The sequence below is a fragment of the Kitasatospora sp. NPDC057595 genome (assembly GCF_042800875.1).
Taxonomy (GTDB): domain Bacteria; phylum Actinomycetota; class Actinomycetes; order Streptomycetales; family Streptomycetaceae; genus Kitasatospora.
Map to the genome: position 1 here is coordinate 145,676 of NZ_JBHVGL010000019.1, position 49,329 is coordinate 195,004.

Genomic DNA, 49,329 nt, shown 5'->3' on the forward strand with positions numbered 1-49,329 from the left:
GGTGAGCGCGGTGTACTCGTCGGCGGTCAGCAGCTTGCCGGTCGACTCGACGCGGACCTTGAACAGCCAGCCACCCTCGAACGGCTCGCTGTTGACCAGGCTGTTGTCGTCGGAGACGGCCTCGTTGACCTCGGTGACCTCACCGGTGACCGGCGAGAACAGGTCGCTGACCGACTTGGTCGACTCCAGCTCGCCACAGGTCTCGCCGGCGGTCACGGTGTCGCCGACCTCGGGGAGCTGCACGTACACGATGTCGCCGAGGGCGTCGGCGGCGTGCTTGGTGATGCCGATCGTGGCGACCTCACCGGCCTCGGAGGTGGTCAGCCACTCGTGCTCGTCGGTGTACTGCAGGTGCTGGGGGTTGCTCATGGCGTCATTCTCCAGGATGGGAAGCGGGTACGACGAAGCGGCCCGGCGCGCGGACCTGCCTCGCGTGGGAAACAGCGGGGAAACCGGTGGGGGAGGGGCGTCAGCGGGCGCGCTTGTAGAACGGCAGCGCCACGACCTGGACCGGCTCGTGCTTGCCGCGCACGTCCACCGCGACGGTGGTGCCGGGGGCGGCGTGGGCCGCGTCCACGTAGGCCATCGCGATCGGCTTCTCCAGCGTCGGGGAGGGCGCGCCGGAGGTGATCCGGCCGATCGGCTCGCCGTCGGTGGAGACCACGGTGTACTCGGCGCGCGGCACGCGCTTGCCCTCGGAGACCAGGCCGACCAGCACCCGTGGCGCCTTGGCCTCGGCCTCGGCGGCGGCCCGCTCCAGGGCCTTGCGACCGACGAAGGCGCCCTCGTTGGTGGTCTTGTCGAAGCGGACGACCCGGCCCAGGCCCGCGTCGAACGGGGTCAGGTCGGTGGACAGCTCGTGGCCGTACAGCGGCATGCCGGCCTCCAGGCGCAGCGTGTCGCGGCAGGACAGGCCGCAGGGGATCAGACCGCGCCCGGCGCCGGCCTCGGTCAGCGCCTGCCAGATGTGCTCGGCGTCGCCCGGGTTGCAGAAGATCTCGAAGCCGTCCTCGCCGGTGTAACCGGTGCGGGCGAGCAGCACGTCGCGGCCGGCCACCTGGGCCGGGAGGATCGCGTAGTACTTCAGGCCGGGCAGGTCGGCCTCGGTGGTGTCGGCCAGGATCGCGGTGGACTCCGGGCCCTGCACGGCGATCAGCGCGTAGGCGTCGCGGTCGTCGGAGACGACGGCGTTGTAGCCCTTGGCGCGGGCGATCAGCTCGTCCAGGACCAGCTGGGCGTTGGAGGCGTTGGCGACGACCAGGAAGGCGTCCTCACGCAGGCGGTAGACGATCAGGTCGTCCAGGATGCCGCCGTCCTCGGCACAGATCATGGTGTAGCGGGCGCGCAGCACGCCGAGCGCGGAGACGAAGCCGACCAGGGCGTGGTCCAGCATCTCGCCGGCCTGCGGGCCGGTGACGGTGATCTCGCCCATGTGGGAGAGGTCGAACAGACCGGCCTTGGTGCGGACGGCGAGGTGCTCCTCGCGCTCGCTGCCGTAGCGCAGCGGCATGTCCCAGCCGGCGAAGTCGGTCATGGTGGCGCCGAGGGCGCGGTGCAGCGCGTCGAGCGCGGTGAGGCGGAGGGACGACATGGCCAGGAACTCCTCGGTCGGGGCACTCAGGGGTGCGCGCGCCGGGACCGGCCCCGTCTCGGGGGCGGCGGACCCTGCGCGCGGGCATGCGGCGGCTGGGTCTCCCCATCTGTCGTCGTACCTGAGAGCTTCACCGTCCACTGCCCTGTAGGGGACAGCATGGCGGCTTGCACCGTGGGTGGGCGGACGGCAGGGCCGTACGCCGCTTTCCAGATGTGCCTAACCCGTGCGGTAGGGGTGCCTGAGAGATTCCGGGGAGGACTTGCTCCTTCGGCGCCGGCTGTGCCGCCTGGACGGGGGCACTCCGGACTCTCCCGCGCGGGTTCGAGCGGCCGGTATGGAGTTGGCGGGGCCTGGGTGGATGCCACCGCAGACGCGCACATCATGGCACGTCCGCCGGGACAAGGGGAGAGGGGGCTGCGTCACGTCGGGCCTGACGGCCCGGGGCGGGGTGCCGGAACGCTAGGCTGCGGGCATCGGCGAGCAGAGGACGGTACGGCGGCGCATGGGGTACCCGGTGGAGCAGCAGGGGTGGGGCGGGGCCGAGTCGGCGCCGCCGGGAGGCGCGTGGCCGGCCAACGAGCTGGAGCAGGTGCTCACCGCCGCGCTCGGTGACCCCGGTGCGACCCCCCGGGTGATCGAGGTGCTGGCGCGCAGCCAGGTGTGGATCCCGCTGCCGGCGGGCGGCGACCCGCAGGGGCGGTCGCTGGACCTGCCGACGATCGAACTGGCCGGCGACCCCTATGTCCCGGTGTTCTCCTCGCAGGAGGTGTTCGTCCAGCAGGCGCCCGGGATGGCGTTCGCGGTCGCGCCGGTGTGGGAGTTCGCCCGCGGTCTGCCGCTGGGCGTGGGAATCGCCGTCAACCCCGAGGCGGCGGTGGGCATCCCGGTGCCGCCGGAGGGCGTGGCGGAGCTGCGCCGCGGGCCGCGCGAGGACCGCTGGGCCGACGCCCCGGACGCCGTGCGGGCTCCGGACGGCGGCCGGGTGGCGCTGCGCGAGCCGGTGCCGGGGGAGGACCCGGAGGCGTTCCTGGCCGCCTGCCGCGCGGAACTCGCGGCGCTGCCGGGAGTGCTGACCGCCCGGCGGGCGCTGGCGAGCGTCGAGGGCGAACCGACCGTGATGTTCGTGGGCGTCCAGCTGGATCCGGGGGCCCCCGCCGACCCGGCTGCGGTGAACGAGGGATTGGGCCGCGCCCTGGGAACCGCACCGCTTCCCGGAGGCGTCCACCTCGTACTGCTCGACCTCGCGGACGATCCGGTGGTCGACTGGTTGGTGACCCGGGTCGCGCCGTTCTACGTGCGGGGCTGACCCGGCCCCGGCCGTCCGTCCGGCAGCCGTCGGACGGGGCGCGGGCGGGGAGGCGGTGCGGACCGTGGCACGTCGGCGTGGCGGCGGTCGGTGGCCGCCCCATAGGGTGCGTGCTGACGGCCGCCGGGCCGCCGGTGACGGACGAGGAACGAAGAAGCGCAGCGAGGTGGGCGCATGAGTGCGGGATCGGTAGCTGGCGGTGCACCGGGGCCCTGGGGCCAGGCGCCCACCGGACGCCCGGATCCGGGCGCGCTGGAGCGCGCGCTGCGCGAGGTGGCGCCGGAGCGCTACGAGGCCTACGAGACGATGCTGCACGCGCTCGCCGAGGGCCGGGTCTGGATGCTGCTCTGGCACGGCACGCCGGGCAGCGCGGACGCCCAGTACGGGAACATGGAGATCAGCGGCCACGGCTACGCGCCGGCCGTGACCTCGCCCGAGCAGCTGGCGGCGTCCGGCTGGGCGCGGGCGCACGAGGTGATCTCCGGCCGGGAGATCGCGGCCTCGCTGTACCGGACCCGGTGGGGCCTGTGGCTGAACCCGCACGCCCCGGGCGGCGGGGTGGGCGTGCCGTGGGCGGACCTGCGCCGGGTCGCCGCGGGCCTGGACCGGCTGCCGGCCGGTCCGCTGAAGCTGAGCGAGCCGCAGGTGCCGGCGCAGCAGTTCTTCGCGCTGCTGGAGCGCCAGGCGGTCGAGGTGCGCGCGGTGAAGGCGCTGCGCCGGGCCTGGGTGCGGCCGTCGGTGGGCGAACCGTACCTGGCGATCGGCCTGGACCTGTACGAGAGTTCGCCGCCCACGGTGGAGGCGGTGCGGGCGCTGATGCAGCGGGCGATCGCGGTCGCGCCGGAGGGGCTGGCGGTCTCGACGGTCGCGATGGCGGACGAGTACGACCCGGTGGCGCTGTGGATGCGGGCCAACGCGCGCCCGTTCTACGACCGGGAGGCCGCCGGGCAGGGCCGGCCGGCGACGGGGCCGTACCCGCCGGTGCCGCCGCCGTACACCGCGCAGCAGGGGCCGGCCCAGGGGCACGGCTTCGGCTACGGCACGCATCCGCCGGCGCAGGGCTGGCCGGGCCAGCAGCCACCGCCGCAGCAGCCACCGCCGCAGCAGCCGTGGCCCGGCTACCCCGGTCGCTGACCCTCCTCCGCCCTTCCCGGACCGTCCCGGGCGCGCTCAACACCCGTCCCTGAGGCCGGCTTGACACGATGTCAGGCCGGTCTCGGTGCTTTTCCGGACGTTCCCGGTGAAGTGGGTGGCAGACATCTTGACATGGCTGTTACAGCTGTGTGAAGAGGGCTATGCCGAAGATCGGGGAGGTGCATGCGCACAGATCACAGTTGGGCATCTGTCGGTTGGCAGGGCTGGCGCAAGCCAGTTCGGATGGCAGAGAGTTCTGCAACAGCCCACAGCGCGTGGTTGGCGTCCCACAAAGGCGAACGCGCTGGCGGACCGCATGATCCACGTGACGCCCATCCCGCGTGGCCGCAGCACTGAGCACGTCGTACCGCTGGGGAAGCACCCCACCCGTACTCCCGTACCTCCGCACCTCCGCACGTCCGCACCCAAGCACGTCCGCACCAGCCGAGCCGCCGATCCCGGCGTCCGGCACCCGTGGGCCGGCCACCGTCGGCGAGGGGACCGAACTGACCATGACCGCACCCATCAAGACCGCCGGCAACGCACCGGAGGCAGACGCCGCCGCGAGCCCGGCCAAGAAGATCGAGGGCCGCTCGCTCGGCCGGATCGCCTGGACCCGCTTCAAGCGGGACAAGGCCGCCGTCGCCGGCGGTGTCGTGGTGATCCTGCTGATCCTGCTCGCCGTGCTCGCCAAGCCGATCGAGTCGATCTTCGGCCTGGACCCCGACGCCCTCAACCAGGACCTGCTGGACGCCGACCTCGGCGGCCTCCCGCTGGGCGACTGGGGCGGCATGAGCTGGGACCACCCGCTCGGCGTCGACCCGCTGCAGGGCCGTGACCTGCTGACCCGCGTGATCGAGGGCTCCTGGGTCTCCCTGCTGGTCGCCTTCGGGGCGACCGTGCTGTCCAACACCATCGGCACCGTGCTCGGCATCATGGCCGGCTACTACGGCGGCTGGGTGGACGCCGTGATCAGCCGGGTGATGGACGTCTTCCTCGCCTTCCCGCTGCTGCTCTTCGCCATCGCGATCTCCACCTCGCTGCAGGGCGGCGCGTTCGGTCTGCACGGCCTGCCGCTGCACATCGTGGTGCTGATCTTCGTGATCGGCTTCTTCAACTGGCCCTACATCGGGCGCATCGTGCGCGCACAGACCCTCTCGCTGCGCGAGCGCGAGTTCGTCCACGCGGCCCGCAGCCTGGGCGCCCGGGGCCCGTTCATCCTGTTCAAGGAGCTGCTGCCCAACCTGGTCGGCCAGATCCTGGTCTACGCGACCCTGTTGATCCCGACCAACATCCTCTTCGAGGCCGGCCTGAGCTTCCTCGGCGTCGGCATCCAGCCTCCGCAGGCCTCCTGGGGCGGGATGCTCCAGGACGCGATCCGGTACTACCAGGTGGACCCCCAGTACATGGTGGTCCCCGGTCTGGCGATCTTCATCACCGTGCTCGCCTTCAACCTGCTCGGCGACGGGCTGCGTGACGCCCTCGATCCCAAGAGCAACTGACCACACGTCAGGATCCCTCGTTCAGCCATCACTTCCTCAAGGGGTTGATCTCACCCATGCGTAGGTCCCGCACCGTCGCGCTGACCGCCATGGCCGCCGCCGCGGTCCTGGTCGTCACCGGCTGCTCGTCGAGCAAGAAGAGCGACGACACCAAGTCCACCTCCGCCGCCACCGGTTCCGAGGCCGCCGGCGGCTCCGGGGCCAACGCGGCCACCAAGAACATCGTCAACGCCTCGGACAAGAAGGGCGGGACGGTCACCTTCGAGATGAAGGGCACCCCGGACTCGCTCGACCCGGGCAACACGTACTACGCCTACATCTACAACTTCTCGCGTCTGTACGGGCGCCCGCTCACCACCTTCCAGCCGGGCGCCGGCGAGGCGGGCAACAAGCTCGTCCCGGACCTCGCCGAGTCGCTCGGCCAGGTCAGCGCGGACGGCCTCACCTGGACGTACAAGCTGCGCAAGGGCCTGAAGTACGACGACGGCACCCCGATCACCTCGAAGGACGTCAAGTACGCCGTCGAGCGCTCCAACTTCGCGCCGGACGTGAACTCCAACGGTCCGACGTACTTCAAGGAGCTGCTGGTCGACAACGAGGGCACGCCGTACGCGGGTCCGTACAAGGACAAGACCGGCGACCTCAAGTCGATCGAGACGCCGGACGACACCACGATCGTCTTCCACCTGAAGCACGCCTTCGCCGACTTCGACTACCTGGTCAGCGCCCCGCAGACGGTCCCGGTCCCGCAGGCCAAGGACACCGGCGCCGACTACGTCAAGAAGATCGTCTCCTCGGGCTCCTTCAAGTTCGAGTCCTACGAGGACGGCAAGCAGGCCGTCCTGGTCCCGAACACCAACTGGGACCAGAGCACCGACCCGATCCGGAAGCAGCTGCCGGACAAGATCGTGCTCAAGATGAACATCGACCAGTCCACCATCGACAAGGACCTGCTGGCCGGCAACGCCCAGGTCGACCTGGTGGGCGGCGGCGTCGACCCGCAGACCCAGGCGCAGATCCTGCAGAACCCGAAGCTCAAGGCGAACACCGACAACGCCTACGGCGGCCGCCTGGTCTACATGGCGATCAACACCGACGTCGCGCCGTTCGACAACATCGAGTGCCGCAAGGCCGTGCAGTACGCGGTCGACAAGGTCTCGGTGCAGACCTCGCTCGGTGGCCCGATCCGCGGCCAGGTCGCCAACACCGTGCTCCCGCCGGACATCCCGGGCCACCAGGACTTCAACGCCTGGGAGACCAAGGACAACAAGGGCGACGAGGGCAAGGCCAAGGAGGCCCTGAAGGCCTGCGGCAAGGACGGCGGCTTCAGCACCGTGCTCTCCGCCCGCACCGAGCGCGCCACCGAGGTCGCCGCCGCGACCTCGATCCAGGCCGCGCTGAAGAAGGTCGGCATCAGCGCCGAGATCCAGCAGTACCCGCAGGGCAAGTACCTGGCCGACAGCGCGGGCGCCCCGGCGTTCGCCAAGGAGCACAACATCGGCCTGATGATGATGCAGTGGGGCGCCGACTGGCCGACCGGCTACGGCTTCCTGCAGCAGATCGTCGACGGCCGCGCGATCAAGGCCTCCGGCAACAGCAACCTGGCCTCGCTGAACGACGCCGCGGTCAACAAGCTGCTCGACGACGCCGCGACCAACCCGGACAAGGCGGCCCGCGAGAAGATCTACGGCGACATCGACAAGAAGGTCATGGACCAGGCGGTCTACGTCCCGCTGACCTACTTCAAGGTCTTCCTCTACCGCCCGGACAACGCCACCAACCTCGCGTCCACGCCGGCCTTCTCGGGTGAGTACGACTACCTGAACATCGGCACCAAGTAAGAGCCTGGCTCCGCATCCCTGAAGGCAGGTGAAGGCAGCGGCGCCCGCCGCCGTCCGGAGGATCCCGGACGGAGGCGGGCGGCCGGAGCCGACCAACTGTGTTTGCCTACATCATCCGCAGGATCTTCGCGGCCGTGGTGCTGCTGCTGGTCGTCAGCGCCGTCACCTTCGCGATCTTCTTCCTGCTCCCGCGTCTCGCCGGCGAGACGGTCGACCAGCTGGCCACCCAGTACATCGGGAAGAACCCCTCGCCCGAGGCGGTCCAGGCGGTCAAGCAGAACCTCGGCCTCGACCAGCCGCTGTACACGCAGTACTGGAACTTCCTCAAGGCGCTGGTCACCGGAGCCGAGTACAAGTTCGGTCCGGAACCGGCCACCTGCCACGTGCCCTGCTTCGGCTACTCCTTCAAGAACCACCTGGAGGTCTGGCCCGAGCTGTCCAAGCGGATCCCGGTCACGCTCTCGCTGGCCATCGGCGCCGCGGTGCTCTGGCTGGTCTCCGGCGTCGCCACCGGCGTCGTCTCCGCGCTCAAGCCGCGCTCGATCTTCGACCGGATCTCGATGGGCATCGCGCTCGCCGGCGTCTCGCTGCCGGTCTTCTTCACCGGCGCGCTGCTGCTCACGGTGTTCAGCTACGAGTGGCCGATCCTCGACAACCTCGAGTACACCAACTTCACCGACAACCCGCTGATGTGGGCCCGCAACCTGATCCTCCCGTGGATCTCGCTGGCCTTCCTCTACTCCGCGCTCTACGCCCGGCTCACCCGCGCCGGAATGCTGGAGACCATGAGCGAGGACTACATCCGCACCGCCCGGGCCAAGGGCCTGGTCGAGTCCAAGGTCGTCACCCGGCACGGGCTGCGCGCCGCGCTCACCCCGATCGTCACCATCTTCGGCATGGACCTCGGCCTGCTGCTCGGCGGCGCGCTGATCACCGAGCAGGTCTTCTCGCTCCAGGGCGTCGGCCAGTTCGCCGTCCAGGCGATCACCGACAACGACCTGCCGAAGATCCTCGGCGTCACCCTGCTGGCCGCCTTCTTCATCGTCCTCTGCAACCTCGTGGTTGACCTCCTGTACGCCGCTGTCGACCCCCGGGTGAGGCTGTCGTGACCGAGCTCCAGAAGACCCCGGCCCGCGCGGCCGCCCCGGGCGGCGAGGAGGCCTTCCTCTCGGTGCGGGACCTGCGGATCCACTTCGACACCGACGACGGCCTGGTCCGCTCCGTCGACGGGGTGAGCTTCGACCTCGCCAAGGGCCGCACCCTCGGCATCGTCGGCGAGTCCGGCTCCGGCAAGTCCGTCACCTCGCTGGGCATCATGGGCCTGCACCGCTCCAAGCGGGCCCGGATCACCGGCGAGATCCGGCTCGACGGCGAGGACCTCATCGCGGCCGGACCCGACCGGGTCCGCGAGCTGCGGGGCAAGAAGATGGCGATGATCTTCCAGGACCCGCTCACCGCGATGCACCCCTACTACACGGTGGGGCAGCAGATCGTCGAGGCCTACCGGGTGCACCACCCGCAGGCGAGCAAGCGGCAGGCGCGCGCCCGGGCCGTCGAGATGCTCGACCGGGTCGGCATCCCGCAGCCCGACCGCCGGGTCGACGACTACCCGCACCAGTTCTCCGGCGGCATGCGCCAGCGCGCCATGATCGCCATGGCGCTGGTCAACGACCCCTCGCTGCTGATCGCCGACGAGCCCACCACCGCCCTGGACGTCACCGTCCAGGCGCAGATCCTGGACCTCATCCGGGACCTCCAGGAGGAGTTCGGCTCGGCCGTCATCATCATCACCCACGACCTCGGGGTGGTCGCCGAGCTCGCCGACGACATCCTCGTCATGTACGGCGGCCGGTGCGTCGAGCGCGGCCCGGCCGAGACCCTCTTCGACGCGCCCGAACACCCCTACACCTGGGGCCTGCTGGGCTCGATGCCGCGCCTGGACCGCGAGCTGCAGGACCGCCTCGTCCCGGTCAAGGGCACCCCGCCCAGCCTGATCAACGTGCCGTCCGGCTGCGCCTTCCACCCGCGCTGCCCCTACGCGGAGCTGACCGGCGGGCGCTCCACCGAGGAGACCCCGACGCTCACCGAGGTCGCGCCCGGACACCACGCCGCCTGTCACCTCGCGCTCGCCGAGCGGCACCGCATCTTCGCCGAAGAGATCGCGCCCCGGCTGTGAGCCCGGCCTCGTACCACCTTTCTGGAGAGAACCGATGACGGACACTCAGGCGGCGAGCCCCGAACCCCTGAAGAAGGTGCCTGCGCAGCCGCCCGCCGCGGACCGGCGGCCGCTGCTCAAGGTGACCGGACTGACCCGGCACTTCCCGATCCACAGCGGCCTGCTGCGGCGGCAGACCGGCGCCGTCCGGGCGGTCGACGGCATCGACTTCGCCGTCCACGCCGGTGAGACCCTGGGCGTCGTCGGCGAGTCCGGCTGCGGCAAGTCGACGATGGGCCGGCTGGTCACCCGGCTCGACGAGCCCACCGGCGGCACGGTCGAGTTCGAGGGCGTCGACATCACCCACCTGGGCGTCGGGGCGATGCGGCCGCTGCGCCGCGACATCCAGATGATCTTCCAGGACCCGTACTCCTCGCTGAACCCCCGGCACACCGTCGGCACCATCGTCGGCGCGCCGTTCAAGCTGCAGAACGCCGCGCCCGAGGGCGGGATCAAGAAGGCCGTCCAGGAGCTGCTGGAGCTGTGCGGGCTCAGCCCCGAGCACTACAACCGCTACCCGCACGAGTTCTCCGGCGGCCAGCGCCAGCGCATCGGCATCGCCCGAGCGCTCGCCCTGCGGCCCAAGATGATCGTCGCGGACGAGCCGGTCTCCGCCCTGGACGTCTCCATCCAGGCCCAGGTGGTCAACCTGCTCGACGACCTCCAGCGGGAGCTCGGGCTGACCTACCTGATCATCGCGCACGACCTCTCGGTGGTCCGGCACGTCTCCGACCGGGTCGCGGTGATGTACCTCGGCAAGATCGTCGAGATCGCCGACCGGGACTCGCTCTACCGCAGCCCGAGGCACCCGTACACCACCGCGCTGATGTCCGCCGTGCCGGTGCCCGACCCGCGCCGCCGGCAGCGCGCCGGGCGGGAGCGGATCCTGCTCAAGGGCGACGTGCCCTCGCCGATCAACCCGCCCAGCGGCTGCCGCTTCCGCACCCGCTGCTGGAAGGCCCAGGAGATCTGCGCGAGCCAGGAGCCGCCGCTCACCGCGGCGACCGCGGGGCACCAGGTGGCCTGCCACTTCCCCGTCTCCGAGGACAAGGCGCTCGCCTCCGCGTGACCGTCCGATCGGAGGGGAGGCTCGGCCGGGTCACACTGGTGCGGTGACCTCGCAGATCTTCCCCTCCGACGTGCAGCAGTCGCTGGACCTCGTCGGCATCTTCGTCTTCGCCCTCTCCGGGGGGCTGCTCGCCGTCCGCAAGAACATGGACATCTTCGGCATCTGTGTGCTCGCCGAGGTCACCGCGCTCGGCGGCGGCGTCATGCGCGACCTCGTCATCGGGGCCACCCCGGTCGCCGCCTTCACCAACCTGGGCTACTTCGTCGATCCGCTGATCGCCGCCGTGGTCGTCTTCTTCCTGCACCCCGAGGTCGAACGGATCAACCGGTCCGTGCAGACCCTCGACGCGCTCGGCCTCGGCCTGTTCTGCGTCACCGGCACCGCCAAGGCCCACGACTTCGGCCTCGGCGCGGTTCCCTCCGTCGCCCTCGGCATGGTGACCGCGGCCGGCGGCGGCGTCATGCGCGACGTCCTGGCCGGCGAGATCCCCTCGCTGCTGCGCTGGGACCGCGAGATCTACGCCGTGCCCGCCCTGGTCGGCGCCGCGCTGGTCGCCGTCCTGATCGCCCTCGACGGCCTCACGGCCGTCACCGGCACCGCCGCCGCGCTCACCGCGTTCGGTCTGCGGATGCTCGCCCTCAAGTACGGCTGGCGCGCACCACGGGCCTGGCGCCGCAACGGTTCTCGCACCAGCGAGGAGTAGGCGAGCCGCCGTACGCCAGCGAGATCGCCTCCGCTGTGCAGAGCAGCTCGGGCACCAGCTTCACCAGCTCGGCCGGCGACACCCGGTCGGTCGGCGCCGACAGCGCGCAGGCCGCGACCGCCCGCCGGTCGCTGCCCGCCACCGGCGCCGCCACGCAGGTCCCCGCCTCCGGGTGCTGGGTCGACTCCGCCGCCCAGCCCCGCCGGCGCACCGCCGCCAGATCGGCCGACAGCTCGTCCTCCGCCCGGCCGTCCTGCGGCAGCCCGGCCAGCAGCACCCGGCCGATCGCCGTCCCGGCGGCCGGCACCCGCCGCCCGATCCGGGTCGGCCGGCCCGCCGCGCCGCCCCACCGCCCGGCCAGCTCGTCGAGGTACAGCACCTCGTCGTCCTGCAGCACCGCCAACTGCACCGTGCAGCCGAAGCGCTCGTGCAGCGAGGCCAGGTACGGCGCGGCGACCTGCCGGACGTCGATCTCCTGCAGCGCCCGCTGCGCCAGCGACAGCACCCGGCCACCCACCCGGTAGCGCCGGTCGGACAGCCGGTGGACGAATCCGTGCTCCTCCAGCGTGCGCAGCAGGCGCAGCGCGGTGGACTTGTGCACGCCGATCGAGGTGGCGGCCTGTTCCAGGGTGGCCGGGCCGTCGCCGAGGGATCCGAGCAGGGTCAGGGCGCGATCGACCGACTGCGACATTCCGCCCCCTGAGTCCTGGTTCCGGTCCGGCCGCGTGGTGGTGGCCGTCAGGCTAACCGCTCGTGGGCCGCGCCCCGTACCGGGTTGCCCGGACGGGCAGCGCCGCGGTGCGCGGTGTCCGGTGGCCTGATCGGTCCGGTGCGAGCCGGGGGACCTCTACAATCGGATGGTTATGCCATACCTGGACCATGCGGCGACCACGCCGATGCTGCCCGAGGCGATCGCCGCGATGACGGCGCACCTGGGGGTCGTCGGCAACGCTTCCTCCCTGCACGCGGCCGGCCGTCGGGCCCGCCGGGTGGTCGAGGAGGCCCGCGAGTCGCTGGCCGAATCGCTCGGCGCCCGGCCCAGCGAGATCATCCTCACCGGTGGCGGCACCGAGTCCGACAACCTGGCGGTCAAGGGCCTGTTCTGGGCCCGCCGCGGCGCCGACCCGGCCCGTACCCGGGTGCTGTGCAGCCCGGTCGAGCACCACGCGGTGCTGGACGCGGTGCACTGGCTCGCCGAGCACGAGGGCGCCACCGTCGACTACCTGCCGGTGGACGCGCTCGGCCGGGTCCACCCGACGGCGCTGCGCGAGGCGATCGAGCGCGACCCGGCCTCGGTCGCGCTGGTCACCGTGATGTGGGCCAACAACGAGGTCGGCACGGTCCAGCCGGTCGCCGAACTCGCCGCGGTGGCGGCCGAGTACGGCATCCCGATGCACGCCGACGCGGTGCAGGCGCTCGGCCAGGTCCCGGTCTCCTTCGCCGACTCCGGGCTCACCGCGCTCACCGTCACCGGTCACAAGATCGGCGGCCCGTTCGGCATCGGCGCCCTGCTGCTGTCGCGCGGCGCGGCGCCGGTCCCGCTGCTGCACGGCGGCGGCCAGGAGCGCGACGTGCGCTCCGGCACCCTGGACGCGCCCGGTGCCGCCGGCTTCGCCGCCGCGGCGGCCGTCGCCGTCGAGCGGCGCGCGGAGCACGCCGTCACGCTGGGCGCGCTGCGCGACGAGCTGGTCGAGGCGGTGCTGGCCGCTGTCCCGGACGCGGTGCTCAACGGCGACCCGGCGGCGGAGGGGCGGCTGCCCGCCAACGCGCACTTCTCCTTCCCCGGCTGCGAGGGCGACGCCCTGCTGATGCTGCTCGACGCCCAGGGCATCGAGTGCTCCACCGGCTCGGCCTGCTCGGCCGGCGTCCCGCAGCCCAGCCACGTGCTGCTGGCGATGGGCGTCGACCCGCTGCTGGCCCGCGCCTCGCTGCGCTTCTCGCTGGGCCACACCTCCACCCGGGCCGATGTCACCGCCCTCACCGACGCCATCGCGCCGGCCGTCCAGCGCGCCCGCAACGCGGGTCTCGCGGCCGTCCGGCGCTAGGGTCCGGGCACCGGGGAAACCCCGGTGGAATGCCGGGCGGCACCACGTACGCTTGGACTCATCATGACTGACTTCCCGGGTGCCCCGACCGCTCCGTCCGCCACCGGCCGCCTGCGTGTGCTCGCGGCGATGTCCGGCGGGGTGGACTCCGCCGTCGCCGCCGCCCGCGCCGTCGAGGCCGGCCACGAGGTGACCGGCGTGCACCTGGCGCTCTCCAGCAACCCGCAGTCCTTCCGGACCGGCGCGCGCGGCTGCTGCACCATCGAGGACTCCCGGGACGCGCGCCGCGCCGCCGACGTGATCGGCATCCCGTTCTACGTCTGGGACCTCGCCGAGCGCTTCCGCGAGGACGTCATCGACGACTTCGTCGCCGAGTACGCGGCCGGCCGCACCCCCAACCCGTGCCTGCGCTGCAACGAGAAGATCAAGTTCGCCGCGCTGCTGGACAAGGCGATCGCGCTGGGCTTCGACGCCGTCTGCACCGGCCACTACGCCCGGATCGTCGACCTCCCGGACGGTTCGCGCGAGCTGCACCGCGCCGTCGACGCCGCCAAGGACCAGTCCTACGTCCTCGGGGTGCTCGACGCCGAGCAGCTCGCCCACTCGCTCTTCCCGCTCGGCGACACCACCAAGGACGTCATCCGCGAGGAGGCCGAGCGGCGCGGCCTGGCCGTCGCCAAGAAGCCGGACAGCCACGACATCTGCTTCATCGCGGACGGCGACACCCAGGGCTTCCTGGCCCAGCACCTCGGCACCGCCACCGGCGACATCCTGGACGTCGACGGCACCAAGCTCGGCGAGCACGACGGCGCGTACGGCTTCACCATCGGCCAGCGCAAGGGCCTGCGGATCGGCCGTCCGGCCGCCGACGGCAAGCCGCGGTACGTGCTCGACATCTCCCCGGTGAACAACACCGTGACGGTCGGCCCGGTCGAGGGTCTGGACGTCACCGCCCTCACCGCCGTCCGCCCCCGCTGGTGCGGCACCGAGCCGCTGGCCGACGGCCGCTACACCGCCCAGCTGCGCGCCCACGGCGAGGAGGTCCCGGTGGACGCCTCGGTCGTCGACGACACCCTCCACGTCACCCTCGACAACCCCGCCCGCGGCATCGCCCCCGGCCAGGCCGTGGTGCTCTACGACGGCACCCGCGTCGTCGGCTCCGCCACCATCGCCACCACCCGGCGCCCGGCCGTGACCGTCTGAGCCCGGGCCGGGCACGGGAGCATCGTTCGACGGTCTCACCGGATCATCGCCGGTTCGACGTGAACGGCCCTTCAAGGCTCCTATTCTCCTGCCCATGAGTAACAGCGCCGGGAAGTCCGAGTCAATGCCGCTCCACTCGGTGTCCGTCGCAGGGGTGGTGGTGCGGGAGGACGGCCGGGTGCTGGCGATCCGGCGGGCCGACGACGGGACGTGGGAGCCTCCGGGCGGGGTGCTGGAGGTGGCGGAGGCCGTCGAGGACGGCGTGCGCCGCGAGGTGTTCGAGGAGACCGGGATCAAGGTCGGCGTGGAGCGGCTGACCGGTGTCTACAAGAACGTGAGCCGCGGAATCGTCGCCCTGGTGTTCCGCTGCGGGCCGGAGGGCGGGAGCGAGCGGCTCTCGGAGGAGTCGACCGCCGTCGACTGGCTCACGCCGGGCGAGGTCTGCGACCGCATGGCCGAGGTGTACGCGGTGCGCGTGCTGGACGCGCTGCGGCACAGCGTCGAACCGTGCGTGCGAGCCCATGACGGGCGGCAGGTGCTTGGCTGACGGTCGCGAGCTGCCCGGAGGGCGCGTGGCATGAGCTTCTACGAGCGGTACGGCGACTTCGTCGAGGAGCTGGAGCGGATCGCACCGGAAGGCGTCCGGATCGAGTGGTCCGGGGACGTGCTGATGATGCAGGCGTCGCCGCCGAACGTGCACCAGCTCAACCTTGCGTTGTTGCGCGGGCAGTTCGAGCGGCATGCCCCCGATGGGCACCTCCCCAGCGAACGCACCAGGATCGTCAGCCCGGACGTCTCCAAGGGGCGTGAGCCGGACCTCACCTACCTGCCGGTGGGGGTCCTCTCCGAGCCGGGCAACCGGGCGCCGGCCTCCGAGGCGCTGATCGCCGTCGAGATCGTCTCGCCGTCCAACCCGGGCAACGACTGGATGGACAAGCTGCACGACTACGCCGTGATGCGCGTCCCGCTCTACCTGATCGTGGACCCGCGCGAGCAGACCGTGACGCTGTTCTCCGAGCCCGACCACGACCGGTACCACACCCGCAGCGACCGGAAGTTCGGCGACGAGATCCACATCCCGGAGCCCTTCGGGTTCACGCTGAGCCTGGCGGCGCTCGTGCCGTACAAGGGCTGAGGAACAAAGGTGGTGAAGGAGAGCGGCGGGGCGTGATAGACCGGATTCCACTATGAATATCTGCGTTTTCTGCTCCGCTGCCTCGCTCGACGACCGTTACTCCGCCCCCGCCGCCGAGTTCGCCCGGCTCCTCGGGGAGGGCGGGCACACCCTGGTCTGGGGTGGCTCGAACACCGGGCTGATGGGGGAGCTGGCGGACGGGGTGAAGGGGGCCGGCGGGCAGCTGGTCGGGATCTCCGTCGAGTTCCTGAAGCACAAGTCGTACGAGGGCGCCGACGAGCTGGTCGTCACCGCCGACCTCGCGGAGCGCAAGGCGCTGCTGCTGTCGCGTGCGGACGCGGTCGTCGTCCTCGTCGGCGGGCTGGGCACGCTGGACGAGGTGACCGAGGTGCTGGAGCTCAAGAAGCACGCGCTGCACGACAAGCCGGTGGTCGTGCTGGACACCGAGGGCTTCTACGCGGGCCTGCGGACCCAGCTGGAGCGGATGGACACGGAGGGCTTCCTGCCGCGCCCGCTGGCCGAGCTGATCACCTTCGCCGACACCCCGGCCCAGGTCTTCGAGCAGCTGAAGGCCTGAGAGGATCGGGACCATGGCCACTCATCTGATCACCGGCGCCGGCTCCGGCATCGGCGCCGTCCTCGCCGAACGTCTCGCCGAGCGCGGTGACGAGCTCTGGCTGCTGGCCCGCGACGCGCGCCGGGCCGCCGAACTGCGCGAGCGCTTCCCCGGCGCCAGGACCCTGGTCGGCGACCTCGGCGACCCGGCCAAGCTGTCCTGGGCCTTCGGGCACCAGGCGCTGCCGGTCGAGCTGGACTCGCTGCTGCACGTGGCGGGCATGGTCGAGCTGGGCCCGGTCGGCGATCTGCCGGTCAAGGCCTGGCAGGACACCCTGAACGTCAACCTGGTCGCCCCCGCCGAGCTGACCCGGCTGCTGCTGCCCTCGGTGCGGCTGGTGAAGGGGCACGTGGTGTTCGTGAACTCCGGTGCCGGGCTGCGCGCGAGCGCCGAGTGGTCGGCGTACGCGGCGAGCAAGCACGGGCTGAAGGCGCTCGCGGACGCGCTGCGGCTGGAGGAGCACGGCAACGGCGTGCGGGTCACCTCGGTGTACCCGGGCCGCACCGCCACGGCGATGCAGGCCAAGGTGCACCAGCAGGAGGGCAAGCAGTACGACGCCGGGCAGTGGATCGAGCCCGAGTCGGTGGCGAAGGCGGTCCTGGCCGCGCTGGACGCCTCCCGGGACGCGGAGATCACCGACATCACCGTCCGCCCCGGGCGCTGAGCGAGCCGCGGCGGCGCGCGCACTAGGCTCGGGCGGGTGAGCAACGGACACCCCTTCCCCGACCTGGTCGGCGCCGCCACCGGCGTCGGCTCGCTGCCCGGCACCGACGCCCGGGAGGCCGCCAAGACCTCCACCGGCGCGCTGGAGCACCTCCCGTTCCTCCCGGAGCTGCCCGCCCGCGGGCCCGGCGCCGACATGATCGGGCGCTCCGCCGGTCTGCTGGTGGAGCTGTTCGCGCAGACCGAGCCGAGCGGCTGGCGGTTCGCCGACCGCCCCGGCCGGGACACCCGGCGCGCCCACTCCTGGCTCGGCGAGGACCTCGACGCGCTGGAGGAGTTCACCCAGGGGTACACCGGCGCGCTCAAGGTGCAGGCGGTCGGCCCGTGGACGCTGGCCGCCTCCGTCGAGCTCAAGCACGGCGAGAAGGCCCTCGCCGACCCCGGCGCCTGCCGGGACATCGCCGGCTCGCTGGCCGAGGGCCTGCGCCGCCACCTCGCCGAGGTCCGCCGGCGGGTGCCCGGCGCGCAGGTGGTGCTCCAGCTCGACGAGCCCTCGCTGCCCGCCGTGCTGGCCGGCGAGGTGAAGACCGCCAGCGGCTTCCAGCGGCTGCGCGCGGTCGACCGCCAGCTCGCCGAGGAGGCGCTGCGGGACCTGATCGGCGCCCTGGACGCACCCGTCGTGGTGCACTGCTGCGCCCCCCGGGTGCCGCTGCCGCTGCTGCGCCGGGCCGGGGTGGCCGGTGTCTCGCTGGACTTCTCGCTGCTGACCGAGCGTGAGGACGACGACCTCGGCGAGGCGGTCGAGGCCGGCACCGTGCTCCTCGCCGGTGTCGTTCCCTCCACCGACCAGGCCCCTGCTCAATCAAGGGCGATGTCGGACCCGGCCGGTAGTGTCCAGGGTGTCAGGACGTTGTGGCGCAGGCTCGGGTTCGCCCCGGAGCTGCTGGGCCGCCGTGTGCTGGTGACGCCCACCTGCGGGCTGGCCGGGGCCTCCCCGTCCTACGCCCGTACCGCGTTGTCACTCAGCGTGAAGGCGGCCCAGAGCCTGGTGGACAACCCGGAATGAGAGATTGACGGAGGGCTTGCGGTGGTGGCTGTCGAGGGCTGGGAGGACGTTCCGGCGGAGGTGCGCAAGCGGCACGCGGAGCTGGCGGCCGAGATCACCGACCACCGGGCCCGCTACTACGAGCAGGACGCGCCGGTCGTCAGCGACGCCGAGTTCGACGCGCTGATGCGCGAGCTGGAGGGGCTGGAGGCGGAGCACCCGGCGCTGGTCACCCCGGAGTCGCCCACGCAGCGGGTGGGCGGCGCGCCGACCCTGCTGTTCGCCCCGGTCGAGCACCGGGAGCGGCTGCTCAGCCTGGACAACGCGATGGACGACGAGGAGCTCGCCGCCTGGGCCGAGCGGGTCGCCACCGAGCTGGCCGGCATCGAGTACCACTACCTGTGCGAGCTCAAGGTGGACGGCCTGGCCGTCAACCTCACCTACGAGAACGGCCAGTTGGTGCAGGCGGCGACTCGCGGCGACGGCCGGGTCGGCGAGGACATCACCGCCAACGTCCGCACCATCAAGGAGATCCCGCACCGGCTCCAGGGCGACGACGTCCCGGAGCTGGTGGAGATCCGCGGCGAGGTCTACTTCCCGACCGAGGCCTTCGAGGCGCTCAACGCCTCCTTCGCGGAGGAGAACGAGCGCCGCCGGGTGGAGAACGAGGAGCGCGCCAAGGAGGGCAAGCGGCCCCGGGCGATGATCCGGTTGTTCATGAACCCGCGCAACGCCGCCGCCGGCTCGCTGCGGCAGAAGGACCCGCTGGTCACCGCCTCCCGTCCGCTGCACATGGTGGTGCACGGCATCGGGGCGCGTTCCGGCTTCGACATCGACTGCCAGTCGCACGCCTACGACCTGCTGCGCGAGTGGGGCCTGCCGACCGCGCGGCACAACCGGGTGGTCGGCACGCTGGCCGAGGTGCGGGAGTTCATCAAGAACTTCGGCGAGCAGCGGCACTCGGTCGAGCACGAGATCGACGGCGTGGTCGTCAAGGTGGACGAGATCGCCCTGCAGGGCCGGCTCGGCTCCACCTCGAAGTCCCCGCGCTGGGCGATCGCCTGGAAGTACCCGCCGGAGGAGGTCACCGGGAAGCTGGCCGCGATCAAGGTCGGCATCGGCCGCACCGGCCGGGCCACCCCGTACGCGGTGCTGGCCGAGCCGGTGAAGGTGGCCGGCTCGATGGTGCAGTACGCGACCCTGCACAACCAGGAGGTCGTCAAGGCCAAGGACGTCCTGCTCGGCGACACCGTGGTGCTGCGCAAGGCCGGCGACGTGATCCCGGAGATCCTCGGCCCGGTGTACGACCTGCGGGACGGCACCGAGCAGGCCTTCGTGATGCCCTCGCACTGCCCCGAGTGCGACAGCGAGCTGCGGCCGATGGCCGAGGGCGACATCGACCTGCGCTGCCCCAACGCCCGGTTCTGCCCGGCCCAGATCCGGGAGCGGATCGCCTTCCTCGGCGGGCGCTCGGCGCTGGACATCGAGGGGCTCGGCTACGTCGCGGCCACCGCGCTGACCCAGCCGCTGCAGCCCGCCGAGGCGCCGGTGGGAAACGAGGGCGACATCTTCGGCCTGACGGTCGAGCAGCTGCTCCCGATCAAGGTGCTGGTGCGCGACCAGAAGACCGGCATGCCGAAGCTCGACGACGAGACCGGCGAGGAGAAGGAGGTGTTCTTCTTCGCCACCACCGCCGGTGCGCCGAAGAAGAACACCGGGCTGATGCTGGAGAACATCGAGAAGGCCAAGGACCGCCCGCTCTGGCGCTTCCTCAACGGCCTCTCGATCCGGCACGTCGGCCCGGTGGCCGCCCAGGACCTCGCCCGGGAGTTCCGCGACCTGGACGCGATCTTCGCGGCGAGCGAGGAGCGGCTGGCCGCCACCGAGGGCGTCGGCGCGGGCACCGCACGCTCGATCATCGAGTGGTACCAGGTGGACTGGCACCGGGAGATCGTCGAGAAGTGGCGCGCCGCCGGCGTCCGCTTCACCGAGGAGGCCGCGGAGGAGGAGGGCGAGCGTCCGCTGGAGGGCCTGACGGTCGTCGTCACCGGCACTCTGGCCGGGCACACCCGGGACGGCGCCAAGGAGGCGCTGACCTCGCGGGGCGCGAAGGTGACCGGCTCGGTGTCGAAGAAGACCCACTTCGTGGTCGCCGGCGACAACCCCGGGTCCAAGTACGACAAGGCCGTGCAGCTCGGGCTGCCGGTCCTGGACGACCAGGGCTTCGCGATCCTGCTGGAGCAGGGGTCGGCCGCCGCCCGGGTCCACCTGGGGCTGCCGCCGGAGCCGGAGGAGGCGCCGGTGAAGAAGGCGCCCGCGAGGAAGAAGGCCGCCACGAAGGCGGAGGCGGAGGCGCCGGCCGGGGAGCCCACCGAGGCGCCCGCCGCGGAATCCGTCGAAGCGTCCGCCGAGGAGCCGGGGGAGGAGCCCGCCGGGGACTGACCCGCGCGCGGAAGCCCCGAATCCGGCTTGTTATCGTCCTGATGCAACGTCATCGGGTGCCGCACAGTGTTAGCGGGCATCGTGACACTGTGCGGCACCGGGGCACGGTGGCGTATGTCCGGTTGTCTGAAAGTCTGCCCGTCGGGTGAAGCCACGCATACCCTGGAGCGCAACAGAGTGTCAGCAGGGGTGGGGGGACCGGCTGAGCCGGACTCCGCGGGGTCGCTCCGTGCCCGGCAGGCTGCCGGTACCGGTACGGTGCCTCACCGCTAGGCGGCCCGACGGGGCGGGCCCGACGGAGGACAGGGCTTATGGATCGTACGACCGGCGGCGCGCCCACACGCCCGCCGCACGGGGTGGCGGGGGCCGTCCTGCTGCTCGGCGTGCTGCTGGCCGGCGCGGCGCCGCTGATCCCGCTGGCCGTGCTGGTCTACCGCTACGAGGCCGAACTGCTGCCGCTGTTCGCGGTGCCGCTGGCCGTCCTGGTCGCCGCCTGGCGGATCGCCCGCGACCGGGCCCGCGACCAGCTGACCGATCCGCTGACCGATCTGCCCAACCGCCAGGCGTTACTCCTCGCCGCCCAGGAGGCCATCGCCGAGCACTCCGAGGGGTACAGCGTCGGGCTGATCCTGCTCGACCTCGACCGCTTCCGGTCGCTCAACGACACCCTCGGCCACACCGCCGGCGACCGGCTGCTCGTCCACATCGCCCGCCGGCTGCACCGGGCCCTGCGCTCCGGCGGGGCGGCCGGCAGCGCCACCCGCGAGTCCATCGACGACGTCTTCGCCGGACTGCCCCGGCACTACCGCGGCCGGCCGATGGTGGCCCGGATGGGCGGCGACGAGTTCGCCGTGCTGCTGCCCGGCATCGGCTGCCCGGACTCGCTGGAGAAGGTGGCCAAGGCGCTGATCGCCGAACTGGCCGCGCCGATCCGGCTGGACGGGCTGCTGCTCGTCCTGGAGGCCAGCGCGGGCGTCTGCGTCTTCCCCCGGCACGCCCAGGACGCCGAGTCGCTGCTGCGCCGCGCCGATGTCGCGATGGGCCACGCACAGCGCGGACGTACCTCGGTCGAGCAGTACCACGAGGCGCAGGACGCCGACACCCCGTACCGGATCGGACTGCTGGGCGACTTGCGGCGGGCCCTGGAGACCGGCGAGGTGCAACTGCACTACCAGCCCAAGGTGGCCTTCGACGGCCGGGTGGTCGGACTGGAGGCGCTGCTGCGCTGGGAGCGCCCGGGCCAGGGCCGGGTCTCGCCGGACGAGTTCGTCGGCCTCGCCGAGTCCAGCGGGCTGATGCCCCGGCTGACCGACTACGTGCTGGAGGCCGCCGTCGGCCAGCTCGCCCACTGGCGCGAGCAGGGCCTGCAGGTGCAGGTCGCGGTGAACGTCTCACCGCGCGACGTGCTCAACCCCGGCTTCGCCCAGCGGGTCGCCGGCCACCTCGTGCGCCACCAGGTGCCGGCCCACGCGCTCCAGCTGGAGATCACCGAGCGGCTGCTGCTTGACGACTCCCGGCGGGCCGCCGACACCCTCGCCGAACTGCGCGGCTACGGGGTCGGGATGTCCCTGGACGACTTCGGGACCGGCCACTCCTCGCTGGTGCGGCTGCGCAGCCTGCCGGTCGGCGAGCTGAAGATCGACCGCTCCTTCGTCTCCCGGATGGTCGCCGACGACCACGACGCGGCGGTGGTCCGCTGCTCGGTCGAGCTGGCCCACTCGCTCGGCCTGACCGTGGTCGCCGAGGGCGTCGAGGACGACGAGACCTGGGAGCGGCTGAACTGCATGGGCGTGGACGCGGTGCAGGGCTGGCTGGTCTCCGCGGCGCTGCCGGCCGAACAGGCCACCGCCTGGCTGCGGGTGCACCGCACCGGCGCCCCGCCGGTGGAGCGGTTCGCCGCGGCCTCCGCCGACCGGCTGCCGCCGGTGGCCAAGCCCGCGCTGCCGCCGGTGGTCCAGGCGGTGCAGGCCGCCGCGGTGGAGGTCCAGGTGCCCAAGCAGCAGAGCTGGGCGCCGACCCGCCCGCAGTAGAACGGCATCGGACCGGCACCGGAGCGGCCGTGGAGCGGCCGTGACCCGGCGGTGGAGCCGCCCTGGGCGGCCGCGCGCGGCCCCGTGCGGCGGGGGTGACCCCGGACCGCCGCTGGTCGTTGGCCGGTGGCCGGGCCGCGCCCCATAGGATGGGGCCACAGACCACGAGGACGGGAGCGCCGGACCGGCCGCTCCCGGCCCGGGTCCGGGCCGCCGGAAGGCGGATCCGGGCCTCACCAGAACTCACCCTGAGGATCGCTGCATGCCTGGCATCACGCGCGAGGAGGTCGCCCACCTCGCTCGGCTGTCGCGTCTTGAGTTGCAGGCCGAAGAGCTGGACCACTTCGCCGAGCAGCTCGACGTGATCATCGGCGCGGTCGCCCGCGTTTCCGAGGTCGCCGGACAGGACGTCCCGCCCACCTCCCACCCGCTGCCGCTGACCAACGTCATGCGCGCGGACGAGGTCCGGCCGTCGCTCACCCCGGAGCAGGCGCTGGCCGGCGCCCCGGCCGCCGAGGAGCAGCGTTTCCGCGTTCCCCAGATCCTCGGGGAGGACTGACCGAGATGACCGACCTGATCCGTTACACGGCCGCCGAGACGGCCACCGCCATCGCCAAGGGCGAGGTCTCCGCCGTCGAGGTCGCGCAGGCGCACCTGGACCGCATCGAGGCCGTCGACCAGAAGGTCAACGCCTTCCTGCACGTCGACACCGAGGGCGCGCTGAGCGCGGCCCGGGCCGTCGACGACAAGCGCGCCAAGGGCGAGGAGCTGGGCCCGCTGGCCGGTGTCCCGCTGGCGCTGAAGGACGTCTTCACCACCAAGGGCGTGCCGACCACCTGCGGCTCGAAGATCCTCGAAGGCTGGATCCCGCCGTACGACGCCACCCTGACCTCGCGGCTCAAGGACGCCGGCGTCGTCATCCTCGGCAAGACCAACATGGACGAGTTCGCGATGGGCTCCTCCACCGAGAACTCCGCCTACGGCACCACCGGCAACCCGTGGGACCTCTCCCGGATCCCCGGCGGCTCCGGCGGCGGCTCGGCGGCCGCGCTGGCCGCCTTCGAGGCCCCGCTGGCGATCGGCACCGACACGGGCGGCTCGATCCGCCAGCCCGGCGCCGTCACCGGCACCGTCGGCGTGAAGCCGACCTACGGCTCGGTCTCCCGCTACGGCCTGGTGGCCTTCTCCAGCAGCCTGGACCAGGGCGGCCCGTGCGCCCGCACCGTGCTGGACGCGGCGCTGCTCCACGAGGCCATCGCCGGCCACGACCCGCTGGATTCCACCTCGATCGACGCGCCGGTCCCGGCCGTGGTCGAGGCGGCGCGGATGCGCGATGTCCGGGGCATGCGGATCGGCGTGGTGAAGGAGTTCGCGGGCGAGGGCTACCAGGCCGGCGTCATGCAGCGCTTCAACGAGTCGGTGGAGCTGCTGCGCGAGCTGGGCGCCGAGGTCGTCGAGGTCTCCTGCCCGTCGTTCACCCTGGCGCTGCCCGCGTACTACCTGATCGCGCCCAGCGAGGCCTCGTCCAACCTGGCCCGGTTCGACGCGATGCGCTACGGCCTGCGGGTCGGCGACGACGGCACCCGCTCCGCCGAGGACGTCACCGCGCTGACCCGTGAGGCCGGCTTCGGCCCCGAGGTCAAGCGCCGCATCATCCTCGGCACCTACGCGCTCTCCTCGGGCTACTACGACGCCTACTACGGCTCGGCCCAGAAGGTGCGCACGCTGATCTCCCGCGACTTCGACGCGGCCTTCGCCGGCGTGGACGTCCTGGTCTCGCCGACCACCCCGACCACCGCCTTCCCGATCGGCGAGCGCGCCGACGACCCGATGGCGATGTATCTGGCCGACCTCTGCACGATTCCGTCCAACCTGGCGGGCAACGCGGCCATGTCGCTGCCCTGCGGCCTGGCCCCGGAGGACAATCTCCCGGTCGGCCTGCAGATCATCGCACCCGCGATGGCGGACGACCGCCTGTACCGCGTGGGCGGCGCCGTCGAGGCCGCACTCAACGACAAGTGGGGGCACACCCTGCTGGAGGAGGCACCGGCACTGTGAGCAAGATCGAGAAGGCCAAGGGCTTCAAGCACTCGAAGCCCGGGCTGTGGCTGTCCATCGGGACCAGCACGTTCGGCGCGATCTCCATCGTCAAGGACGTGCGCAAGGCCCGCGACGAGAGCGACACCCTCAAGCTCGTCAACGCCCTGATCGGCGCCGCCGCCCTGGTCACCGGCACCGCCCTGCTGGTGCGCGAGCTGCGCCGCCTCGGCGACGACGACGTCCTGCTGGGCTGACCCAGCCGTGGGGCCCCGGCCCGTACCCGCCGTACGGAGGGGTACGGGCCGGGCGCCCGCACCACCGAAGACTTTTGAGTGAAGGGGACGCTGTGAGCGTCAAGAACCTGGTCTCCTACGAGGACGCTCTCGCGTCGTACGACCCGGTGATGGGCCTGGAGGTCCACGTCGAGCTGGGTACCAAGACCAAGATGTTCTGCGGTTGTTCGACCGAGCTGGGTGCCGAGCCGAACAGCCAGGTCTGCCCGACCTGCCTGGGGCTGCCGGGCTCGCTGCCGGTGGTCAACGCGGTGGGCGTGGAGTCGGCCGTCAAGATCGGCCTGGCGCTGAACTGCGAGATCGCCGAGTGGTGCCGGTTCGCGCGGAAGAACTACTTCTACCCGGACATGCCGAAGAACTTCCAGACCTCGCAGTACGACGAGCCGATCGCCTTCAACGGCTACCTCGACGTGCAGCTGGAGGACGGCTCGACCTTCCGCGTGGAGATCGAGCGCGCCCACATGGAGGAGGACACCGGCAAGTCCAGCCACGTCGGCGGCGCGACCGGCCGCATCCACGGCGCCACGCACTCGCTGCTGGACTACAACCGGGCCGGCATCCCGCTGATCGAGATCGTCACCAAGCCGATCACCGGCGCCGGCGAGCGGGCCCCCGAGGTCGCCCGCGCGTACGTCGCCGAGCTGCGCGAGGTGATCCGCTCGCTGGGCGTCTCCGAGGCCCGGATGGACAAGGGCCAGATGCGCTGCGACGTCAACCTGTCGCTGCGCCCGAACGGCACCGAGACCTTCGGCACCCGCTCGGAGACCAAGAACGTCAACTCGCTGCGCAGCGTCGAGCGGGCCGCCCGGTTCGAGATCCAGCGGCACGCCACGGTGCTGACCGACGGCGGCACGATCGTCCAGGAGACCCGGCACTTCCACGAGGAGGACGGCTCCACCACCTCCGGCCGGATCAAGGACAACGCCGAGGACTACCGGTACTTCCCGGAGCCGGACCTGGTGCCGATCGCCCCGGCCCGCGCGTGGGTCGAGGAGCTGCGTGCCGCGCTGCCCGAGCTGCCCCGGGTGCGCCGGGCCCGGCTGCAGGCCGAGTGGGGCCTGTCGGACAAGGACATGCAGTCGGTGCTGAACGCCGGTGCCGTCGAGCCGATCCAGGAGACCATCGCCGCCGGCGCCCCGGCCGACCAGGCCCGCAAGTGGTGGATGGGTGAGCTGGCCCGCCGGGCCAACGAGACCGGCACCGAGCTGGCCGAGCAGCCGATCACCCCGGCGCAGGTCGCCCGGGTCACCGCGCTGGTCGCCGAGGGCAAGCTGAACGACAAGCTGGCCCGCCAGGTCATCGAGGGCGTGCTGGCCGGCGAGGGCGAGCCGGACGAGATCGTCGAGAAGCGCGGCCTGGCCGTCGTCTCGGACGACTCCGCGCTGGGCGCCGCGGTCGACCAGGCCATCGCCGAGAACGAGGCGATCGCCGCCAAGATCCGTGACGGCAAGGTCGCCGCGGTCGGCGCGCTGGTCGGCGCGGTCATGAAGGCCACCCGCGGTCAGGCCGACGCGGCCCGCGTGAAGGATCTGATCCTGGAGAAGCTGGGCGTCTCCGCCTGAGTTTCCAAGGTGTCTAAGGCGGTCTAAGGCCCCCTTAGTCGTCAGAGGCCCGTCCGAGGCCCGGTCTTACCCCCTGCCAGGGGTGGGGCCGGGCCTTCGTCGTCCCCGTGGCAGGGTCCCTAAGGAGATCGCGCCCCGGAAGATCCGCAAGCCTGCCGATGCCGGCCACCCCCCTGGGGGAGGAGTCTCTCCTCAGTAGACGGAAGAGACGAAGAACCCACGAGGGGAACCACCGTGATCGAGTACGAGCTCATCAAGCAGCAGGGGCGGGAGCTCCGGGCCGAGGCCGAGCACCAGCGGCTGGTCCGGGCGGCGCGGACCGCCGAGCGCGCGGGCCGGCGGCCGAGCGCCGGCCGGCGCACCCGGCGGCGCGCCGTGCGTCCCGGCGAATGCTGACGGACCGGCACCCGGGTGCCGAGCGGGCAACGGAGGGGGAGGCGGCACGGGGGTGCGCCTCCCCCTCCGGGCTTCTGCCGGGCCTCTCAGCGCGTTCGCCGGGCCTCTCGGGGCGTTCGCCGGGCGCGATAACCCCTCGGAGCCGGCCGGGCCTCTGTGGCATGCTCGCCTCCATGCAGCAGACCTCGGTGAGTCCCGTCTTCGTCGGCCGCGATCCGGAGCTCACCGACCTGATGGACGCGCTGCACCGGGCCGGGCGCGGCGAGCCGCAGACCGTGCTGATCGGCGGCGAGGCGGGCGTCGGCAAGACCCGGCTGCTGGAGGAGTTCCTCCGCCGCGCCGACGACCGGGGCGTGCTCACCACCGACGGCGGCTGTCTGGAGATCGGCGCCGAAGGACTGCCGTACGCGCCGCTGGCCACCGCGCTGCGCCGGCTGCACCGCTGTCTGGGCACCGACCTGGAGCACGCCGCCGCCGGGATGGAGGGCCATCTCGCCCGGCTGCTGCCCGACTTCGGCGAGGCCGACGGCGAACCCAACGACGAGTACGGCCGGGCCCGGCTGTTCGAGCACACCACGAGGCTGTTCGAACGACTCGGCACGGACCGTACTTTCGTGCTCGCCGTCGAGGATCTGCACTGGTCCGACCGCTCCACCCGGGAGCTGCTCGCCTACCTGGTCCGCACCCTGCACCGGGCCCGCGTCCTGCTGGTCGCCACCTACCGCAGCGACGACCTGCACCGCCGCCACCCGCTGCGGCCCTTCCTGGCCGAGCTGGAGCGGCTGCGCACCGTCCGCCGGCTGGAGCTGGAGCGGTTCGGCCCCGGCGAGGTGGCCGCGCAGCTGGCCGGCATCCTCGGCACCGCCGTGCCCGACCGGCAGCTGGTCGAGCGGGTCCACCGCCGCTCGGAGGGCAATCCGTTCTTCGTCGAGGAACTGGCCACCGCCCTGCGGGAGGGCGGTTCGGCCGGGCTCACCGACTCCCTGCGGGACATCCTGCTGGTGCGGGTCGAGGCGCTGGACGAGGAGACCCAGCGGGTCCTGCGGATCGCCGCCGAGGGCGGGTCCTGCGTCGAACACGCCCTGCTCGCCGCCGTCCTGGAGGACGAGGAGCAGCTGATCGCCTCGCTGCGCGCCGCGGTCGGCGCCAACATCCTGCGCCCGGACCCCGACGGTGACGGCTACCGGTTCCGGCACGCGCTGGTCCGCGAGGCCGTCTCGGACGACCTGCTGCCCGGCGAGCGGCACCGGATCAACCGCCGGTTCGCCGAAGCCCTGGAGGCCGAGCCGCAGCTGGTCGGCGCCGACGCCCGCCCGGCCCGGCTGGCCAACTACTGGTACCACGCGCACGACCCGGTCCGGGCCCTGCCGACCGCGCTGGACGCCGCCCGGGCGGCCCGCCGCCGCAACGCCTTCGCCGAGCAACTGCGCATGCTGGAACGGGCCCTGGAGCTGTGGGACGAGGTCCCCGCCGAGCAGCTGGCCGGCACCCTGCGCCCGTACGACTGGGCCGAGACCTACCCGCCGTGCTCCTGCGACGACGACCGGCACGACGAGGACTGCGACCGGCTCTGCCTGATCGACGTGCTGGCCGAGGCGGTGGTCGCGGCCCGCCGCAGCGGGGACCGGGAGCGCGGGCTGAGCCTGGCGAAGCGGGCGCTCCAGCTCGTCGACGAGACCGAGCACCCGGCCCGCGCCGCCTGGTTCCGGATCAACCGCGCCCGGATGCTCGGCCATCTGCGCCGCTCCGGCGACGAGGCGGAGATCGCCTACGCGCACCGGCTGGTCGAGCCGTTGCCGCCGTCCGCCGTGCAGGCCGAGGTGTTCGCCCTCGGGGCCGGCGCCGGGATGCTCTCCAACTCCCGCCCCGAGCTGATCGCGCTCGCCGAACGGGCCGCCCGGATCGCCCGCGAGGTGGGGGCGCACACGGTCGAGCAGCACGCCCTGATGACGCTCGGCGGGCTGCGCAACGACCTGGACACCGACCCGGAGGCCGGGGTGGCCCAGCTGGCCGCGGCGGTCGAAGCCACCCGCCGGCTCGGCGCCACGGACCTGCTGCTGCGCGGTCTCAACAACCTGGCCTCGGTGCAGCGCGGCCTCGGCCGGCCGGAGGAGGCCGTGGCGCTGGCCCGCGAGGGGCTGGACTCGGCCCGCCGCAACGGCCTGCAGCGCAACATCGGCGCCATCCTGACCGGCAACCTCGCCGAGGCGCTGCTGGACCTCGGGCGGATCGACGAGGCCGAACTGGTGCTCGCCGAGGGGGACCTGACCAGCCCGACCGGCACCCACGCCGAGTTCCTGGACCGGCTGCGCGGCGACCTCGCCCTGCTCCGCGGCGACCTGGCCGGCGCCACCGCGCTGCTCGCCGGGGCCCGGGCCGCCAACCGGGTCGGCCAGATCCAGCACTCGGTGCCGATCAGCCGGCTCGCGGTACGGATCGCCGCCCTGGCGGGCCGCCCGCTGGAGGCCCGCGCCGAACTGCTCGCCGCCCTCGTGGAGGAGGTCCCGCGCGGCTACCTGGCCGACTACTACCCGCTGCTGGTCGACGGCGCGGGCGTCGAGGCCGACAGCCGGGGCCTGCCGCAGGCCGGGCCGGGCCGGGCCGCGGTGCTGGCCCGGATCGCCGGGGCGGCGGCCGGGCTGCACCCGGCGGCGCCGCTGCACCACGGCTGGGCCCGGCTGCTGGAGGGCGAACTGGCCCGGGCCGAGGGGGCGGACACCCCGGCGCACTGGGCCGCCGCGATCGAGTGGCTGCGCCGGACCGGGCTGCCGCACCCGCTGGCGCTCGCGCTGCTGCGGGCCGGCGAGGCCGAGGTGCTGGCCGGGCGCCGTGAGGCCGGGGCCGGACTGCTGCGCGAGGCGCGGGAACTGGCCTCCGCGCGGGGCGACGCCGGGCTGCGGGCCGAGATCGACGCGCTGGCCGAGCGGGCGGGCCTGACGCTCGTCGCGGGCCGTCCCGCACCGTCCGCGGCGCCGCCGGCCGGGGGGTCCTTCGGCCTCACCCCCCGTGAGCGGGACGTGCTCCGATTGCTCGCGCGGGGGCGCACCAACCGGCAGATCGCCGAGGAGCTGTACATCTCGCCGAAGACGGCGAGCGTGCACGTCTCCAACATCCTCGGCAAGCTCGCGGTGGGCGGCCGGGTCGAAGCCGCCGCGCTGGCCCACCGTTTGCGGCTGTTCCCGGAGGATCTGGCGCCGGCCGCCGGCTGAGCGCCGCCGCCCGGCGCCCGCCCGTCCGCCGTCGCGGCCCCGGCCGCCCCGTCGCCGGCCCGGCCGGTACCGCCCGGGCGCCGCCCCGTGCTCCCGTGCGCGCCGCGTGAGCCCCCGCCCGCGCGCCCCCGCCAACCGGCCCGTTCCGGTGGAATCGGGCGTAATTCCCCACCCGGAGGCCATTACTCTAAGTTGAGTGTGCGTGTCATTGAGTGACCAAAGTGGTGTAGGGTCCCGAACGGGAACATCGGTGTGGCGGGACGGCCGGCAGGCCCCCCGCCCCCTGGGCCACCGCCCTGACGGGGCGCCAGGTCACCGCGCACGGCCACCAGGCGCGCGGCCGGTGGTCCGTGACCGGGGCGCGAGGTCCCGGGCCGGAGGGGGAGAGGCCGAGTGAGCTCCACCGACGCGGTGCTGCCCGGAGCCGGACGGCCGGAGGCGCCGGACGCCGACCTGCTCGTGGGCGGACCGCCGCCCGTGAGCGGTCCGCCGGTGACCGGTGCGCCCGTCGGCGTCCCGCTCCCGTCGGGCCCGCCCCCGCGCGGCGCGTCCCGGCACGCCGTCCACGCACCGGCCCCACCGGCGCCCGGACGCGGCAGACCCGGGGCGCTGCGCCGGGCGCTCTACAGCCGCAAGCTGCCCGGGGCCGTGCTGGGCGTGCTCTGCCTCGCCTACACGCTCGGCGCGGCCTTCGGCTGGGGATCGCGCCGGATCGCCGTCTTCATGGGCGACTTCGGCCTGGCCGCCGCCGCCCTCGCCGCCGCGCTCTCCTGCCTCGCCTACGGCTGCACGGTCGGCGGCCACGCCCGCCCGGCCTGGCTGCTGTTCGGCCTCTCCTCGCTCATGGTCGCCTTCGGCAACGGCACCTGGGGCTGGTACGAGCTGGTCGAACGCACCCCGCTGCCGCCGAACTCGCTCGCCGAGTACGCCTTCCTGCTCTTCGCCCCGCTCGCCATCACCGGCGTCCTGGTACTCGCCCAGCGCCCGCGCAGCGCCGCGGGCTGGCTCTGCCTGCTGCTCGACGGCTGGCTGGTGGCCGGCTCGCTGTTCACCCTCAGCTGGAGCCTCGCGCTCGGCCGCACCGCGGCCGGCGAGGCCGGCTCCCCGCTGCGGCTCGCGCTCAACCTGGCCTACCCGGTGCTGGACATCCTGCTCGTCTCGCTGGTCGTCGGCCTGCGCTTCGGCGGCCGGGACGGCAACCGGGCCGCCGTCCACACCGCCATGGTCGGCCTCGCCGTCACGGTGCTCTGCGACGCCCTGTTCACCTCGCCCGAGCTGCGCAGCAGCTACCACTCCGGCGAACTGCTGGACGCCGGCTGGTTCGCGGGCAGTCTGCTGCTCGCCTGGGCGCCGTGGTCCCCGCGCTGGCGCCGCCCGCTGCGCGAGCACCCCGCGGTCGGCGGGCTGCCGCGCCGCCGGGTGGCCACCACCTTCAGCGCGCTCACCCCGTACGCGGCCGCCGCCGTCTGCACCGCCGGGATCCTCTACAACGCCCTCGGCGGGCGCTCGCTCGACCGGGTGGTGGCCTCGGCCGCCTGCACCGTGGGCCTCGCGCTGATCCTGCGGCAGGGCATCATGCTGCTCGACAACCTCTCGCTGGCCCAGGAACTCGCCCACAAGGAGGCGCACTTCCGCTCCCTGGTGCAGGGCTCCAGCGACGTCATCATGATCGCCGGTGCCAACGGCGTGCTCTCCTACGTCTCGCCGGCCGCGCTCGGCGTCTACGGGCGCGATCCGGAGGAGCTGGTCGGCGGCAACCTGCTCGACCTCATCCACCCCGAGGACGTCGACCGGGTGCTGCTGGAGGTCCGCCGCTTCCTGGCCCGCGGCCGGCTCGCCGCCCATCGCGACCCGGGCGGCGAGCCGCTGCCCGCCGCCCGGGTGGAGTGCCGGATCGGCTCCGGCGCCGGCGAGTGGCTGCACGTCGAGTCGACCGTCGACCGGTACCGCGACGGCCTCATCCTGAACAGCCGCGACGTCACCGAACGCGTCATGCTCCAGGCCCAGTTGCAGCACAACGCGTTCCACGACCCGCTCACCGACCTGCCCAACCGGGCGCTGTTCACCCAGCGGCTGCGCACCGCGCTGGCCATCCGCGGTCCGCAGGACGAGGCCGGTGCCGGGGTCGCCGTGCTCTTCCTCGACCTGGACGGCTTCAAGGCGGTCAACGACACCGCCGGCCACCAGGTCGGCGACGAACTGCTCGTCCAGGCCGCCCGCCGGCTCCAGGGCGCCGTGCGCTGCGGCGACACCGTCGCCCGGTTCGGCGGCGACGAGTTCGCCGCGCTGGTCTGCGGCCCGCTCGGCCGTCTCCAGGTCCAGGAACTCGCCGACCGGCTGCGCACCGCGCTCTCCGAGCCGTACTGGATCGGCGGCAGCGAACTCAGCGTCGCCGCCAGCATCGGCATCGCCTTCGGCAGCCCCGAACGCGGCCCGGCCGCCGATCCGCGCGCCGCTGCCGACGAGCTGATGCGCAACGCCGACCTCGCGATGTACCGCGCCAAGTCCGAGGGCAAGGGCCGGGTGATGCTCTACAGCCCGGCCATGCGCGCCGACCTGGAGCGCCGCACCGAACTGGACGAGCGGCTGCGGGCGGCCGTCCGGGAGGGCGGCTTCGCCCTGCTCCACCAGCCGGTGGTGGACCTCGCGAGCGGAGCGGTCACCGCCGTCGAGGCGCAGGCCCGCTGGCGCTCCGCCGAGGGGCTGCTGCTCACCCCCGCCGAGTTCCTGCGCTCCACCGAACACCGCGACGCCGCCGCCCGGTTCTCCCGCTGGCTGGTCCGCGAGGCGGTCACCGCCGCCGCGCTGCGCCGCGCCCTGCCCGCCCGCGGCCGTCCGGACCCGCCGCCGGTCCCGGTCTCGGTCCGGCTCTCCGCCGAGCGGCTCTGCGCGCCCGGCCTGTACGAGACGGTGGCCGCCGCGCTGCGCGACAGCGGGCTGCCGGGCGGCCAACTGATCGTCGAGGTGGCCCGGATGGGCCCGGACGAGCTGGCCGACGAACTCGGCCGCCGGCTCGCCGCGCTGCGTCGGCTCGGCGTCTCCACCGCGCTGGCCGGCTTCGGGGCCGGCGGCGGCTCGCTCGGCGCGCTCGCCCGGCTGCCCTTCGACGGCCTCAAGCTGGACCGCTCGCTGGTCCACGACCTGGGCGACTCCGCGCTCGCCCGCACGCTCGCCGGGCACGCCCTGCGGCTCGGCCGGGACCTCGGACTGGTCACCGGAGCCGAGGGCGTCGACCTGCCCCGCCAGGTGGCGGTGCTGCAGGAGTTGGGCTGCCGCCAGGTGCAGGGCTCGGCCTTCTCCGCACCGCTGGAGGAGGCCCGGCTGCGGCGCGCGCTGGCCCGCCGCGTCTACCCGGTGCCGAGGCCGCCCGGCCCGCCGCCGGTCCGGCGGGTGTACCTGACCGCGGACACTCGGACGAGTGGGCGCGCGGAGGGCGGAAGGGGACGTGTCGCAGCTCACCGCAGCCCCTCCGACCTGCCCGAACATCCGGCCGTGGCGGGCCCGGGAACGGGTCCGCATGGCGAGACTGTCATCCCACCTGCTTGACAGTCGGGCCTTGACGGGAGGAAGGTCGTTGCCATGCGCACCCGAATTCTCGTACTTGGCGGGCGCGTCGGCTGAGCGGGCCATGCCCCGCTCGTGACAGACCGACGCGCCACCCCTCGCATGCCCTTGGGCACGAGGGGTTTTTTGTTGCACCGACGCCGTTCCACCACTGCAAGACCCCTGGCCCCGTGGCCCCGCGAAAGGGACGATTGGGGCAGAGCCGGCGATCGGCCCGCAAGCGGGACCCCACCCCTCGACCCCCCGGGGCCCGCAACCACCGGGCCGGCCAGAACCGAGAAGAGACAGGCAGATGACTGAGCACGCCGCAGCCCCCCGCCGCGGGGACACCCCGGCCGCCCACGCTCCCGCTCCGCAGCACGTCGTCGAGACCATGACCGGCGCCCAGTCGCTCATCCGCTCGCTGGAGGCCGTCGGTGCGGACACCGTCTTCGGCATCCCCGGCGGGGCCATCCTTCCCGCGTACGACCCGCTGATGGACTCCACCAAGGTGCGTCACATCCTCGTCCGCCACGAGCAGGGCGCCGGTCACGCCGCCACCGGGTACGCGCAGGCCACCGGCCGGGTCGGCGTCTGCATGGCGACCTCCGGCCCGGGTGCCACCAACCTGGTCACCCCGATCGCCGACGCGTACATGGACTCGGTGCCGATCGTCGCGATCACCGGCCAGGTGGCCTCCCAGGCGATCGGCACGGACGCCTTCCAGGAGGCGGACATCTGCGGCATCACCATGCCGATCACCAAGCACAACTACCTGGTCACCGACCCGGCCGAGATCCCCCGGGTGATCGCCGAGGCGTTCCACATCGCCGCCACCGGCCGCCCCGGCCCGGTCCTGGTCGACATCGCCAAGGACGCCCTGCAGGCCACCACCACCTTCCGCTGGCCGGTCGAGACCTCGCTGCCCGGCTACCGCCCGGTGACCAAGCCGCACGCCAAGCAGATCCGCGAGGCCGCGAAGCTGCTGGTCACCGCCAAGCGCCCGGTCCTGTACGTCGGCGGCGGCGTCATCAAGGCCGGCGCCACCGCCGAGCTGCGGATCCTCGCCGAGCTGACCGGCGCCCCGGTGGTCACCACCCTGATGGCGCTCGGCGCCTTCCCGGACAGCCACCCGCAGCACCTGGGCATGCCCGGCATGCACGGCTCGGTCCCGGCCGTCACCGCGCTGCAGAAGGCGGACCTGCTCTTCACCCTCGGCGCCCGCTTCGACGACCGGGTCACCGGCAAGCTGGACAGCTTCGCGCCGTACGCCAAGGTCGTCCACGCCGACATCGACCCGGCGGAGATCGGCAAGAACCGCCCGGCCGACGTGCCGATCGTCGGCGACGCCCGTGAGGTGCTGGCCGACCTGATCGTCGCCGTCCAGGCCGAGTTCGACGCCGGCCACAAGGGCGACTACAGCGAATGGTGGGAGCGGCTCGACGAGTGGAAGCGGACCTACCCGCTGGGCTACGAGCCCGCGGCGGGCGGCCAGCTCTCCCCGCAGCAGGTCATCGAGCGGATCGGCCGGCTGGTCGGCCCGGACGCCATCTACGCCGCGGGCGTCGGCCAGCACCAGATGTGGAGCTCGCAGTTCATCCGCTTCGAGAAGCCGGGCACCTGGCTCAACTCCGGCGGCGCGGGGACCATGGGCTACGCCGTGCCGGCCGCGATGGGCGCCAAGGCGGGCCGTCCGGAGAGCGCGGTCTGGGCGATCGACGGCGACGGCTGCTTCCAGATGACCAACCAAGAGCTGGTCACCTGCGCCCTGAACGACATCCCGATCAAGGTCGCGGTCATCAACAACGGCTCCCTGGGCATGGTCCGGCAGTGGCAGACGCTGTTCTACAACCAGCGCTACTCCAACACCGTGCTGCACTCCGGCCCCGGCCACGACGGCATCGAGCCGCCGGCCCAGGGCACCCGGATCCCCGACTTCGTCCTGCTCTCCGAGGCGATGGGCTGCGTCGGCCTGCGCTGCGAGCGCCCCGAGGACCTCGACGCGGTCATCGAGCAGGCGATGGCGATCAACGACCGCCCGGTGGTCATCGACTTCATCGTCCACCAGGACGCCATGGTCTGGCCGATGGTCGCGGCCGGCACCAGCAACGACGAGATCCAGTTCGCCCGCGGGGTGCGCCCCGACTTCGGCGACGACCTCGACTGAGCCCCTTCCGGAACGACCAAGGGAACCCACGACCCATGTCCAAGCACACCCTCTCCGTCCTGGTCGAGAACAAGCCCGGCGTGCTCGCCCGGATCGCCGCGCTGTTCTCCCGTCGGGGCTTCAACATCGACTCCCTCGCCGTCGGCCCCACCGAGCATCCGGACGTGTCCCGGATGACCATCGTGGTCAACGTCGAGGACCTCCCGCTGGAGCAGGTCACCAAGCAGCTCAACAAGCTCGTCAACGTGATCAAGATCGTCGAACTCGACCAGTCCGCTGCGATCCAGCGGGAACTGGTCCTGGTGAAGGTCCGCGCCGACAACGAGACCCGGTCGCAGATCGTCGAGATCGTCCAGCTGTTCCGCGCCAAGACGGTCGACGTGTCCCCGGACGCGGTGACCATCGAGGCCACCGGCAGCTCGGACAAGCTGGAGGCCATGCTCCGGATGCTGGAGCCTTACGGCATCAAGGAGTTGGTCCAGTCCGGCCTGGTCGCCATCGGACGCGGCGCCCGTTCGATCACGGACCGCTCGCTGCGCGCCCTCGACCGCAGCGCCTGACCCGCGCCCCATCTCAAACCCTGACTACTGCCCCACCCCTTCACCGGGTCCGCATACGGTAGGAACCGAAGCAGACCCAGGCAAACCACTCGCAAGGAGATGTGCCCCCGTGGCCGAGCTGTTCTACGAAGACGACGCCGACCTGTCCATCATCCAGGGCCGCAAGGTCGCGGTGATCGGCTACGGCAGCCAGGGCCACGCCCACGCGCTGTCCCTGCGCGACTCGGGCGCGGACGTCCGCGTCGGCCTGAAGCCGGAGTCGAAGTCCCGCCAGAAGGCCGAGGAGGCCGGCCTGCGCGTGGTCACCCCCGCCGAGGCCGCGGCCGAGGCCGACGTCATCATGATCCTGGTGCCGGACCCGATCCAGGCCGACGTCTACGAGGCGGACATCGCCCCGCACCTGAAGGCCGGCGACGCCCTGTTCTTCGGCCACGGCCTGAACATCCGCTTCGGCTTCATCAAGCCGCCGGCCGACGTCGACGTCTGCATGGTCGCCCCGAAGGGCCCGGGCCACCTGGTCCGCCGCCAGTACGAGGAGGGCCGCGGCGTCCCCGCGATCGTCGCCGTCGAGCAGGACGCCTCCGGCAAGGCCTTCGACCTGGCGCTGTCCTACGCCAAGGGCCTGGGCGCCACCAAGGCCGGCGTCATCAAGACCACCTTCACCGAGGAGACCGAGACCGACCTGTTCGGCGAGCAGGCCGTTCTCTGCGGTGGCACCGCCGCCCTGGTCAAGGCCGGTTTCGAGACCCTGGTCGAGGCCGGCTACCAGCCGGAGATCGCCTACTTCGAGTGCCTGCACGAGCTGAAGCTCATCGTCGACCTGATGTACGAGGGCGGCCTGGAGAAGATGCGCTGGTCGGTCTCCGAGACCGCCGAGTGGGGCGACTACGTCACCGGCCCGCGCATCATCACCGACGCCACCAAGGCCGAGATGAAGAAGGTCCTCGCCGAGATCCAGGACGGCACCTTCGCCAACACCTGGATCGCCGAGTACAAGGCCGGTCTGCCCAAGTACAACGAGTACAAGAAGGCCGACGAGGACCACCTGCTGGAGACCACCGGCAAGAAGCTGCGCAAGCTGATGAGCTGGGTCAAGGAAGAGGCCTGAGCGACGCCGGGGGCGCACTGAATCGGACCCTCTCGATTTTGTAACGCCCTTGTACAACTAGGCTGCTCCCGTCCGGGTGATTTCGCCGGACGGGAGCAGCCCGCTACCCAGCCCGCCGATACACTCCGAGTGCGCGTCAGGCCCACAGCGTCGTGCGTCTACCTACGCGGCATGCCACCTTCCCCCGCCCTCCACGCCACCTTCGTGCTCGGGGGAACCGGACAGTTAAGGACACACTGTCGTGAGCAAATCCGTAGTTCTGATCGCCGAAGAGCTCTCGCCCGCCACGGTCGACGCCCTTGGCCCCGACTTCGAGATCCGTCACTGCAACGGCGCGGACCGCACCGAGCTGCTGACCGCCATCGCGGACGTCGACGCCGTCCTGATCCGCTCCGCCACCAAGGTCGACGCCGAGGCGCTGGCCGCCGCCCGCAAGCTCAAGGTCGTCGCCCGGGCCGGCGTCGGTCTCGACAACGTGGACGTCTCCGCCGCCACCAAGGCCGGCGTCATGGTCGTGAACGCCCCGACCTCCAACATCGTCACCGCCGCCGAGCTCGCCTGCGGCCTGCTGATCTCGGTCGCCCGCAACATCGCGCCGGCCAACGCCGCGCTCAAGGGCGGCGAGTGGAAGCGCAACAAGTACACCGGCGTGGAGCTGAGCGAGAAGACCCTCGGCGTCGTCGGCCTCGGCCGGATCGGCGTGCTGGTCGCCCAGCGGATGTCCGCGTTCGGCATGAAGATCGTCGCGTACGACCCCTACATCCAGGCCGCCCGCGCCGCGCAGATGGGCGTCAAGCTGGTCTCGCTGGAGGAACTGCTGGAGGTCTCGGACTTCATCACCGTCCACCTCCCCAAGACCCCGGAGACCATCGGCCTGATCGGCGACGAGGCGCTGCACAAGGTCAAGCCGTCGGTCCGGATCGTCAACGCCGCCCGCGGCGGCATCGTCGACGAGGAGGCGCTGCTCAGCGCCCTGCGCGACGGCCGGGTGGCCGGCGCCGGCCTGGACGTCTACGCCAAGGAGCCGTGCACCGACTCCCCGCTGTTCGCCCTCGACAACGTGGTGGCCACCCCGCACCTGGGCGCCTCGACCGACGAGGCCCAGGAGAAGGCCGGCATCGCCGTCGCCAGGTCGGTGCGCCTGGCGCTGGCCGGCGAGCTGGTGCCGGACGCGGTCAACGTCCAGGGCGGCGTGATCGCCGAGGACGTCCGCCCGGGTCTGCCGCTGGCCGAGAAGCTCGGCCGGATCTTCACCGCGCTGGCCGGCGAGGTGGCGGTGCGGCTCGACGTGGAGGTGCGCGGCGAGATCACCCAGCACGACGTCAAGGTGCTCGAACTGTCGGCCCTCAAGGGCGTGTTCGAGGACGTCGTGGCGGAGACGGTGTCCTACGTCAACGCCCCGCTGTTCGCCCAGGAGCGCGGCGTCGAGGTCCGGCTGACCACCTCCAGCGAGAGCCCCGAGCACCGCAACGTCATCACCGTGCGCGGCACCCTCGCGAACGGCGAGGAGATCGCCATCTCCGGCACGCTGGCCGGTCCCAAGCAGATCCAGAAGATCGTCGGCGTGGACGCCTTCGACGTGGACGTGGCGCTCACCGACCACATGGCCTTCTTCAAGTACGAGGACCGCCCGGGCGTGGTCGGCGTGCTCGGCCGCCACCTCGGCGACGCCGGCATCAACATCGCGGGCATGCAGGTCGCCCGCGACGGCAGCGGCGCGCTGGCCTCCCTCACCGTGGACAGCGAGATCCCGCAGGAGGTGCTCTCGGCCATCGCCGCCGAGATCGGCGCCCGCTTCGCGCGCTCGGTCGACCTGGGCGCCTGAGCCCCGGACCGCCCCGCGCCGCACCTCGCGCCAGGGCCCGGACCGCCCCGCGCCGCACCTCGCGCCAGGGCCCGGACCGCCGTACGCACGGCGGTCCGGGCCCTGGCGCGTTCCTCCGGGTGACGGTCGTCTCAGATAGTAGGAAATCCAAGTATTCGTGCAGACACCGCAGGTCCCGGGCCTTACCGTGGTGGAAGCCGTACGGTGTGCCGCCCCTGCAGCCAGGGTGTGCGGCCCGTGCGTGCGCGTACGCCCCATGGGCAGGTGATCCCCGCCCGGTGTACCCCCCTCCTCCCCACCGCCGCGTCCGTCCCCACGGCGCGTATCGAACCAAGGAGCCCGGTATGCCCCCGACCGCCGACCGTCACGCCGCTTCCGCCCCCGCCGCCCCGCAGACCCGCGCTCCGCGCCGCCGCCGGGCCGCCGAGCCGAACCCCTTCGCCGCCGCCGCGCTCCAGCGCGCGCTGGACCGCCGCGACAACGGCGGCGTGACCGGCCACCACTGACCCACCGCCGATCGTCGGCCGATCTGCGGCCGGCCCTTCGCGCCGGGGGCGCCCGAGTGGCGTTCATCCGCCGAATGGGCCGAACGGGCTGACGGAATGTCACTCCAAGGGGTTCAACTTGCCACCGTTCGGGGGAGGTTGCTCGCCCTGACCGGCGCGATATTCCTAATTTGGGGCCCCCGGAAGGGTGATCGACGGCCGCGCGGGCGGGCGTCAGCGGTACGGGACGCGGATCAGTTCCCCCGGCCGGGGGAGAGGACCCCATGCGTCGTCCCACCGTCCGCCGACCGCTCGCCCGGATCGGCCTCGCCCTGGCCCTGCTGGCCGGACCGGCACTGCTCACCGGCGCCGCCCCGGCCGCCGGCAGTCCGCCGAAGGCCCCGCCCGCCCGGACCGCCGACCGGCCCGTGTCCGTCCTGCTGGAACTCGCCACCGAGCCAGTCGCCCCCGCCTGGCGGCGGGCCGGTGACGAGGCCCGGAGCCGGCGGCGCTCCCCGGACGCCGTCCGCCGGGAGGCGGCCCGGGCCGGCGCCGAGCAGCGGGCCCGCGTCTCCACCGCGCTCGACCGGCTGGCCGGGGCCGTCCACGGGGCGGTGCCCGCCGCCCGGGAGCTCTACCGCACCCGCACCCTGGTCGCCGGCCTCGCGGTGAGCGCGCCGGCCGGCCGGCTGCCCGCGCTGCGCACCCTGCCCGGGGTCACGGCCGTGCACCCGATCGTCCGCAAGGGGCGCGACAACGCCCACTCGGTGCCGGTCACCGGCGCGCCCGAGGTCTGGGCGGGCGGCCCGGTCGCGGGCGGCGCGCCCGAGGAAGGGGCGTCCGGCAGTACCGGGCAGGGCGTGCGGATCGGCGTCGCCGACAGCGGCATCGACTACACCCACGCCGACTTCGGCGGCCCCGGCACCGAGGAGGCGTTCCGGTCCGTCGACGGCGCCGGGCCCGCGCCCGCCGGGCTGTTCCCCAACGCCAAGGTGATCGGCGGCCGCGACCTGGTCGGCGACGACTACCAGCCCGACCCGGGCGCCCCGCACTACCAGCCCGACCCGCACCCCGACGACAACCCGATCGACTGCGACCGCAACGGGCACGGCACCCATGTGGCCGGCACCGCCGCCGGCCTCGGCGTCACCGCCGACGGACGGACCTACCGCGGCCCCTACCGGCCCGGCCTGGACCCGGCCGGCTTCAAGGTCGGCCCCGGCGCCGCCCCCGGCGCCCAGCTGTACGCGATCCGGGTCTTCGGCTGCGACGGCTCCACCGACCAGCTCGGCCAGGCCCTCGACCTGGCCGCCGACCCGGACGGCGACGGCGACCCGAGCGACCGCCTCGACGTCCTCAACCTCTCGCTCGGCAGCCGCTTCGGCTCCACCGACGACGCCGACGCCCTCGCCGTCGACCGGCTCGTCGCCCTCGGCACCGTGGTGGTCGCCGCCGCCGGCAACGAGGGCGACGTCTACGGCATCGGCGGCAGCCCCGGCACCGCCGCCCGGGCCGTCGCCGTGGCCGCCTCCGTCGACCCGCACGGCGACGCCGACGGCATCACCGTGCTCGACCCGCCGTCGCTCGCCGGTGTCGTCCCGGCCCACTGGAGCGCCCGCTACCGGGACTGGTCCACCGCCGACGTGACCGGCGAACTCGCCCTGCCCGCCGAGCAGACGGACGGCTGCGCGGCCTTCTCCGAGGCCGACCGGCAGCGGCTCGCCGGGCGGATCGCGGTGCTCGCCTGGAGCACCCGCGAGTCCGAGCGCGCCTGCGGCTCCGGCCCGCGCGCCGACCATGTCGCCGACGCGGGCGCGATCGGCGCCCTGCTGGCCGCCGACGACGACCACCTCGCCGAGATCTCCGGCAACGACCGGGCGCCGCTCGCCCTGCTCGGCCGCGCCGACGGCGAACGGCTGCGCGCGGGCGCCGCCGCCGGGACGGTCCGGGTCCGCCTCGCCGCGCCCGGCGACCCGCTGCACGGCGCCGTCGCCCAGGACCAACCGCAGCGGCTCGACACCCTCACCGACTTCACCTCGCGCGGCATCGGCGTGCCCGGCGTCGTCAAACCCGACCTCGCCGCACCCGGCGAGACCATCTGGTCCGCCCTGGTCGGCAGCGGTATCGGCGGCCAGCGCGAGGACGGCACCTCGATGGCCACCCCGCATGTCGCCGGGCTGGCCGCGCTGGTCCGCGCCGTCCATCCGGACTGGACCGCCGAGCAGGTCAAGGCCGCGCTGATGAACACCGCCGGGGACACCTGGCTCGGCGACGGCGGCACCGGCCCGGTCTACGGGCCCGAGCGCACCGGCGCCGGCCGGGCCGCCGTGGACCGCGCCGTGCGCACCCCGGCCGTCGCCTACGCGGCGGGGGAGGGGGCGGTCGAGGGCGCCGTCGGCGTCTCCTTCGGCCCGGTCGAGGCCACCGGGCCGCTCGCCCCGGTCCGCGAGGTCGAGGTGCGCAACCTCTCCGCCGCCCGGGTCGCCTACCGGACCGGCTACGCGGCCGCCACCGACGCTCCCGGTGCCCGCTTCGAGCTCGCGCCCGCCCGGGTCGAGGTCCCGCCCGGCGGCACCGCGCGGGTGCGGGTCACCCTCCGGGTGCCCGGCGCGCTCGGCCGCGCCCCCGACCCGACGACCGCCACCCTCCAGGGCGGCCGGGCCCGCAGCTACCGCGGCGAGCTCTCCGGCCGGCTGCTGCTCACCCCGGAGGACCCGGCCGCCCCGGGGCTGCGGGTGCCACTGTTCGCCGCCCCGCGGGCCGCCTCCGACCTGGTCGCCACCACCCCCCTCCGGGCCGCCCACGGCGGCGTGCTGGTCCCGCTCACCGGCACCGGCGCCCCCGGCGGCGGACCCGGCCTGGTCAGCGCCTTCGCGCTCGGCGGGGAGGGCGGGCGCTGGCCCGACTGCCCGCCGGACAGCGGGGCGGCGGTCGGCCCCGGCGCGGGCTTCGTCCCGGAGGAGGACGGCACCGGGCAGGCCGGGCACCTCCAGGACCTCTGCGTCGAGCGCCCCGGCGACCGGGCGGCCAACCTGCGCGCGGTCGGTGCCGCCACCGACGCGCCCGCCGTCGCCGGGGACCCGCTCACCGAGGGCCGGCTCTACCTCGGCGCCCGGGTGTGGGCGCCGGCCGCCACCCCGGTCGGGCTGTTCGCCGTCCGGGCCTCGCTGGACACCGACGGGGACGGCGTCACCGACGTGATCGTCAAGGCCGACCGGCTGCGCGGCAGCGACGTCCTGGTGGCCCGTTCGCTGGACGCCCGGACCGGCGCCGAACTGGACGTCCAGCCGCTGAACGCCCGCTGGGGCGACACCGACACCGCCCTGCTGGACTCCGACGCGGTGGTCCTGCCGGTCCGCCTGGCCGCCCTGCCGGGCATCGGGGCCGGCCACAGCACCGTCCACTACGCCCTGTGGTCCGGCCTCACCGGCTCCGGCACCCCGGACCCGGCCGAGGCCTTCTCCGCGATCGGCCTGGAGGGCGCCCGGCCCACCCTCGCCGTCGACGTCCTGCAGCCCGCCGTCGACATCCGCACCGCCCCCGGCGCCGCCGCCGCGATCGCGGCCCCCGTCCGCCCCGCCACCGTCCTCGACATCCGCCGCACCCCCGGCGACCGGTCCCGGATCCTCCTCCTCCACCACCTCGACCCGGAGGCCCACCGCAGCCAGATCCTGACCCTGCCCTAGGAACGGCCGAGGGGCGTGCACGGATCCGTGCACGCCCCTCGAAAGGATGAAGTCCCGGGGGGATCGGTCCGAGTAGCCTGAGAAAGGCCACGAGGATGCCCGCATGGGAGGAACCACGAGCGTCGTGCCGTACCCCGACTGGCTTCGGCCCCCGGTCGATGGCTACACCGCCGAGGACCTCGACCGGCTGCCGGATCTCCCGCCGCCACGGGTCCTGGCGGAACGTACTGCGATGCGAAGGACGTCCTGCTCGCCATCGGGATCGTGTCGGAGGAGTCCCGGGAGCGCGACCGCGAGGTCAAGCCGCGCAAGTACGCCACCGCCGGAATCGCGCACTTCTGGCGCGTGGAGATGGGGGAGCACGAGCAAGCGGTGGTCCACACCCACGAACTCGACCCGGCGACCCGGCTCTACGGGCTGACCGGCATCCACCACAAGCAGCTGAAGCTGGACCGCCCGTTCCCGGTCGACATCGATCTGACCTGAGCCTTCCCGGGCGGTGGATTGTCCGGATGGTGGACGCCGGATGTCAGGCTGTGGGACACCGGAGTAGCCTCCGAACATGTCTCGCACGATTCGTCTCGCAGTCGTCCCCGGTGACGGTATCGGCCAGGAAGTGGTGGCCGAGGGCCTCAAGGTGCTGGGTGCGGTGCTTCCCGCCGATGTGAAGCTGGAGACCACCGAGTTCGACCTCGGGGCCCGGCGCTACCACCGCACCGGTGAGACCCTTCCGGACAGCGTCCTCGCCGAACTGAAGGCCCACGACGCGATCCTGCTCGGCGCCATCGGCGACCCGAGCGTGCCTTCCGGCGTGCTGGAGCGCGGGCTGCTGCTCAAGCTGCGGTTCGCCTTCGACCACCACATCAACCTCCGTCCGGGCCGGCTCTTCCCCGGGGTGAAGTCCCCGCTGGCCGGCGACCCGGAGATCGACTTCGTGGTCGTCCGCGAGGGCACCGAGGGCCCGTACGTCGGCAACGGCGGCACGCTGCGCACCGGGACCGAGCACGAGGTGGCCACCGAGGTCAGCCTCAACACCGCCTTCGGCATCGAGCGCGTGGTGCGCGACGCCTACCGCCGGGCCCAGGCGCGTCCGCGCAAGAAGCTGACCCTGGTGCACAAGAACAACGTGCTGGTGCACGCCGGCCACCTGTGGACCCGGATCTTCGAGCAGGTCGGCCGGGAGTTCCCCGAGGTCACCACCGACTACCTGCACGTCGACGCGGCGACCATCTTCTTCGTCACCCAGCCCGAGCGGTTCGACGTCATCGTGACCGACAACCTGTTCGGCGACATCCTGACCGACCTGGCCGCCGCCGTCACCGGTGGCATCGGCCTGGCCGCCAGCGGCAACATCAACCCGAGCGGCGCCTTCCCGTCGATGTTCGAGCCCGTGCACGGCTCGGCGCCGGACATCGCCGGCCAGGGCAAGGCCGACCCGACCGCCACCGTGCTGTCGGTCGCCATGCTGCTCGACCACCTCGGGTACCCCGCCGAGGCCGCCCGGATCGAGGACGCGGTCGCCGCGGACCTCACCGAGCGCACCGGGACCCGTACCACCGCCCAGGTCGGCGACGCGCTCGCCGCCCGAGTATCCGCCTAGGAGGCCGGAACCCGACAGACGGTGTTCCGGCCCCCACCGGGCCGGACCCCATAACGGCAGCTTGCGGACATCCAAGGAGTCCGCGACTGTTCGGCACGGCCCTCTGGATGCGAGTATCGACAGTGGGCCGTGTCGTCGTGCGTCCGTTCTGCCCGGCAAGGGCGGGACGCCACCGGCGGGCGGCCCGGACCAACCCCACGGTGAAGGACACACAGTCATGAGCACGCCCACCCAGGCGCCCATCACGTTCGACCTCAAGCCCTCCGCGCACCCGCTCTCCCCGGCGGAGCGCGAGGCCCGGCTGACCAACCCGGGCTTCGGGCGCGTGTTCACCGACCACATGGTCACCATCCGCTGGACGGAGGGCGTGGGCTGGCACGACGCCCAGCTGGCGCCCTACGCGCCGATCGAGATGGACCCGGCCAACATGACCCTCCACTACGGCCAGGCGATCTTCGAGGGACTCAAGGCCTACCGCCAGGCCGACGGCTCGATCGCGACCTTCCGCCCGGAGGCCAACGCCGCCCGCTTCCAGGCCTCCGCCCGTCGGCTGGCGATGCCCGAGCTGCCGGTCGAGGCCTTCGTCGAGGCGGTCGAGCTGCTCGTCCAGCAGGAGCAGGCCTGGGTCCCGAACGAGCCGGAGCAGAGCCTCTACCTGCGCCCGTTCATGTTCGCCACCGAGGTCGGCCTGGGCGTGCGCCCGGCCAACTCCTACCTCTTCATGATCATCGCCTCGCCGGCCGGCGCCTACTTCCCCGGCGGCGTCAAGCCGGTCTCGGTCTGGCTCTCCGAGGACTACGTCCGCGCCGCCCCGGGCGGCACCGGTGCCGCCAAGTGCGCCGGCAACTACGCCGCCTCGCTGGTCGCCCAGGCCGAGGCCGCCGCCAAGGGCTGCGACCAGGTGGTCTGGCTCGACGCCGCCGAGCACCGGTGGATCGAGGAGATGGGCGGCATGAACCTCTACTTCGTCTTCGGCGAGGGCGAGAACGCCCGGATCGTCACCCCCGAGCTGTCCGGCGCCCTGCTGCCCGGCATCACCCGCGACTCGCTGCTGCAGCTCGCCTCCGACCTCGGCTACGCGGTCGAGGAGCGCCGGATCTCCACCGACGAGTGGAAGCAGGGCAACGCCGACGGCACCCTCACCGAGGTCTTCGCCTGCGGCACCGCCGCCGTCATCACCCCGGTCGGCTCGGTGAAGTCCCGCGGCGGCGACTGGACCGTCGGCGCCGGCGAGCCCGGCCCGGTCACCATGGAGCTGCGCCGCGCCCTCCTCGCCATCCAGGGCGGCCAGACCCCCGACACCCACGGCTGGCTGCACAAGATCGTCTGACGATCCCCGGGTGCCCCGGGACACCGGGGCACCCGGAGCCGTAACCTCGAACTGCTCAGGTCGTTGAGCCCGGCGAAACAGAGGGAGGGACCCTGACCGCTCTGCCGCACGGATACGCCGAGACGTCGTGCGCTCCGGACCACGACCTCCTCGAAGCCTTTCTGGCCCTCGACACCCCCAAGGGGTTCAAGGCCGAGCTCATCGAGGGGAAGATCGTCGTGACCCCACCGTCGGACGGCGAACACGAGACGGTGGTTGGCAGGCTCAGCTGGCAAGTGGCCCGCCGGAGTGCCAAAGACATGGACTTCGGCGGTGGGAAGGGGCTGATCGTCCCGACCGGGAGGTTCATTCCGGACGGCACGTTCACGGTCCGCGGCGCGATGCTGGGCCACGGATCCTGGTCCGAGCCCGAGGGCGTTCTCATGGTTTCCGAGGTGACGTCGAGCAGGCCCGACGCGGACCGGCACGACAAGCGCAAGGAATACGCGGCTGCGGGCATCCAGCTCTACCTGCTGGTCGACCGTGACCGGAACGTGGTCGTGCTGCACAGCGAGCCCTCACGCGGCGACTACACCACCGTGACCACCGTCCCCCTCGGCGATCCGCTCGATCTGCCGGAGCCGTTCGACTTCACCCTCGACACCGCCGAGCTCGTCGAGTAGGTGTTCCGGATGGCGAGACGGGTGGGCCGCGGTCCGGAGGATGTGCCTAGACTGCGGGCGTGTCCTCGCTTTCGCTGATTATTAGCAGCAGGCGCGCCGGTCCGCAGTGACCGCCACCGCACTACCCGATGCGGGGCGACCACCAGCGTCCAGACCCGCGCGCAGACCTCTCGCACCCGCGAGGGGTCTTTTTGTTTCCCCCGGACCGGCCGGAGCCCCCACAAGGGGCCGAGGGACACCGGGTGCGCGCGGGATGCTGGACAGTGGAGCCGGACAAGAACCGGCAGAGCAGTAACCGACCTCCCGGAACGGAGAACCCAGGGTCATGACCCAGGCGAGCAACCTCCTCGACGACGCGTTCCACGTCTTCGACACCACCCTGCGCGACGGCGCCCAGCGCGAGGGCATCAACCTCACGGTGGCCGACAAGCTGGCCATCGCCCGGCACCTGGACGAGTTCGGCGTGGGCTTCATCGAGGGCGGCTGGCCCGGTGCCAACCCCCGGGACACCGAGTTCTTCGCCCGCGCCGCCCAGGAGCTGGACCTCCGGCACGCCCAGCTGGTCGCCTTCGGCGCCACCCGCCGGGCCGGCGGCCGCGCTGCCGACGACCCGCAGCTGGCCGCGCTGGTGAACTCCGGCGCGCCCGTGATCACCCTGGTCGCCAAGTCGCACGACCGGCACGTCGAACTGGCGCTGCGCACCACCCTCGACGAGAACCTGGAGATGGTCCGGGACAGCGTCGCCCATCTGCGCGCCCAGGGCCGCCGGGTCTTCATCGACTGCGAGCACTTCTTCGACGGCTACCGGGCCAACCGGGAGTACGCGCTCTCCGTGGTCCGCACCGCCCACGAGGCCGGCGCCGACGTGGTGGTGCTCTGCGACACCAACGGCGGGATGCTGCCCTCCGGCGTGCGCGAGATCGTCGCCGACGTCCTGGCGCAGACCGGCGCCCGGCTCGGCATCCACGCCCAGGACGACACCGGCTGCGCCGTCGCCAACACCCTGGCCGCGGTCGACGCCGGCGCCACCCACGTCCAGTGCACCGCCAACGGCTACGGCGAGCGGGTCGGCAACGCCAACCTCTTCCCGGTGGTCGGCGCGCTGGAGCTCAAGTACGACCGCCGGGTGCTGCCGCCCGGCAGCCTCGCCGAGATGACCCGGATCTCGCACGCGATCGCCGAGCTGGTCAATCTGACCCCCTCCACCCACCAGCCCTACGTCGGCTTCTCCGCCTTCGCCCACAAGGCGGGTCTGCACGCCTCGGCGATCAAGGTCGACCCGGACCTCTACCAGCACATCGACCCGGAGACGGTCGGCAACACCATGCGGATGCTGGTCTCCGACATGGCCGGCCGCGCCTCCGTCGAGCTCAAGGGCAAGGAGCTCGGCTACGACCTCTCCACCGACCGGGACCTCGCCGGCCGGGTGGTCGCCAAGGTCAAGCAGCAGGAGAGCCTCGGCTACACCTACGAGTCCGCCGACGCCTCCTTCGAGCTGCTGCTCCGCGACGAGGTGCGCGGCCGCCGGGAGCGCTTCTTCACGCTGGAGTCCTGGCGGACGATCAGCGAGCAGGGCCCGGGCGGCACCACGGGCAACGAGGCGACCGTCAAGCTCTGGGCCAAGGGCGAGCGGATGATCGCCACCGGCGAGGGCAACGGCCCGGTCGACGCGCTGGACCGGGCGCTGCGCACCGCCCTGGAGCGGATCTACCCGCAGCTGGCCGCGCTGGAGCTGGTGGACTACAAGGTCCGCATCCTGGAGGGCCAGCACGGCACCGGTTCCAAGACCCGGGTGCTCATCGACACCGCCGACGGCACCTCCACCTGGTCCACGGTCGGGGTGGCCGACAACGTGGTGGCCGCCTCCTGGCTGGCGCTGGAGGACGCCTACACCCACGGCCTGCTGCGGGCCGGCCTGGAGCCGGACGCCGCCTGAGGCCGGCTGAGGCCGCCCTGGCGGTGGGCGGAGGCAGGACAGCGCGGCCCGTGGACCGGAGGGTCCGCGGGCCGCGCCGTGCGGCCGTACGTCGTCGGGCACGGCCCCCGGTTCACCGCAGGCGGGCGAGGAGGGCGTGTTCGACGAGGGTGATGAGGGCGCTCTTGGCGCTGTCGCGGCGTCGGGCGTCGAGGGTGATGACGGGGGTGTCGCTGCCGAGCTGGAGTGCTTCGCGGACTTCGTCGGGGGTGTGGGGCTGGTGTCCGTCGAAGCCGTTGAGGGCGACGATGAAGGGCAGTCCGCTGTTCTCGAAGTAGTCGAGGGCGGGGAAGCAGTCGGCGAGGCGGCGGGTGTCGACGAGGACGACGGCGCCGATGGCTCCGC

Annotated in this window: 38 protein-coding genes, 1 pseudogene and 1 riboswitch (1 of these 40 running past the window's edge); of the genes and pseudogenes, 35 read left to right on the forward strand and 4 right to left on the reverse strand. The window is 73.0% G+C overall.

Annotation, left to right across the window (positions count from 1 at the left end):
* Positions 1 to 369, reverse strand: the 5' portion of a protein-coding gene (gcvH, locus tag ACFU9E_RS26350) for a glycine cleavage system protein GcvH (RefSeq protein ID WP_380685241.1). It extends 15 nt beyond the left edge of the window; the window shows 369 of its 384 coding nt (coding positions 1-369); the start codon lies at positions 367 to 369; the stop codon falls past the left edge of the window.
* Positions 370 to 469: 100 nt separating this feature from the next.
* Entirely contained in the window at positions 470 to 1,591 is a 1,122-nt protein-coding gene (gene gcvT, locus ACFU9E_RS26355) for a glycine cleavage system aminomethyltransferase GcvT (RefSeq protein WP_380685239.1), read from the reverse strand.
* 219 nt (positions 1,592 to 1,810) lie between these two features.
* Positions 1,811 to 1,918, reverse strand: a riboswitch (glycine riboswitch).
* A 178-nt stretch (positions 1,919 to 2,096) separates the two neighbouring features.
* Between gcvT and ACFU9E_RS26360 the strand changes: the two genes are divergently transcribed.
* The 8 genes from ACFU9E_RS26360 (at position 2,097) to ACFU9E_RS26395 (ending at position 11,364) form a co-directional block, all read left to right on the forward strand.
* Entirely contained in the window at positions 2,097 to 2,900 is an 804-nt protein-coding gene (locus ACFU9E_RS26360; RefSeq protein ID WP_380685237.1) for an enhanced serine sensitivity protein SseB, read from the forward strand.
* 174 nt (positions 2,901 to 3,074) lie between these two features.
* Entirely contained in the window at positions 3,075 to 4,034 is a 960-nt protein-coding gene (locus ACFU9E_RS26365) for an enhanced serine sensitivity protein SseB C-terminal domain-containing protein (protein WP_380685235.1), read from the forward strand.
* 512 nt (positions 4,035 to 4,546) lie between these two features.
* Positions 4,547 to 5,536, forward strand: coding sequence for an ABC transporter permease (locus ACFU9E_RS26370; RefSeq protein WP_380685233.1), 990 nt, complete (start codon positions 4,547 to 4,549; stop codon positions 5,534 to 5,536).
* A gap of 56 nt (positions 5,537 to 5,592) precedes the next feature.
* Positions 5,593 to 7,377, forward strand: a complete 1,785-nt coding sequence (locus ACFU9E_RS26375) for an ABC transporter substrate-binding protein (RefSeq protein WP_380685231.1) — start codon at positions 5,593 to 5,595, stop codon at positions 7,375 to 7,377.
* 98 nt (positions 7,378 to 7,475) lie between these two features.
* Complete coding sequence (locus ACFU9E_RS26380) at positions 7,476 to 8,486, forward strand: ABC transporter permease (protein WP_380682973.1); 1,011 nt, start codon at positions 7,476 to 7,478, stop codon at positions 8,484 to 8,486.
* Entirely contained in the window at positions 8,483 to 9,553 is a 1,071-nt protein-coding gene (locus ACFU9E_RS26385) for an ABC transporter ATP-binding protein (protein ID WP_380682956.1), read from the forward strand. Before ACFU9E_RS26380 ends, ACFU9E_RS26385 begins: the two co-directional genes overlap by 4 nt.
* Positions 9,554 to 9,587: 34 nt before the next feature.
* Complete coding sequence (locus ACFU9E_RS26390) at positions 9,588 to 10,661, forward strand: ABC transporter ATP-binding protein (protein ID WP_380682958.1); 1,074 nt, start codon at positions 9,588 to 9,590, stop codon at positions 10,659 to 10,661.
* 43 nt (positions 10,662 to 10,704) lie between these two features.
* Positions 10,705 to 11,364, forward strand: coding sequence for a trimeric intracellular cation channel family protein (locus ACFU9E_RS26395; protein ID WP_380682960.1), 660 nt, complete (start codon positions 10,705 to 10,707; stop codon positions 11,362 to 11,364).
* Here ACFU9E_RS26395 and ACFU9E_RS26400 read toward each other — a convergent pair.
* On the reverse strand, positions 11,300 to 12,055 hold the full coding sequence (locus ACFU9E_RS26400) for an IclR family transcriptional regulator (RefSeq protein ID WP_380682962.1): 756 nt from the start codon (positions 12,053 to 12,055) through the stop codon (positions 11,300 to 11,302). The genes ACFU9E_RS26395 and ACFU9E_RS26400 overlap by 65 nt on opposite strands.
* A gap of 172 nt (positions 12,056 to 12,227) precedes the next feature.
* Here ACFU9E_RS26400 and ACFU9E_RS26405 point away from each other — a divergent pair, with 172 nt between their 5' ends.
* The 27 genes and pseudogenes from ACFU9E_RS26405 (at position 12,228) to cimA (ending at position 48,945) form a co-directional block, all read left to right on the forward strand.
* Positions 12,228 to 13,409 (forward strand): cysteine desulfurase family protein, encoded by a 1,182-nt coding sequence (locus tag ACFU9E_RS26405; RefSeq protein ID WP_380682974.1) that lies wholly within the window; start codon positions 12,228 to 12,230, stop codon positions 13,407 to 13,409.
* Positions 13,410 to 13,472: 63 nt separating this feature from the next.
* The gene (gene mnmA, locus ACFU9E_RS26410) at positions 13,473 to 14,612 is read left to right on the forward strand and encodes a tRNA 2-thiouridine(34) synthase MnmA (RefSeq protein WP_380682964.1); all 1,140 of its coding nucleotides are present in this window, start codon (positions 13,473 to 13,475) and stop codon (positions 14,610 to 14,612) included.
* 82 nt (positions 14,613 to 14,694) lie between these two features.
* The gene (locus tag ACFU9E_RS26415) at positions 14,695 to 15,159 is read left to right on the forward strand and encodes an NUDIX hydrolase (RefSeq protein ID WP_380682975.1); all 465 of its coding nucleotides are present in this window, start codon (positions 14,695 to 14,697) and stop codon (positions 15,157 to 15,159) included.
* A 30-nt stretch (positions 15,160 to 15,189) separates the two neighbouring features.
* On the forward strand, positions 15,190 to 15,747 hold the full coding sequence (locus tag ACFU9E_RS26420) for a Uma2 family endonuclease (RefSeq protein WP_380682965.1): 558 nt from the start codon (positions 15,190 to 15,192) through the stop codon (positions 15,745 to 15,747).
* A gap of 52 nt (positions 15,748 to 15,799) precedes the next feature.
* A complete protein-coding gene (locus ACFU9E_RS26425; RefSeq protein ID WP_380682966.1) occupies positions 15,800 to 16,324 on the forward strand; it encodes a TIGR00730 family Rossman fold protein in 525 nt (174 codons plus the stop codon).
* 13 nt (positions 16,325 to 16,337) lie between these two features.
* Entirely contained in the window at positions 16,338 to 17,027 is a 690-nt protein-coding gene (locus tag ACFU9E_RS26430) for an SDR family oxidoreductase (RefSeq protein WP_380682967.1), read from the forward strand.
* A gap of 36 nt (positions 17,028 to 17,063) precedes the next feature.
* Positions 17,064 to 18,092, forward strand: coding sequence for a methionine synthase (locus ACFU9E_RS26435; RefSeq protein ID WP_380682968.1), 1,029 nt, complete (start codon positions 17,064 to 17,066; stop codon positions 18,090 to 18,092).
* Positions 18,093 to 18,116: 24 nt separating this feature from the next.
* Positions 18,117 to 20,513, forward strand: a complete 2,397-nt coding sequence (gene ligA / locus ACFU9E_RS26440; protein ID WP_380682976.1) for an NAD-dependent DNA ligase LigA — start codon at positions 18,117 to 18,119, stop codon at positions 20,511 to 20,513.
* Positions 20,514 to 20,887: 374 nt separating this feature from the next.
* Positions 20,888 to 22,543, forward strand: a pseudogene (locus ACFU9E_RS26445) (putative bifunctional diguanylate cyclase/phosphodiesterase); the annotation flags it as partial.
* A gap of 262 nt (positions 22,544 to 22,805) precedes the next feature.
* On the forward strand, positions 22,806 to 23,102 hold the full coding sequence (gatC, locus tag ACFU9E_RS26450; RefSeq protein WP_035845952.1) for an Asp-tRNA(Asn)/Glu-tRNA(Gln) amidotransferase subunit GatC: 297 nt from the start codon (positions 22,806 to 22,808) through the stop codon (positions 23,100 to 23,102).
* A gap of 5 nt (positions 23,103 to 23,107) precedes the next feature.
* Positions 23,108 to 24,601: an Asp-tRNA(Asn)/Glu-tRNA(Gln) amidotransferase subunit GatA gene (gene gatA, locus ACFU9E_RS26455; protein ID WP_380682969.1), complete on the forward strand. Its 1,494-nt coding sequence runs from the start codon at positions 23,108 to 23,110 to the stop codon at positions 24,599 to 24,601.
* A complete protein-coding gene (locus ACFU9E_RS26460; RefSeq protein WP_355374523.1) occupies positions 24,598 to 24,837 on the forward strand; it encodes a hypothetical protein in 240 nt (79 codons plus the stop codon). Before gatA ends, ACFU9E_RS26460 begins: the two co-directional genes overlap by 4 nt.
* A 92-nt stretch (positions 24,838 to 24,929) precedes the next feature.
* Positions 24,930 to 26,438 (forward strand): Asp-tRNA(Asn)/Glu-tRNA(Gln) amidotransferase subunit GatB, encoded by a 1,509-nt coding sequence (gene gatB, locus ACFU9E_RS26465; RefSeq protein WP_380682970.1) that lies wholly within the window; start codon positions 24,930 to 24,932, stop codon positions 26,436 to 26,438.
* A 234-nt stretch (positions 26,439 to 26,672) separates the two neighbouring features.
* On the forward strand, positions 26,673 to 26,834 hold the full coding sequence (locus ACFU9E_RS26470; protein WP_380682972.1) for a hypothetical protein: 162 nt from the start codon (positions 26,673 to 26,675) through the stop codon (positions 26,832 to 26,834).
* 173 nt (positions 26,835 to 27,007) lie between these two features.
* Positions 27,008 to 30,043: an AAA family ATPase gene (locus ACFU9E_RS26475; RefSeq protein ID WP_380688562.1), complete on the forward strand. Its 3,036-nt coding sequence runs from the start codon at positions 27,008 to 27,010 to the stop codon at positions 30,041 to 30,043.
* A 609-nt stretch (positions 30,044 to 30,652) separates the two neighbouring features.
* Entirely contained in the window at positions 30,653 to 33,589 is a 2,937-nt protein-coding gene (locus tag ACFU9E_RS26480) for a putative bifunctional diguanylate cyclase/phosphodiesterase (RefSeq protein WP_380715398.1), read from the forward strand.
* Between the two features lie 310 nt (positions 33,590 to 33,899).
* Complete coding sequence (locus ACFU9E_RS26485) at positions 33,900 to 35,753, forward strand: acetolactate synthase large subunit (protein ID WP_380687102.1); 1,854 nt, start codon at positions 33,900 to 33,902, stop codon at positions 35,751 to 35,753.
* Positions 35,754 to 35,788: 35 nt separating this feature from the next.
* Positions 35,789 to 36,313 carry an acetolactate synthase small subunit gene (gene ilvN / locus ACFU9E_RS26490; RefSeq protein WP_030302941.1) on the forward strand — a complete coding sequence of 175 codons (525 nt, stop codon included), beginning with the start codon at positions 35,789 to 35,791 and terminating at the stop codon, positions 36,311 to 36,313.
* Positions 36,314 to 36,422: 109 nt separating this feature from the next.
* Positions 36,423 to 37,421, forward strand: a complete 999-nt coding sequence (gene ilvC, locus ACFU9E_RS26495) for a ketol-acid reductoisomerase (protein ID WP_350550163.1) — start codon at positions 36,423 to 36,425, stop codon at positions 37,419 to 37,421.
* 241 nt (positions 37,422 to 37,662) lie between these two features.
* The gene (serA, locus tag ACFU9E_RS26500) at positions 37,663 to 39,246 is read left to right on the forward strand and encodes a phosphoglycerate dehydrogenase (protein ID WP_380687100.1); all 1,584 of its coding nucleotides are present in this window, start codon (positions 37,663 to 37,665) and stop codon (positions 39,244 to 39,246) included.
* 344 nt (positions 39,247 to 39,590) lie between these two features.
* Positions 39,591 to 39,752 (forward strand): hypothetical protein, encoded by a 162-nt coding sequence (locus tag ACFU9E_RS26505; RefSeq protein WP_380689089.1) that lies wholly within the window; start codon positions 39,591 to 39,593, stop codon positions 39,750 to 39,752.
* Positions 39,753 to 40,015: 263 nt separating this feature from the next.
* Positions 40,016 to 43,417 (forward strand): S8 family serine peptidase, encoded by a 3,402-nt coding sequence (locus ACFU9E_RS26510; RefSeq protein WP_380689091.1) that lies wholly within the window; start codon positions 40,016 to 40,018, stop codon positions 43,415 to 43,417.
* Between the two features lie 264 nt (positions 43,418 to 43,681).
* Complete coding sequence (locus ACFU9E_RS26515; RefSeq protein WP_380689711.1) at positions 43,682 to 43,903, forward strand: hypothetical protein; 222 nt, start codon at positions 43,682 to 43,684, stop codon at positions 43,901 to 43,903.
* A gap of 76 nt (positions 43,904 to 43,979) precedes the next feature.
* The gene (locus ACFU9E_RS26520) at positions 43,980 to 45,017 is read left to right on the forward strand and encodes a 3-isopropylmalate dehydrogenase (protein ID WP_380689709.1); all 1,038 of its coding nucleotides are present in this window, start codon (positions 43,980 to 43,982) and stop codon (positions 45,015 to 45,017) included.
* A 217-nt stretch (positions 45,018 to 45,234) separates the two neighbouring features.
* Positions 45,235 to 46,347 (forward strand): branched-chain amino acid aminotransferase, encoded by a 1,113-nt coding sequence (locus tag ACFU9E_RS26525; protein ID WP_380689707.1) that lies wholly within the window; start codon positions 45,235 to 45,237, stop codon positions 46,345 to 46,347.
* A 161-nt stretch (positions 46,348 to 46,508) separates the two neighbouring features.
* Entirely contained in the window at positions 46,509 to 47,009 is a 501-nt protein-coding gene (locus ACFU9E_RS26530; RefSeq protein WP_380715400.1) for a Uma2 family endonuclease, read from the forward strand.
* A 325-nt stretch (positions 47,010 to 47,334) separates the two neighbouring features.
* Positions 47,335 to 48,945 carry a citramalate synthase gene (gene cimA, locus ACFU9E_RS26535; protein WP_380689920.1) on the forward strand — a complete coding sequence of 537 codons (1,611 nt, stop codon included), beginning with the start codon at positions 47,335 to 47,337 and terminating at the stop codon, positions 48,943 to 48,945.
* A 112-nt stretch (positions 48,946 to 49,057) separates the two neighbouring features.
* On the opposite strand, the gene ACFU9E_RS26540 is transcribed toward cimA, so the two are convergent.
* A partial coding sequence (locus ACFU9E_RS26540; RefSeq protein WP_380715396.1) for an ATP/GTP-binding protein occupies positions 49,058 to 49,329 on the reverse strand: 272 nt, incomplete at its 5' end.

Bases quoted from the DNA above. Each gene is read 5' to 3' on its own strand.
- gcvT (WP_380685239.1), bottom strand. From the start codon at position 1,591: ATGTCGTCCCTCCGCCTCACCGCGCTCGACGCGCTGCACCGCGCCCTC.
- ACFU9E_RS26360 (WP_380685237.1), top strand. From the start codon at position 2,097: ATGGGGTACCCGGTGGAGCAGCAGGGGTGGGGCGGGGCCGAGTCGGCG.
- ACFU9E_RS26365 (WP_380685235.1), top strand. From the start codon at position 3,075: ATGAGTGCGGGATCGGTAGCTGGCGGTGCACCGGGGCCCTGGGGCCAG.
- ACFU9E_RS26370 (WP_380685233.1), top strand. From the start codon at position 4,547: ATGACCGCACCCATCAAGACCGCCGGCAACGCACCGGAGGCAGACGCC.
- ACFU9E_RS26375 (WP_380685231.1), top strand. From the start codon at position 5,593: ATGCGTAGGTCCCGCACCGTCGCGCTGACCGCCATGGCCGCCGCCGCG.
- ACFU9E_RS26390 (WP_380682958.1), top strand. From the start codon at position 9,588: ATGACGGACACTCAGGCGGCGAGCCCCGAACCCCTGAAGAAGGTGCCT.
- ACFU9E_RS26400 (WP_380682962.1), bottom strand. From the start codon at position 12,055: ATGTCGCAGTCGGTCGATCGCGCCCTGACCCTGCTCGGATCCCTCGGC.
- ACFU9E_RS26405 (WP_380682974.1), top strand. From the start codon at position 12,228: ATGCCATACCTGGACCATGCGGCGACCACGCCGATGCTGCCCGAGGCG.
- mnmA (WP_380682964.1), top strand. From the start codon at position 13,473: ATGACTGACTTCCCGGGTGCCCCGACCGCTCCGTCCGCCACCGGCCGC.
- ACFU9E_RS26420 (WP_380682965.1), top strand. From the start codon at position 15,190: ATGAGCTTCTACGAGCGGTACGGCGACTTCGTCGAGGAGCTGGAGCGG.
- ACFU9E_RS26425 (WP_380682966.1), top strand. From the start codon at position 15,800: ATGAATATCTGCGTTTTCTGCTCCGCTGCCTCGCTCGACGACCGTTAC.
- ACFU9E_RS26430 (WP_380682967.1), top strand. From the start codon at position 16,338: ATGGCCACTCATCTGATCACCGGCGCCGGCTCCGGCATCGGCGCCGTC.
- gatC (WP_035845952.1), top strand. From the start codon at position 22,806: ATGCCTGGCATCACGCGCGAGGAGGTCGCCCACCTCGCTCGGCTGTCG.
- gatA (WP_380682969.1), top strand. From the start codon at position 23,108: ATGACCGACCTGATCCGTTACACGGCCGCCGAGACGGCCACCGCCATC.
- ACFU9E_RS26475 (WP_380688562.1), top strand. From the start codon at position 27,008: ATGCAGCAGACCTCGGTGAGTCCCGTCTTCGTCGGCCGCGATCCGGAG.
- ACFU9E_RS26485 (WP_380687102.1), top strand. From the start codon at position 33,900: ATGACTGAGCACGCCGCAGCCCCCCGCCGCGGGGACACCCCGGCCGCC.
- ilvN (WP_030302941.1), top strand. From the start codon at position 35,789: ATGTCCAAGCACACCCTCTCCGTCCTGGTCGAGAACAAGCCCGGCGTG.
- ACFU9E_RS26505 (WP_380689089.1), top strand. From the start codon at position 39,591: ATGCCCCCGACCGCCGACCGTCACGCCGCTTCCGCCCCCGCCGCCCCG.
- ACFU9E_RS26510 (WP_380689091.1), top strand. From the start codon at position 40,016: ATGCGTCGTCCCACCGTCCGCCGACCGCTCGCCCGGATCGGCCTCGCC.
- ACFU9E_RS26520 (WP_380689709.1), top strand. From the start codon at position 43,980: ATGTCTCGCACGATTCGTCTCGCAGTCGTCCCCGGTGACGGTATCGGC.
- ACFU9E_RS26525 (WP_380689707.1), top strand. From the start codon at position 45,235: ATGAGCACGCCCACCCAGGCGCCCATCACGTTCGACCTCAAGCCCTCC.
- cimA (WP_380689920.1), top strand. From the start codon at position 47,335: ATGACCCAGGCGAGCAACCTCCTCGACGACGCGTTCCACGTCTTCGAC.